Origin of the sequence: Bacillus sp. BS3(2021) (genome assembly GCF_021043345.1) — a bacterium.
Lineage (GTDB): Bacteria > Bacillota > Bacilli > Bacillales > Bacillaceae > Bacillus > Bacillus paralicheniformis.
In genome coordinates, this window is the sequence record NZ_JAJNDM010000005.1 from 1 (window position 1) to 55,714 (window position 55,714).

At 45.0% G+C, this 55,714-nt stretch carries 66 protein-coding genes and 2 riboswitches (1 of these 68 cut by a window edge); of the genes, 30 read left to right on the forward strand and 36 right to left on the reverse strand.

The features are described 5' to 3' along the window. The first annotated feature begins 507 nt into the window (after positions 1–507). Both LQ247_RS12050 and LQ247_RS12055 read left to right on the forward strand, forming a co-directional pair. A complete protein-coding gene (locus tag LQ247_RS12050) occupies positions 508–585 on the forward strand; it encodes a putative holin-like toxin (protein WP_023856690.1) in 78 nt (25 codons plus the stop codon). Between the two features lie 619 nt (positions 586–1,204). After that, positions 1,205–2,155 (forward strand): glycoside hydrolase family 43 protein, encoded by a 951-nt coding sequence (locus tag LQ247_RS12055; protein ID WP_376711830.1) that lies wholly within the window; start codon positions 1,205–1,207, stop codon positions 2,153–2,155. Positions 2,156–2,242: 87 nt separating this feature from the next. Here the strand turns inward: LQ247_RS12055 and LQ247_RS12060 are convergent, their stop codons facing one another. From LQ247_RS12060 to LQ247_RS12075, 4 genes are all read right to left on the reverse strand, one after another. Then, entirely contained in the window at positions 2,243–2,677 is a 435-nt protein-coding gene (locus LQ247_RS12060; RefSeq protein ID WP_035334158.1) for an SMI1/KNR4 family protein, read from the reverse strand. A gap of 94 nt (positions 2,678–2,771) precedes the next feature. Then, positions 2,772–4,145 (reverse strand): serine hydrolase, encoded by a 1,374-nt coding sequence (locus tag LQ247_RS12065; protein WP_212930469.1) that lies wholly within the window; start codon positions 4,143–4,145, stop codon positions 2,772–2,774. Positions 4,146–4,322: 177 nt separating this feature from the next. Continuing rightward, the gene (locus LQ247_RS12070) at positions 4,323–4,610 is read right to left on the reverse strand and encodes a hypothetical protein (RefSeq protein WP_224066935.1); all 288 of its coding nucleotides are present in this window, start codon (positions 4,608–4,610) and stop codon (positions 4,323–4,325) included. Continuing rightward, positions 4,597–5,166, reverse strand: coding sequence for a MarR family winged helix-turn-helix transcriptional regulator (locus LQ247_RS12075; RefSeq protein WP_101560726.1), 570 nt, complete (start codon positions 5,164–5,166; stop codon positions 4,597–4,599). Before LQ247_RS12075 ends, LQ247_RS12070 begins: the two co-directional genes overlap by 14 nt. 171 nt (positions 5,167–5,337) lie before the next feature. On the opposite strand from LQ247_RS12075, the gene LQ247_RS12080 reads away from it, so the two are divergent. After that, positions 5,338–6,528 carry a DUF819 family protein gene (locus LQ247_RS12080; protein WP_146873581.1) on the forward strand — a complete coding sequence of 397 codons (1,191 nt, stop codon included), beginning with the start codon at positions 5,338–5,340 and terminating at the stop codon, positions 6,526–6,528. Positions 6,529–6,572: 44 nt separating this feature from the next. Here LQ247_RS12080 and metC read toward each other — a convergent pair whose 3' ends face one another. The 5 genes from metC to LQ247_RS12105 form a co-directional block, all read right to left on the reverse strand. Then, positions 6,573–7,748 carry a cystathionine beta-lyase gene (gene metC / locus LQ247_RS12085; RefSeq protein ID WP_231006106.1) on the reverse strand — a complete coding sequence of 392 codons (1,176 nt, stop codon included), beginning with the start codon at positions 7,746–7,748 and terminating at the stop codon, positions 6,573–6,575. Continuing rightward, entirely contained in the window at positions 7,738–8,862 is a 1,125-nt protein-coding gene (locus LQ247_RS12090) for a methionine biosynthesis PLP-dependent protein (protein ID WP_003180736.1), read from the reverse strand. Before LQ247_RS12090 ends, metC begins: the two co-directional genes overlap by 11 nt. A 65-nt stretch (positions 8,863–8,927) precedes the next feature. After that, a riboswitch (SAM riboswitch) is annotated at positions 8,928–9,044 on the reverse strand. 410 nt (positions 9,045–9,454) lie between these two features. Continuing rightward, entirely contained in the window at positions 9,455–10,102 is a 648-nt protein-coding gene (locus LQ247_RS12095; RefSeq protein WP_231006108.1) for an ABC-2 transporter permease, read from the reverse strand. Further along, positions 10,092–10,958 carry an ABC transporter ATP-binding protein gene (locus LQ247_RS12100; protein WP_231006109.1) on the reverse strand — a complete coding sequence of 289 codons (867 nt, stop codon included), beginning with the start codon at positions 10,956–10,958 and terminating at the stop codon, positions 10,092–10,094. Before LQ247_RS12100 ends, LQ247_RS12095 begins: the two co-directional genes overlap by 11 nt. After that, on the reverse strand, positions 10,955–11,338 hold the full coding sequence (locus LQ247_RS12105) for a GntR family transcriptional regulator (protein WP_231006110.1): 384 nt from the start codon (positions 11,336–11,338) through the stop codon (positions 10,955–10,957). Before LQ247_RS12105 ends, LQ247_RS12100 begins: the two co-directional genes overlap by 4 nt. Before the next feature lie 287 nt (positions 11,339–11,625). Here LQ247_RS12105 and LQ247_RS22320 point away from each other — a divergent pair, with 287 nt between their 5' ends. From LQ247_RS22320 to LQ247_RS12160, 13 genes are all read left to right on the forward strand, one after another. Beyond that, positions 11,626–11,748 carry a subclass IId bacteriocin thuricin17 gene (locus LQ247_RS22320; protein WP_425332686.1) on the forward strand — a complete coding sequence of 41 codons (123 nt, stop codon included), beginning with the start codon at positions 11,626–11,628 and terminating at the stop codon, positions 11,746–11,748. A gap of 132 nt (positions 11,749–11,880) precedes the next feature. Continuing rightward, complete coding sequence (locus LQ247_RS12110; RefSeq protein WP_231006111.1) at positions 11,881–13,269, forward strand: radical SAM/SPASM domain-containing protein; 1,389 nt, start codon at positions 11,881–11,883, stop codon at positions 13,267–13,269. A 145-nt stretch (positions 13,270–13,414) separates the two neighbouring features. Next, entirely contained in the window at positions 13,415–15,106 is a 1,692-nt protein-coding gene (locus LQ247_RS12115; RefSeq protein ID WP_231006173.1) for an ABC transporter ATP-binding protein, read from the forward strand. Positions 15,107–15,747: 641 nt separating this feature from the next. Further along, positions 15,748–15,972: a hypothetical protein gene (locus LQ247_RS22185; protein WP_331000502.1), complete on the forward strand. Its 225-nt coding sequence runs from the start codon at positions 15,748–15,750 to the stop codon at positions 15,970–15,972. Further along, positions 15,935–16,237: a DinB family protein gene (locus tag LQ247_RS22190; protein ID WP_331000503.1), complete on the forward strand. Its 303-nt coding sequence runs from the start codon at positions 15,935–15,937 to the stop codon at positions 16,235–16,237. Before LQ247_RS22185 ends, LQ247_RS22190 begins: the two co-directional genes overlap by 38 nt. 11 nt (positions 16,238–16,248) lie before the next feature. Continuing rightward, positions 16,249–16,704 carry a helix-hairpin-helix domain-containing protein gene (locus tag LQ247_RS12125; RefSeq protein WP_231006112.1) on the forward strand — a complete coding sequence of 152 codons (456 nt, stop codon included), beginning with the start codon at positions 16,249–16,251 and terminating at the stop codon, positions 16,702–16,704. Positions 16,705–16,815: 111 nt separating this feature from the next. Beyond that, a complete protein-coding gene (locus LQ247_RS12130) occupies positions 16,816–17,538 on the forward strand; it encodes an esterase family protein (RefSeq protein ID WP_144497790.1) in 723 nt (240 codons plus the stop codon). A 64-nt stretch (positions 17,539–17,602) separates the two neighbouring features. Beyond that, positions 17,603–18,112, forward strand: coding sequence for a YjcG family protein (locus LQ247_RS12135; RefSeq protein WP_003180728.1), 510 nt, complete (start codon positions 17,603–17,605; stop codon positions 18,110–18,112). A 9-nt stretch (positions 18,113–18,121) separates the two neighbouring features. Next, positions 18,122–18,541, forward strand: coding sequence for a GNAT family N-acetyltransferase (locus LQ247_RS12140; RefSeq protein WP_003180726.1), 420 nt, complete (start codon positions 18,122–18,124; stop codon positions 18,539–18,541). A 167-nt stretch (positions 18,542–18,708) separates the two neighbouring features. Further along, complete coding sequence (locus LQ247_RS12145) at positions 18,709–19,104, forward strand: GtrA family protein (protein WP_231006113.1); 396 nt, start codon at positions 18,709–18,711, stop codon at positions 19,102–19,104. A gap of 16 nt (positions 19,105–19,120) precedes the next feature. Next, positions 19,121–20,017, forward strand: a complete 897-nt coding sequence (galU, locus tag LQ247_RS12150; RefSeq protein ID WP_186440093.1) for a UTP--glucose-1-phosphate uridylyltransferase GalU — start codon at positions 19,121–19,123, stop codon at positions 20,015–20,017. Next, on the forward strand, positions 20,014–21,000 hold the full coding sequence (gene galE / locus LQ247_RS12155; RefSeq protein WP_145929663.1) for a UDP-glucose 4-epimerase GalE: 987 nt from the start codon (positions 20,014–20,016) through the stop codon (positions 20,998–21,000). The genes galU and galE overlap by 4 nt, the downstream gene beginning before the upstream one ends. Before the next feature lie 95 nt (positions 21,001–21,095). Continuing rightward, positions 21,096–21,683: a DedA family protein gene (locus LQ247_RS12160; RefSeq protein WP_020450968.1), complete on the forward strand. Its 588-nt coding sequence runs from the start codon at positions 21,096–21,098 to the stop codon at positions 21,681–21,683. A gap of 39 nt (positions 21,684–21,722) precedes the next feature. Here the strand turns inward: LQ247_RS12160 and LQ247_RS12165 are convergent, their stop codons facing one another. Next, positions 21,723–21,980, reverse strand: a complete 258-nt coding sequence (locus LQ247_RS12165) for a hypothetical protein (RefSeq protein WP_231006114.1) — start codon at positions 21,978–21,980, stop codon at positions 21,723–21,725. A gap of 121 nt (positions 21,981–22,101) precedes the next feature. On the opposite strand from LQ247_RS12165, the gene LQ247_RS12170 reads away from it, so the two are divergent. Then, on the forward strand, positions 22,102–24,381 hold the full coding sequence (locus tag LQ247_RS12170; protein WP_145645439.1) for an ATP-dependent helicase: 2,280 nt from the start codon (positions 22,102–22,104) through the stop codon (positions 24,379–24,381). 38 nt (positions 24,382–24,419) lie between these two features. Here the strand turns inward: LQ247_RS12170 and LQ247_RS12175 are convergent, their stop codons facing one another. From LQ247_RS12175 to LQ247_RS12190, 5 genes are all read right to left on the reverse strand, one after another. Next, the gene (locus LQ247_RS12175; RefSeq protein ID WP_003180710.1) at positions 24,420–24,677 is read right to left on the reverse strand and encodes a stage VI sporulation protein F; all 258 of its coding nucleotides are present in this window, start codon (positions 24,675–24,677) and stop codon (positions 24,420–24,422) included. A gap of 126 nt (positions 24,678–24,803) precedes the next feature. Next, entirely contained in the window at positions 24,804–24,935 is a 132-nt protein-coding gene (locus tag LQ247_RS12180; RefSeq protein WP_035338956.1) for a YjcZ family sporulation protein, read from the reverse strand. Positions 24,936–25,014: 79 nt separating this feature from the next. Then, on the reverse strand, positions 25,015–25,224 hold the full coding sequence (locus LQ247_RS12185; protein WP_020450964.1) for a hypothetical protein: 210 nt from the start codon (positions 25,222–25,224) through the stop codon (positions 25,015–25,017). 83 nt (positions 25,225–25,307) lie between these two features. Next, positions 25,308–25,433 (reverse strand): hypothetical protein, encoded by a 126-nt coding sequence (locus LQ247_RS22060; protein WP_254926386.1) that lies wholly within the window; start codon positions 25,431–25,433, stop codon positions 25,308–25,310. A 77-nt stretch (positions 25,434–25,510) separates the two neighbouring features. Then, positions 25,511–25,867, reverse strand: a complete 357-nt coding sequence (locus LQ247_RS12190; RefSeq protein WP_003180704.1) for a DUF1360 domain-containing protein — start codon at positions 25,865–25,867, stop codon at positions 25,511–25,513. 147 nt (positions 25,868–26,014) lie between these two features. Here LQ247_RS12190 and LQ247_RS12195 point away from each other — a divergent pair, with 147 nt between their 5' ends. The 5 genes from LQ247_RS12195 to LQ247_RS12215 all read left to right on the forward strand — a co-directional run bounded on the left by LQ247_RS12195 (position 26,015) and on the right by LQ247_RS12215 (position 28,592). Continuing rightward, the gene (locus LQ247_RS12195; protein WP_003180700.1) at positions 26,015–26,401 is read left to right on the forward strand and encodes a spore coat protein; all 387 of its coding nucleotides are present in this window, start codon (positions 26,015–26,017) and stop codon (positions 26,399–26,401) included. Between the two features lie 48 nt (positions 26,402–26,449). Beyond that, the gene (locus LQ247_RS12200; protein ID WP_003180698.1) at positions 26,450–26,803 is read left to right on the forward strand and encodes a hypothetical protein; all 354 of its coding nucleotides are present in this window, start codon (positions 26,450–26,452) and stop codon (positions 26,801–26,803) included. 67 nt (positions 26,804–26,870) lie between these two features. Further along, positions 26,871–27,377: a spore coat protein gene (locus LQ247_RS12205; RefSeq protein ID WP_003180696.1), complete on the forward strand. Its 507-nt coding sequence runs from the start codon at positions 26,871–26,873 to the stop codon at positions 27,375–27,377. A gap of 132 nt (positions 27,378–27,509) precedes the next feature. After that, positions 27,510–27,992, forward strand: coding sequence for a CotY/CotZ family spore coat protein (locus LQ247_RS12210; RefSeq protein WP_003180694.1), 483 nt, complete (start codon positions 27,510–27,512; stop codon positions 27,990–27,992). A 150-nt stretch (positions 27,993–28,142) separates the two neighbouring features. Then, the gene (locus LQ247_RS12215) at positions 28,143–28,592 is read left to right on the forward strand and encodes a CotY/CotZ family spore coat protein (RefSeq protein ID WP_023856676.1); all 450 of its coding nucleotides are present in this window, start codon (positions 28,143–28,145) and stop codon (positions 28,590–28,592) included. Positions 28,593–28,628: 36 nt separating this feature from the next. Here the strand turns inward: LQ247_RS12215 and LQ247_RS12220 are convergent, their stop codons facing one another. The 10 genes from LQ247_RS12220 to LQ247_RS12265 all read right to left on the reverse strand — a co-directional run bounded on the left by LQ247_RS12220 (position 28,629) and on the right by LQ247_RS12265 (position 37,442). Continuing rightward, positions 28,629–29,108: a CotO family spore coat protein gene (locus LQ247_RS12220; RefSeq protein WP_231006115.1), complete on the reverse strand. Its 480-nt coding sequence runs from the start codon at positions 29,106–29,108 to the stop codon at positions 28,629–28,631. Between the two features lie 102 nt (positions 29,109–29,210). Beyond that, positions 29,211–29,987 (reverse strand): enoyl-ACP reductase FabI, encoded by a 777-nt coding sequence (gene fabI / locus LQ247_RS12225; RefSeq protein WP_003180687.1) that lies wholly within the window; start codon positions 29,985–29,987, stop codon positions 29,211–29,213. Positions 29,988–30,142: 155 nt separating this feature from the next. Next, a complete protein-coding gene (gene thiD / locus LQ247_RS12230) occupies positions 30,143–30,961 on the reverse strand; it encodes a bifunctional hydroxymethylpyrimidine kinase/phosphomethylpyrimidine kinase (RefSeq protein ID WP_231006116.1) in 819 nt (272 codons plus the stop codon). Between the two features lie 23 nt (positions 30,962–30,984). After that, the gene (locus tag LQ247_RS12235) at positions 30,985–31,995 is read right to left on the reverse strand and encodes a thiazole biosynthesis adenylyltransferase ThiF (RefSeq protein ID WP_020450958.1); all 1,011 of its coding nucleotides are present in this window, start codon (positions 31,993–31,995) and stop codon (positions 30,985–30,987) included. Further along, positions 31,992–32,759: a thiazole synthase gene (locus LQ247_RS12240; protein ID WP_020450957.1), complete on the reverse strand. Its 768-nt coding sequence runs from the start codon at positions 32,757–32,759 to the stop codon at positions 31,992–31,994. The genes LQ247_RS12235 and LQ247_RS12240 overlap by 4 nt, the downstream gene beginning before the upstream one ends. 6 nt (positions 32,760–32,765) lie before the next feature. Next, complete coding sequence (thiS, locus tag LQ247_RS12245; RefSeq protein WP_020450956.1) at positions 32,766–32,969, reverse strand: sulfur carrier protein ThiS; 204 nt, start codon at positions 32,967–32,969, stop codon at positions 32,766–32,768. Further along, complete coding sequence (thiO, locus tag LQ247_RS12250; RefSeq protein ID WP_231006117.1) at positions 32,966–34,075, reverse strand: glycine oxidase ThiO; 1,110 nt, start codon at positions 34,073–34,075, stop codon at positions 32,966–32,968. The genes thiS and thiO overlap by 4 nt, the downstream gene beginning before the upstream one ends. After that, positions 34,059–34,670, reverse strand: coding sequence for a thiazole tautomerase TenI (gene tenI, locus LQ247_RS12255; protein ID WP_023856672.1), 612 nt, complete (start codon positions 34,668–34,670; stop codon positions 34,059–34,061). The genes thiO and tenI overlap by 17 nt, the downstream gene beginning before the upstream one ends. Beyond that, positions 34,645–35,346, reverse strand: a complete 702-nt coding sequence (tenA, locus tag LQ247_RS12260; RefSeq protein ID WP_144497785.1) for a thiaminase II — start codon at positions 35,344–35,346, stop codon at positions 34,645–34,647. The genes tenI and tenA overlap by 26 nt, the downstream gene beginning before the upstream one ends. An 83-nt stretch (positions 35,347–35,429) precedes the next feature. Then, positions 35,430–35,538, reverse strand: a riboswitch (TPP riboswitch). A gap of 59 nt (positions 35,539–35,597) precedes the next feature. Beyond that, complete coding sequence (locus LQ247_RS12265) at positions 35,598–37,442, reverse strand: monovalent cation:proton antiporter family protein (protein ID WP_020450952.1); 1,845 nt, start codon at positions 37,440–37,442, stop codon at positions 35,598–35,600. A 264-nt stretch (positions 37,443–37,706) separates the two neighbouring features. On the opposite strand from LQ247_RS12265, the gene prpE reads away from it, so the two are divergent. Next, positions 37,707–38,447: a bis(5'-nucleosyl)-tetraphosphatase PrpE gene (prpE, locus tag LQ247_RS12270; protein WP_144497784.1), complete on the forward strand. Its 741-nt coding sequence runs from the start codon at positions 37,707–37,709 to the stop codon at positions 38,445–38,447. Between the two features lie 16 nt (positions 38,448–38,463). Here the strand turns inward: prpE and LQ247_RS12275 are convergent, their stop codons facing one another. Genes LQ247_RS12275 through LQ247_RS12290 form a run of 4 tightly spaced genes read right to left on the reverse strand, consistent with a single transcriptional unit; the run spans position 38,464 to position 41,217 of the window. After that, entirely contained in the window at positions 38,464–39,339 is an 876-nt protein-coding gene (locus LQ247_RS12275; RefSeq protein ID WP_020450950.1) for an RluA family pseudouridine synthase, read from the reverse strand. A 26-nt stretch (positions 39,340–39,365) separates the two neighbouring features. Beyond that, positions 39,366–40,166, reverse strand: a complete 801-nt coding sequence (locus LQ247_RS12280) for an NAD kinase (protein WP_023856668.1) — start codon at positions 40,164–40,166, stop codon at positions 39,366–39,368. A gap of 18 nt (positions 40,167–40,184) precedes the next feature. After that, entirely contained in the window at positions 40,185–40,820 is a 636-nt protein-coding gene (locus LQ247_RS12285; protein WP_003180661.1) for a GTP pyrophosphokinase, read from the reverse strand. A gap of 31 nt (positions 40,821–40,851) precedes the next feature. Next, entirely contained in the window at positions 40,852–41,217 is a 366-nt protein-coding gene (locus LQ247_RS12290; protein WP_105979044.1) for a hypothetical protein, read from the reverse strand. 130 nt (positions 41,218–41,347) lie between these two features. Here LQ247_RS12290 and LQ247_RS12295 point away from each other — a divergent pair, with 130 nt between their 5' ends. From LQ247_RS12295 to LQ247_RS12315, 5 genes are all read left to right on the forward strand, one after another. Continuing rightward, entirely contained in the window at positions 41,348–41,920 is a 573-nt protein-coding gene (locus LQ247_RS12295) for a CYTH domain-containing protein (protein ID WP_020450948.1), read from the forward strand. A 12-nt stretch (positions 41,921–41,932) separates the two neighbouring features. Then, a complete protein-coding gene (locus LQ247_RS12300; protein ID WP_144497783.1) occupies positions 41,933–42,586 on the forward strand; it encodes a lytic transglycosylase domain-containing protein in 654 nt (217 codons plus the stop codon). A 283-nt stretch (positions 42,587–42,869) separates the two neighbouring features. After that, positions 42,870–43,268: a globin domain-containing protein gene (locus LQ247_RS12305; protein WP_003180652.1), complete on the forward strand. Its 399-nt coding sequence runs from the start codon at positions 42,870–42,872 to the stop codon at positions 43,266–43,268. Next, positions 43,265–44,167, forward strand: coding sequence for a protease adaptor protein SpxH (gene spxH / locus LQ247_RS12310; protein WP_003180650.1), 903 nt, complete (start codon positions 43,265–43,267; stop codon positions 44,165–44,167). Before LQ247_RS12305 ends, spxH begins: the two co-directional genes overlap by 4 nt. Positions 44,168–44,578: 411 nt before the next feature. Beyond that, positions 44,579–44,746, forward strand: a complete 168-nt coding sequence (locus tag LQ247_RS12315) for a hypothetical protein (RefSeq protein ID WP_023856663.1) — start codon at positions 44,579–44,581, stop codon at positions 44,744–44,746. 57 nt (positions 44,747–44,803) lie between these two features. Here the strand turns inward: LQ247_RS12315 and pepF are convergent, their stop codons facing one another. Together pepF and LQ247_RS12325 are read right to left on the reverse strand one after the other, a co-directional pair. Beyond that, positions 44,804–46,633, reverse strand: a complete 1,830-nt coding sequence (gene pepF, locus LQ247_RS12320; RefSeq protein WP_023856662.1) for an oligoendopeptidase F — start codon at positions 46,631–46,633, stop codon at positions 44,804–44,806. Between the two features lie 212 nt (positions 46,634–46,845). Beyond that, on the reverse strand, positions 46,846–47,994 hold the full coding sequence (locus LQ247_RS12325) for a competence protein CoiA family protein (protein WP_231006118.1): 1,149 nt from the start codon (positions 47,992–47,994) through the stop codon (positions 46,846–46,848). A 170-nt stretch (positions 47,995–48,164) separates the two neighbouring features. Here LQ247_RS12325 and LQ247_RS12330 point away from each other — a divergent pair, with 170 nt between their 5' ends. Next, on the forward strand, positions 48,165–49,709 hold the full coding sequence (locus LQ247_RS12330) for an ATP-binding protein (protein ID WP_214485523.1): 1,545 nt from the start codon (positions 48,165–48,167) through the stop codon (positions 49,707–49,709). Positions 49,710–49,731: 22 nt separating this feature from the next. Beyond that, on the forward strand, positions 49,732–50,451 hold the full coding sequence (locus LQ247_RS12335) for a response regulator (RefSeq protein ID WP_020450941.1): 720 nt from the start codon (positions 49,732–49,734) through the stop codon (positions 50,449–50,451). A 19-nt stretch (positions 50,452–50,470) separates the two neighbouring features. On the opposite strand, the gene LQ247_RS12340 is transcribed toward LQ247_RS12335, so the two are convergent. The 5 genes from LQ247_RS12340 to mecA form a co-directional block, all read right to left on the reverse strand. After that, positions 50,471–51,976, reverse strand: a complete 1,506-nt coding sequence (locus LQ247_RS12340; protein WP_003180636.1) for a tripartite tricarboxylate transporter permease — start codon at positions 51,974–51,976, stop codon at positions 50,471–50,473. 22 nt (positions 51,977–51,998) lie between these two features. Next, positions 51,999–52,454, reverse strand: a complete 456-nt coding sequence (locus tag LQ247_RS12345) for a tripartite tricarboxylate transporter TctB family protein (RefSeq protein ID WP_025811638.1) — start codon at positions 52,452–52,454, stop codon at positions 51,999–52,001. A gap of 102 nt (positions 52,455–52,556) precedes the next feature. Further along, entirely contained in the window at positions 52,557–53,573 is a 1,017-nt protein-coding gene (locus LQ247_RS12350) for a tripartite tricarboxylate transporter substrate binding protein (RefSeq protein WP_231006119.1), read from the reverse strand. Between the two features lie 222 nt (positions 53,574–53,795). Next, entirely contained in the window at positions 53,796–55,100 is a 1,305-nt protein-coding gene (locus LQ247_RS12355) for a glycosyl hydrolase family 8 (RefSeq protein ID WP_231006120.1), read from the reverse strand. Positions 55,101–55,337: 237 nt separating this feature from the next. Continuing rightward, positions 55,338–55,714, reverse strand: partial view of an adaptor protein MecA gene (gene mecA, locus LQ247_RS12360; protein WP_003180627.1) — the 3' portion only. The gene runs 262 nt beyond the window's last position; 377 of the gene's 639 nt are visible here — the last part of the coding sequence; its start codon lies beyond the right edge, outside the window; it ends in the stop codon at positions 55,338–55,340.

The window sequence follows — 55,714 nt, forward strand, 5'->3', positions numbered from 1 at the left end:
TTTAAGATAGACGATATACAAAAAGAAATGAACAGCGTCTATTCATCGCTTCTCTACAGCTTTGAAGGAAAAGCGCAAGAGGCGCTCGCTCAGCGCATCAGCCAAAGCGCCCAGCAGCTTATTGCGACAGAAAAGGACGGAGAGAGCTTTGTGAACGGATTTAAGACGAGATAGAGGCGCCAAAATAGGCGTCTTTTTTCGTTAACATACCACTGACTGACCGTTGACTTATAGGATTGCTATCGCCTACCTTTACAGGGTAGAGGTCGCTGGTTCGAGCCCAGTCGGAATCATACCGAATCGAAACGGCAGGAAAACGTTGATTTTCAACGGAGTTCCTGCCGTTTTTGCGTTTGATTTTTTCCATTCTTACCTCTCATACTCTGTATGTCTTCATTCAACAAAAAACAGTCGCTGATCGAAAGAGTTATGGTAAAATATTCTTTGTACAAAGTTCGGGCTCACTCAAGGGAAGTTGGCTCATCCCCTATGAAAGGGGTGATGCTTATGACAGCATACGAAACAATCTCGTTAATGATTGCTTTCGGCATGTTAATTGCCGTGTTGTCGAAGAAAGAAAAATAGACTTCCCTTGAGCCCTGGTAAAGTTCAAAGGGAAGTCTATATTTAAAATGACTGAGCCAAGCCCTTGTTGGGCCGCTTTGTACACTCGACTCGACTGTTGGCGCAGTCGGGTCTTTTTTATTTTATGCATTTCTTTTAAAAAAATACACCTGAACGTTTGAGCGATACGTTGATGACGCACCTGTGGTCTTTTTATGATTTTGACAGTCTATCTTCAAATTCATATTACCAATTTCAACCCACTAAATCAACTAATAGTGTCATTCACCTCTCGGGATAAATGAAAATATTCGAGGGTAAACCGTGCTTCTTCTTCCAATGCTTTTGAACAACCACATTATTTTTTCATAATTCACAATATCCAAAATAATCCAAAGTAAGTCGGATTAATCACCTCCAACTCGTTAACATTCAGACGAAAAAATGACTTTTGTTTGATTGTTTTTTAAATATGGATATTTTCTGGGTTTTACACTTTATTTCAGGACTACAAAACAAGTCCTTTGTCTGATTGAGAGAGACCGAACCCCTGCTAAAATAAAGTGCGTGTTGTTGGGAAATATTTCTCAAAGGGAGGACCGATTGTTAAAGGATATCGAGATTTGAAAGGAGAACAACTGTGGCTAAGACGATTATTTCTGGTTTTATTTTATTTTTTCTGCTTATTTTCTCGGCAGCTGAGCCAACATCAGCGGCTTTTTGGGATACAAAAGGAGACAACGTTATTCATGATCCTTCCATGATTAAAGAAGGAAATACATGGTATACATTCGGTACTGGTATCGGCAATGGAATCCGCGTCATCAAATCGACAGACGGAAAAACGTGGAGCCCAGCGCCAAGTATTTTTACAACTCCATTATCATGGTGGAAAAAGTTCGTGCCAAACCATGAAAAAAACCAATGGGCGCCTGATATCAGCTATTACAATGGTCGCTATTGGCTTTATTATGTGGTATCCGCGTTCGGCTCCAATACTTCGGCGATCGGACTGGCTTCAACAGACCGGATCTCTTCCGGAAATTGGCGCGACGACGGGCTTGTCACCCGGACGACGACCTCGAACAATTATAATGCGATCGACCCTGAGTTAGTCATTGATAAAGAAGGAAATCCGTGGCTGTCCTTCGGCTCGTTTTGGAGCGGCATCAAGCTGACAAAGCTTGATAAAAAAACGATGAAACCTACAGGGAAGGTTTATTCGATCGCATCAAGGCCGAGCCATGGCGGAGCGGTTGAAGCGCCGTCTATCACATATAAAAACGGCTACTATTATTTATTCGTTTCGTTCGATAAATGCTGTCAAGGTGTGAACAGCACGTATAAAATTGCTTACGGCCGCTCAACAAAAATTACGGGACCTTACTATGACAAAAGCGGCAAGAAAATGACGGAAGGCGGAGGCACCATCCTCGACTCTGGAAACAACCAATGGAAGGGCCCAGGCGGCGCAGATATCGTGAACGGCAACATCATCGTCAGACATGGTTATGATGCGCTTGACAATGGAGCGCCTAAGCTGCTGATTAATGATTTATACTGGGATTCCAAAGGATGGCCGAGGTATTAGTTTTTAAACCGAGCAGATATTTTTCTGCTCGGTTTTTTCTGTTGTTTTAGCAGTCCAGCTTTGTAAGAACTCCATCCAAAAAAATGTTTAATCTTCCATATCTTCAAAGTATCGATCATTTTGATCAACTTTTTTGATAAATCCCTCTATAGAGTCAGCTATTTTTTTATCAAAAAAGAATACCGATGACTTATCGGTATCATTTAAATCAAGCGTTAAATATACACCTTCATTTACCTCATAAAAAACAAGCCTGTCTTCATCTTCATATATATCATCTAAATCAGGGTCAAATTCGTAAATATCTTCCCTTAAAGTGATATCTGCGATAGTAGCGGGATCTAAAAATCTGTTTATTGCACTTTTATTCCCTCTTATAAACCCGTACCCAATTTCTAAATAAAATTCTCTGAGTTCTTTAGGAAATCGGAAACCAAGTCTATCTTCCGCTTTTATTAGATCGTTTTCTTTTAACTCATAAAACTCATGATGACTATTTTTTATAAAATTAAATTTGTTCAGCCTCATGAACCTCCTTATAGATGGCATCAGAAATTCAGCCAGGCTGATATCCCCACAACTTCGAACGATTAATTTTCTTCATGACAAACAACGTTCATACCTTGCTGCTTGATTCCACTATCCGCACCGCTTCTTCCTCTGCGCCATTTTGATAAATAATCAAGCGGGTGACCACACCATCCTCCAAAATAAATTCCACTTCAACAGACAATGACCTGAGGAAAAAGCGCGTTTCCGAGGCTGGAAATAATTCAAAACGGATCTGTCCGGTGATTTGCATATAAAGCCGTTCTTTATCAACTGTCACATCAGCGGCGGTGCCATCCTGAAGTGAATAACTTCCGACATATCTTTTGTAAATGGCCGGATCGATCTCTTTTTTCTTTTTATCGGCAGGGCGATCAGGGATTTTGTAGGCCTTGTCAAACAGGATATTTTCAACGGCTTCAAAGATGGCCTGTTCATATTCATCATCCTGTTCCACATTGCTCAAATAAATGAAGGTTTTTCGTTGATCGATATATCGGATCATTACGGTTGAATAGCCTGGCCAGCCGCCGCTGTGACCGACAATTCGCCCTGTTTCAGGACTGTCCCGAAGCACCCATCCACACCCGTAATCTACAGACTCTCCGTTTTTCAGAGACGCGGGAGTAAAAGCAAGCTCTTTTGAGACTTGATTGATCAAACAATCTGTATATAAGGCCTGGTCAAACAAATATAAGTCATGAATGGTTGAGTTTACGGTTCCGTCCCCCTGAATCCCGTCAAGATAGGAGACATATTTTGTTTCTTCAACATCATCAGGCAGAACGTACTGTTCTGTATGCACGTCATACACATATCCATACGCATAGTTCTCAATGGTTTCAGGTTGAAGCCTTCTGTTATACACCCTTGAGTTCCGCATTTCCACCGGTTCAAAAATACTTTTTTTCATATATTCGGCAAAACTCAGACCGGATGCCTTTTCAATGATAACCGCAAGCAGCACATATCCCGTATTGCTGTACAGCCAACCTTCACCCGGGGCAAAATAGCGTTGCGGCTGATGATTCATCAGCATATCAACGATATCTTGATTAACAGCAATCTTGTTATGATCCCAATGTTGTAAAAACCACTCCATATAATCGGGCAGACCCGACGTATGTGTCAACAAATCGTGAATCGTTATGCCCTGATAAGGAAATCCGGTTATCCACCGTTCTACGGGATCCTCAATATTCAATACCCCTTGCTGTGCTAATTGAAGGATGCCCAAAGCAGTGAACGGCTTGGATAGCGATGCTAATTCAAATAAGGAATCCTCCTGCAATAAACGCTTATCTGCCAAGTTTGCATAACCGAAGGCGCCTTGAAAAAGAATGTCTCCGTCTTCAGCGACTAATACCGCCGCGTTGATCTGCTTTTTTTCATTTAACACACTAAACAGGTTAACAAGTTGTTCTCTTTTTTTCTGTTTCACTTTTCCACCTCCCTTTCTTTATACGCATATGGAAATAAGAGGTTTCAACTAAAAAAAGACAAGACTGCTTCTTGTCTTTGAAATCGCTAGTCTACAATTCTAATAAGTTTCAACATCCTTTTCGCAAGTCACTCATTGATCTACGGTGCGACTCATTAGCCCCAGCACAAACGAATGTCAAATCGATTTTTGATTTCGGCGAAAAAATGTTGCAAACAGCAATAAAACGTTGCTCAAAAGACTTGCCGCCCCTAACCAGACGAGCCATTCCGCCTTTGTCCCCCAGGAATATCCAATGATGATCAGAGCAATGCAGCTTGAGAAAAAGGGTCCTGTCCTGTCTAATTTTGTGCCGCGGCGAATGGTTTCCTTTGTCTGCAGGAATTTATCTTTTGCATGATAGAGCTTCTCCTTTCCTTTGATTTTAAAAGTTGTTGCTTTTACATAAAGATTATTTTTCATCATTTTCTCCTCCGTAGCGGCGTTTCTCAAATTCTCCGAGAATCTTTTCTGTATCTAATGAATTTCCTACGCCAAGCTGAATGTTTGCATTCTCCTCAAAACCGTCTTGTTCTTCACCGTCAAAACGGTAAAGCTTTTGCAGCAGCCGCCAAAATGTCGCAACCTCTTCGGCAGTAAACTGCTGAAACAAGTCAGCCAAGAAATAGACGGACCTTTCGGAACAATCCACCAGCACTTTCTTTCCTTCAGCGGTCATTTCAATATTAATAGAGCGTTTGTCTTTTTGATTTGGCACTGATTTAACATAACCTTTTTTGATCAGACCTGTCATCAGCTTGTTGGCGGTCTGTTTGGTTGTGCCAAGCTTTTTGGAGATATTCGTAAGCGTGGCAGTTTCAGTCGGCAAATGCGCGATGGCGATGAGTGCCATGTGTTGCCTCGAAGTTAATATTTCCATGTATTCGTCACCTCGGGTTTGCACCTTATTGACAACTGAAAACAATGTCGCATAGCTTTGCTGCATCAAATGTAATTCGTTGATTAAGCTGTTGGTATCCATTTGTTCTCTCCTTTGAATATAGTCAACATGCTGACGAATATACAATACTCTTTCTCGTTAATTTTGTCAACATGGTGACTATTTTTTCGTGATTGATCAATTGGACATTCCGTTTTACACTATTTAATTATCTGATAATTAAAAATATAGGATGAGAATAGGGGGAATATAATGAATTCTTCACTCATTTCAGCGGATGATGCATGGATGCTTTGGGGGTTTATTGCGGTGTGGGCGGCGGTGAGTATTTATTTGGAACAGCGGTATCGCTGGGCTGCGGCAGTATCGGGGGCTGTACTGGCGCTGGGCGGATCAATGCTGTTTACGAATGCGGGGATTCTTCCGGCCGAGTCGCCCGTCTATGATGCGGTGTGGTCCTATGTTGTTCCGCTTGCGATACCTTTGCTGCTTTTTCAAATCAATGTGCGGAAGATCCTGAAAGAAAGCGGCAGGCTTTTGATGATCTTTTGCATCAGCGCCCTTGGCACTGCTGCCGGAAGCGTGATTGCTTTTTTTCTGTTTAAGCAGCAGATTCCGCACCTTGACCAAATCGGCGGGATGATCAGTGCCTCTTATATCGGCGGAGGCGTGAATTTTGCGGCGATGGCCGCGAAGTTCTCAACTCCCGGTGAATATGTATCATCGACGGTGGTTGCGGATAATTTTATGATGGCTCTTCTTTTTTTCATTTTAATGGGGATACCGGCGCTTAAATGGTTTCAAAGGCGCTTTGGCGTTCATGAAGAGACGGCCGGCAGCAAAAATCAGGCGGAAGCCTATTGGAAAAGAAAAGAGATGTCCTTGCAGGACATTGCTTTAAACATCGGAACCGCCTTCGCGATCGTTGCTGTGTCTGTAAAAACAGCGGCCTTTTTCAAAGAGCGTTTTTCTTCTGACGGCGGGTTTCAGTTTCTTGCCTTTATCTTGGGTGACCAGTTCCTGCTGCTGACGACGCTGACAATTTTGCTGACGATCGCCTTTCCCCGCTATTTTGAACGGCTGCGCGGCACACAGGAAATCGGGACTTATTTGATTTACTTATTCTTTGTGGTGATCGGCATTCCGGCAGACTTGCGGATCATTCTCATGAACGCACCGCTCCTTTTGGCATTTGTGTTTGTGGTTGCCATGTCCAACCTGCTCGTAACGCTTGCCGCAGGAAAGCTGTTGCGTTTTCGGCTCGAGGAAATTCTCTTGGCCTGCAACGCATCTGTCGGCGGTCCGACAACAGCGGCGGCGATGGCGATCGCCAAAGGCTGGCAGAGCCTCGTCGCTCCGGTTATGCTGGTCGGGACGTTCGGATATCTGATCGGCAATTATGTCGGCACCCTCTTGGGCACATGGTTTTCTACCCTGGTTTAAACGCAAAAAAAGCCGCAGATTCCCTGAAGAGTCTGCGGTTTCTTTTATGATCGGGCGAACGCTCCGGATACGGCTTCCAATGCACGGGCAAAATCGGCCTGCAAATCATCGGCATGTTCCACACCGACGCTCAGCCGCAGAAGGCCGTCGGTAATCCCCCGTTTTTCCCGCTCTTCTTTCGGCATAGCGGCGTGTGACATTTTTGCCGGATAGGAAAGGATCGACTCCACAGCGCCGAGACTGACGGCAAAGACCGGAAGAGAAACGCGTTCCACAATCTTTTTCACGGCTTCTGCATTCTCCAGCTCGAACGAAAGGACGGCGCCGGCGCCATATGACTGGTGCCTGTGAACTGACGCACCCGGATGCGAAGACAGCCCCGGATAATACACTTGTTTGACGGCCGGATGCTTTTCAAAAAATTCAGCGAGCTGCTGAGCTGTTCGAGATGCTTTTTCAAGCCGGACCTGCAGTGTTTTCAGCCCTCTCAGCACAAGCCAGCAGTCTTGGACGCCGAGAACAGCGCCGAACGAATTTTGCAGCTTATAAAGTTCTTCCCCGAGCTTTTTGTCTTTCACAACGGCAAGTCCTGATAATACGTCGCTGTGTCCGCTTAAAAACTTCGTCGCGCTGTGTAGCACAACATCGACGCCGAGCTCGAGCGGCCGCTGCAGCGCCGGGGTCATAAACGTGTTGTCAAGAAGCGTCAGACAGCCGTGCGCCTTGGCAAGCTTGACGACGCCTCTGATATCCGTAATGCCGAGCGTCGGATTTGACGGTGTTTCAAGGTAGATGACTTTTGTATTTTCCTTTATGTTTAAAGCAATTTCATTTAAATCCGTCATATCGACGAAAGTATGTTCAATCCCGAAGCGGCTCAGCACTTCCGTAATCATCCGGTAAGTGCCGCCGTACACATCTTTTGTGACAAGCACGTGATCGCCCTTTGACAAAAGCAGAAAGGAGGTGGAAATCGCGGCCATTCCGGATGAAAAAGCAAATCCCCTCGTCCCTCCCTCAAGCTCGGCTATCGTGTCTTCAAGCGCCGTTCTTGTCGGTGTTCCTGACCGGCTGTAGTCATATTCGCCGAATTTGTCAAAAGAACCTTGATGAAAGGTTGAGGCGTGCTGGATCGGCACGCTGACGGCTCCGGTTGCTCCGTCCGTTTTATTTTGGTTATGAACAAGCCTTGTTTCAAGCGTCCAATTTTCATGACTCATGCGGAACCGCCTCCCCTTTTACTTTTTCCAGCGCAGCTTTTAGATCCTGCTTTAAATCGGAGACGTGTTCGATTCCGACTGAAAAGCGCAGAAGTCTGTTGCAGACGCCGTTTGCAATTCGGATGTCTTCCGGGATATCCATATGGGTCTGTGTCGCCGGATAGGTGATGAAGCTTTCGACTCCGCCGAGGCTTTCGGCGAAACAGATCGTCTTGAGATTTTTCAGCAACGGATTAACCCATTCTTCTTTTTGAACGCGGAATGACAGCATGCCGCCTTTTCCCGGATAAAGAACATCGGCAATTTCCTCCTGCTCTTCCAAAAAGGCCGCAAGTTCCCGCGCGTTTTCCTGATGCTGTCTCATCCTGAGAGCGAGCGTCTTCATCCCTCTCATTAAGAGCCATGAATCGAACGGCGATAAAACCGCGCCGATGGCGTTTTGGTGCTGGAACATTTCCTCGGACAGCTCTTCGCCTTTTGCAACGACAAGCCCCGCCAAAAGATCGTTATGACCGCCCAAATACTTCGTCGCGCTGTGAATGACAAGATCAGCGCCGAGCTCAATCGGCTTTTGCAGAACCGGTGTATAGAACGTATTGTCAACAATGAGCAGCAAGTCGTGCTCTTTAGCGATTTGCGCGATTTTTTGAATATCAGCTTCCTGCATGAGCGGATTTGTCGGCGTTTCTACAAACAGTGCCTTTGTATTGTTCGTGATTTTCGACTTGATACAGTCTTCGTCTGAAAAATCGTCGTAGAAAAAGCGAAGTCCGTATTTCTTCCATTCGTTTTCAAAAAGGCGGTACGTTCCCCCATATAAATCGGACGAAACGATGAGCTCATCCCCGCTTTGAAACAGAGCCATGATCGTCTGAATGGCAGCCATACCGGAACTGAACGCAAAGCCGCGCGTTCCCCCTTCGAGTTTCGCGATTGCATCTTCAACAAGCTGTCTTGTCGGATTTTTTGTGCGAATGTAATCAAACCCTGTGGATTCCCCGATCCCTTTGTGCCTGTACGCAGAAGAGAAATAAACGGGAGGATTGACAGTTCCCGTTATTTCATCACTGCGGTTGCCGATTTGCGCCAGCGTTGTTTGTACATGTTCAGTCATATGACACCATCCTTTTAAAAATAAAAAACCCCTTCTTCATAAGAAGAAGGGGGATTATGCGCTTCTTCTTATCTTCCAAGCATCTGCTTGCTGGATTTAGCACCTTGGTACACTGACATCGTCAGTGCAGACCGGTTGCTGAGGTTTCAAAGGGCCAGTCCCTCCACCTCTCGTGATAAGAATCTCTTCAATTTTCTGATTGTTCTTTACTTTAACCTAAGTCAAGACATTTTTCAAGGGTCATTTTTTATCTTCGAATCGCTTTTATCACGGTATGATCAAAACAAGGTAATTTCAATCCAGAAAACAGAAGAGTCCAAATGTTGTTTGATCGACTGTGAGGAAAGCCGGATTGTGGCCTAAACGTCACAGAAAGACTTAGATAGTGACACCCTAACTAAAAATAAGCAGAACCAAGTTTTCAAAAAGAATCAAGATGATGCAAACGATTTATCAAAATGATCTATTTCATAACACCACAACTTAACTTGAGATTAAACTGATTCAAGGACCCTTAGCATGATTTTCTTCCGTTTTACTGGGACCCATCATTATGGAAGCCTAACGGAAATTGGATACAACTTAGCTATTTTTACAAATCTTTTTTTGCATATATCTTTAGAGATATACTCATTGAAATGAAACCAATGATTAGTGAAACCAAGCAAGGAAGCCAAGCTTGAATCATCGCAGGAAATGGGAGCGTGATTGTAAAACTGATTGGATTTGACTGTATCTCCCTTATCAGAACTGGCGAAACAAAAGGGATTAAAAAAATAATAATAAATGAAATAATTCTTGTTTTATCATATCCATATTTAAATTGAAGCGGAAATAACACTCCAAATATGATGCTTAGCGTTAAAAACGTTACTCCCAAAGCATTAACACTTAACTTTTCTATACTTAGGGGGACAATAACCGATGTAATAATACGGATTACAACGATAAACATAAAAATAACAAAAACAAAAAGATATTTTGCTTTTACAAATGCTTTTCGTGTATACGGAGTTGCGCAAAGAAGTGCTGCCCCATTATATTTATCTTCAGATTTGGCTAATGTACCAAACAAAATATATTCTACAAGAAGTACTGTTAATAGAAAGCTCGCCAGACCACCGTCGCTAAGATGTAGTTGGGAAGAAAGATAAATGGGAGCAATAGCCGTAAAAGCTAATAAAATCAACAAATATTTTTTAATTAACATAAAATCTTTTATGACCAGATTAATTAACATTATGATCCCCTCCGATATAAGTAAGCATAATATCCTCAATCGTTGGTCTTTCCATCACAACACCAGGTATGAGTCTTTTTATGTCCTCTTTTCTATTTGTAATTCCCTTAAATCCGTACTGTGATTGATGCAAAGATAAAAAGAGTTTTTTTGTTTTTGCATTAATAAAGTGATTGTCTCCTTTCACTAAGGCATGTGTATCTAATAGTCCATCTTTATCTTCATTCACTAGAATTCTTCCATTATCAATTAAGATAATCATGTCAGCAACTTTGTCCAGATCGGAAGTGATATGAGTTGAAAAAAAGACACTTTTACCTGGTTCTTTCATAAAATCAAGAAGAATCTCCATTAGTTCACTTCGAATCAACGGATCTAAACCGCTTGTTGGCTCATCCATGATCAATAAATCAGCATGATGAGAGAGCGCTAAAGCAACTGCATACTTCATCCGCATACCTTTCGACAGAGTGGAAATCTTTTGGTTTAAATTTAAATTGAATCGCTCTATGTAAGATAAAAAAACAGTCTCATCCCATTCTGTATAACAAGGTGCAATTACATTTTTCATTTCTTTCATGGTTAATTCTTCATAGAAATAGCCTTCATCTAAGACGATACCGATTTTATTTTTCGACTTTCTCTCATTGGTATCCATATCCTCACCTAAAAAATGAATTTCTCCGGAATCCTTTAAAATAAGACCCAGTATTGCTTTGATTGTAGTCGTTTTTCCAGAACCATTAATACCAATGAACCCTGTAATACATCCTTTATTAAGCGAAAAGCTTACATCATTTAAAGAGAAATTATCATATGCTTTATTCAAATTTTTCACTTCTAGAATAGAGTTCATTTTTGATCTTCCTCCTCTAAAATTAAATCCAGAATTGAATGAAGGTCATTTTTGGACATTCCTAATTCTAAGGCCATTCTGCAAACTTCTATTAATTTGACTTCCACCATGCGATGCTTCGATTCCATTAACATCTCTGAATTTCCAGATGCCACATATGAACCTTTACCTACTCTCGTTGTAATAAATCCTTCGGCTTCAAGTTCGGCATAGACTCTTTTCGTTGTTAGGACACTAACATGCAGATCATTTGCCAAGGACCGGATAGAGGGCAGTTGTTCTCCTTCTTTCAATTCATTGTTGAAGATAGAAGCTTTAATCTGCTCCTTGATCTGCTGATATAAAGGTTGATCTGATACATTACTTAAAATTATTTTCATTAAACAACCTCATTATCTTAAATTGTTATATAATAAGATACACACCATACACACTATACACACCTAGAATTATACAGCAATATCATCAGATTATCAAGAAGCTCTTTCGAACCTAACCACCTTCAAAAGCAGGTTATAATATTTAACAAGACAATATAATCATTTGATAAAATAAGACAAAAAAAGTTAAAATTTTCAACACAGAACAGTAACAATTTCCTCATTTTTGAATTAGTGCAAGAGTTATAATTTAAGTGAACCACATAAAATATAAGGAGGTGTTATTTATGGATAAACCAGTAGTACAACCTAGAGATTGGACTTGTTGGAGCTGTTTGGTTTGTGCAGGATGTTCTGTAGAGCTCCTAAATCTTTTAACTGCTGCCACTGGAGCTAATACCGCAAGTTAATGCTTGATTGCCAATTACTATCAACACGTTTGGAACCTTAGGACTTATTCTATAACGATTGTTTTTTTAGAATAAGTCCTATCATTCAATTAAAGGTAGTACATAAAAGGAACTACCCTTGAAGCATAGGAGATGATTGAATTGAGAGGTTATTTAGTTTGGAAAGAGAAGCTACTAATAAGAAAATTCGCTAACAACTACGAAGCAATGCTGGTGGTTAAAAGGAATCAAACTGAAACCGCGCCTACCCTCAAGAATGAGAATACCTTTACAATAAATCAAACGGCTCTCGAAATCATTCAATCAATAGATGGCACAAAAACATATAATGAGATCGTATCTTTATTATCTTCAAAATATAATGAAAATCCTTTAAGTGTTAAAAAAAAATTGACAAGTTTTTTTGAAAATGTATCAAAAGTATATAATTTAAATATAGACACTCTAGAGCAGCCTAAAAAAAATCCTGTTAATCTAATAGAAGAAAAAACTATCTATCCTAAAGTTGCCTCTATCGAAATTACAAACAGATGTAATGTAAGATGCAGACATTGCTACGGAGATTTTGGAGAAGTAAAATCAGCGGTCATGAGTCTGGATCAAGCAAAATCATTATTAAACGATTTAAAAGAAATAGGTGTTCAATTAATAGAACTTACAGGCGGTGATATAACTGTACACCCTAATCTTAAAGAAATATTGTTATATGCTCTTAAATTAGAATTTGCTCAAATATCTTTATTAACTAATGGTATAGCTCTTTCAAATAAAGTAATGGATATCATTATAAGAAACAAATCCAGGATATTCGTACAAGTTGATATGCATAGTTTGGACAATAACTATTTAACATGGTTTTTCAAAGTTCCAAAAACACTTGCTAAAATACAAAATAATATAAAGAAATTAGCGGAAAATAAAGTACGCTTGAGAATTGCAACAATAGTTACCCACTTAAATGTCCATGAAGTGGAGGACATTGCTGAATGGGTGCATAGTTTGGGTATAAGGAGCTTTGGAGTTTCACCAGTAGTCCCTATTGGAAGAGCGCAGGGTTGCAGTGATTTATATCTAAATGAAGACGATCTTAAGACATATGGAGAAGCACTACTAAAAATAAATAATAAATACCCTAAATTTTTGACCCTTTATCAGGGCGTTCGCTCAGAAATTCGAAATTGTGGGGCGATAACTTCTCACGTTGTCATATCCCCTACCGGTGATATAAAAATTTGCACAATGCATAGTTTAGATGATTTAGATAACAGAATAGGGAATGTATTCGAAAAAAAAATAAGAAAGATTTATGATGAAAAAATCAATTACATTAATGCATTTTTTAATCTACAAGCACCTCAAATGGATTCAGAAGAATGTAAAGATTGTGAACACAAACAGTTTTGCAGTACTTGTTTCTTAAGAAGTTTTTTAAAAGCACAAGAAATAGGAGACAAGTGTGCATGGTTCAAAAAACGTGTTCCAGAAATAATAAAAAAACCGTTATTAATTAGCCAAAATTAACCCTTTACGATCGGTTTTAGAAATTGAAAGCGATATTATATTTTAGGAAAGTTAATCTGAATATACGGGGGAAAAATTGTGGAAGAAAATAACTTTTCTCCCGAGAGCATTTTTTGTAAGAGAAAGGGGGTAAAAGAAGGTGAAGATGAAATCAAAGAGAAATGATGAATATAATGTCAAGTACATTGAGCTATTAACTCTGATTCCTTACTTAAAAAAATCGAAAACACCTCTTATTTTCGGAATTATTGGAATGATTATCAGTTCTTTGCTTACCACTCCTATACCTTATATTATAGGTTATATAATTGATAAGGTAATATTATTGAATAAAAATTATCATGAATTACTTAAAACTATTTTTTTGCTGATCATAATTTATTTTATTCATTACATAGCTTCAATAATATATGAATACTTATTTATTCAAGTTCAACAGAGTGTTGTAAACGAAATTAGATTATCGATGATAAGCAATATTATTGATGCACCTTTATTTTACATTAATAAAAAAGAAAAGGGGTATATTCTCGGCAGAATTTCCGAATCAGGAAATATCAGCACTTTATTTTCGCCCAATCTGTTAAGGACTTTTTCTGGTGTCACTGATTTTTTCTTTTCTTTATTTATCATGTTTAATTTAAGTGTGAAACTTTCCTTTGTTATTCTAAGTATTCTTCCAATATATTTTTTTATATCCAAATATTCATCACGAATAATATCCAAAAGTACAACTAGAGTTTTCGAAACATCAGCAGCTTTAAGTGGAGAGGTTTATGAAACATTAAATGGGATAGAAGACATAAAATTGTTAAACGGAAAAAATATTCATGTAAAGAAATTGACCGGCAAATTAAAAAATGTGGTAAAAAGTTCTTTAAAACAAAGTTTACATTTTATATTTTTTATGCAAAATATTATTTTGACGAATAATCTAATAACAGTGTTAGTTTTGTTGTTCTCAGGAATATTAATTTTACAGAATCAATTGACGATAGGGGTCTATACCTCATTTTCTTTATATATGGCTAAACTTCTGGCAACTACTCAATCAATAGGGAGCTTAGATATAACATTAAAGCCTGTATGTATAAGCATCAAGAGAATTAAAGAGTTTTTAGATTTAAATAGTGAAAATAAACAAACAGTGCAAAAACTAATGGAGCCTATTGTCTCAATAGAATTTCAAGATGTTAGTTTCAAATATGAAAAAAATAGCGACTTAATATTTAATCACTTAGACGTCAGAATTGAAAACGGAGATAAATTATTGATTGATGGAATAAATGGAGCAGGAAAGTCTACATTTATTAAATTGTTAACAGGGCTCTACCCTCCTGAAAACGGAAGGATTTTAATTAACAATATTGACTACACTTTAATTGATAAGAAAAGTATTAGGGATAGAATTGGAATCGTATCACAGAATGTCTTTCTATTTAAAGGAACTGTTTTAGAAAATATTTTATATGGTCAGGAAGGAAAAACGAAAGATGATGTAATCGAATTGCTCAATAATTATCATTTAATAGAACAGTTAAACAGATTTGATAAAGGATTGGATACCGAAATCATCCAAGATGGATCAAGTGTGTCTGGCGGACAAGCACAATTAATTGCATTCATAAGAGCAATACTAAAAAAAAGAGACATTATCATACTAGATGAAGCAACTTCAAATTTGCATATTGAGATAAGAGATCTTATATATGAATTACTGCAAAAATATAATCTTTGCAATATATTAATAATGATTTCACACCAACAAGAAGGACTGCAATTCATCAATAAAATACTAGAACTGACACATTTTAACAATAATCAGCTTGTAAGGTGAAAATATTTCTTAACTCGAGTAAAATTTAAAGAGCTTGAGGATATAATTGTTGATATAAAACTGTTCTCCTCAACTATGACCAATGAATAAGAATGCTGTAATAAAAATTCCTTCTTACAGCTATGTTGACGGAATTGAGAAATCAGAAACTTATTAATGCTTTAGTTGACTATAAATATAGAGAAACTGAAATGATGAATCTTGGTTGAGTGATTATAACTGTTGATCACCAAAAGGGAGTAATTGTCCCCTCGTTTATAAAGAAATTATAATTATTGGGATATCAGTCAATTACCTCTACTAAAATCCATTCCAACTGTTAGAAAACAGCTCGCTGCATCAAGACTATCAACATCTTCGTGCAAATGGCGGAAAAACATGAGTGAATACTTCTGTCCTTTCCGTTTTTCTCAATTAGTTCAGAGGTCTAAAATTTGTTCAATTGTGTACTGAATTGACACAGGTGGGTGAAAAAACCGGTTATATTTTATTTGCAGACCTTTTTATGGAAATACAGGTGCTGGAGCTGCAATAATAGAACCTATACAAAAAAAGACAGGCTGATTTTTTCGAAACGTGACAAAAGCTGTTAGGATTGCGTGGTAAGATCGAGGTATATTCACATAGAAAGGGTGACGCTGATGAATGCTGTTCACACAATGCGAGATGTTCTCTTGCACGAAATGGAAACAGGGATTCGATCGACATGCCTTCTTTTCGAAAAGGTGAAGGAATCTGACTGGTCCTACCGCCCCGCCGACAATATGCGCAGTCTGAAAGAGCTCGCTTGCCACCTCGCCGCCATACCGGAAACAGACCTTGCGTATTATGCAGGAAAAAAAGCAAAGCGATATCGCAGTCATTGAAAACCGCTATGGGGACTTCCAATCTGCGGATGACATGACACAAGCTATGAAAACAGGCTTTGAACAATTGAAAACCTATTTCATCTCCATTTCAGATGAAGCATTGTTAACAAAGAAAACAACACCGTTTTACCTTGATGAAGGGATGACCCAAAGCCGCTGGCTGACGGAAACGCTCACCCACGTCTTCCATCACAGGGCCCAGCTGTTTAATTATTTAAAACAGCTCGGCTATGACGTCAACATGTTCGATCTGTATCTTTAAAAGGTGTTCATATGAAGCTGCCTCTGACAAAAAAAGAACGGTCAAACTTAAGGACAGCCAAGGTAAAAATAAAAAACACGGCATATATGGATCTGTCCGTCCTTGCACATACGCTCGGTTCGTCTTTGGAGCGCGCCGCATACATCAAGGCGCTCGCCCAGTTTCAAACCGCTCCTTCCATCGGGCCGAAAATGGCGCAGTGCGCCGTTGACCTGGGCTACTATTCCCTTGGCGACATCAAGCATGAATCAGGTGCGGATTTGATCATCCGCCTCGAAAAACTGAAAGGCTACTGGGAAGATCCTTGTGCAGAAGATGCGCTGCGATGCATCGTCCATTACGCCAACGATCCCGAAAGCGCTAAAAGCTGGTGGGATTTCACAGTGGAAAGAAAAATGTACCGCGAACGCTGCGGATACCCTCCGGATAGACCGTCAACGCCCTGGTACGAAAAAAAACGGACATAAAAAATCACGGCTGCCGAACAGTTCGGCAGCCCTTTTCGCTTCTTTCACAAGAGAATTTCGTGTTAAAATGAATGGAAACGTTCACAAACATTATTTCTGGAGGAATTCATCTTGGCTATGAAAACAGGAGTCATTCAGGAGAAGAAGCTTTTTTCGGAAGAGCTCGGCGAGGAAATGGAGCTTCTCGTCTATTTGCCGTCATCCTTCTCGCCGCTTTACAAATATCATGTGATCATCGCACAGGATGGACATGACTATTTCCGCCTCGGGCGCATCAGCAGACAGGTGGAAGAACTGCTGGCGAACGGCGAAATCGAAAGAAGCATCATCATCGGCATTCCGTACAAAAGCGTACAGGAAAGAAGGCTTACATACCATCCGGAAGGGTCAAAATTCGAAGCGTATAAACGTTTTTTGGCAAATGAACTCGTCCCTTTCGCCGACAGTGAGTACCCGACATACCAAGTCGGATCAGGCAGGACGCTGATCGGAGACTCGCTCGGAGGAACGGTTTCCCTCATGACGGCGCTTGACTATCCGAATATGTTCGGAAACGTCATTATGCAGTCACCTTATGTCGACCGCCATGTTCTCGATAAAGTGAAACAGTCCGATTCCCTGCAGCTTATTTCAATTTGCCACCAAATCGGAGAGAAAGAAACCGCCGTCAAAACGACTGATGATCAAATTTTGGATTTCACCGGTCCAAATGAGCAATTAAAAGAATTGCTTGAAGAAAAGCAGACAAACTACGATTTCAAAGCTTTCGACGGGGATCACAAGTGGACATACTGGCAGCCGCTCATCACCCCCGCTTTAAAAAAAATGCTGTAGCTCTCTGTATATCGGCCCATCTTTGATATACTAAACCATATCAATTGTTTAAGGAGGGAACAAAATGAAATACGGTATTGTGCTATTTCCATCAAAAAAACTTCAGGACATTGCAAATTCCTACCGAAAACGCTATGACCCGAATTACGCTTTAATTCCGCCCCACCTTACATTAAGAACACCTTTTGAAGTGTCCGAAGACGAGATCGCGAGCGTCGTAGGACACCTGAGGGAACTTTCAAAAGAGCTGAAACCGGTCACGCTGAAGATTACAAAATTCAGTTCCTTTGCCCCTGTCAATAATGTCATCTACATGAAAGCCGAACCGACAGAAGAATTGACGCAGCTTCATGAAAAAATGTACAGCGGCGTTTTGGAAGACAAACCCGAATATGCGTTTGTTCCCCATGTCACAGTCGCACAAAAGCTGTCAGATGATGAGCATTCTGACGTCCTCGGCACGCTGAAAATGAGAGACGCGTCCCACGAAGAAGTCATCGACCGCTTTCATCTGCTTTACCAATTGGACAACGGATCATGGACCGTCTATGAAACTTTTATTTTAGGAGCGTGAAGAAAGCCAGTGGAAGCCGTCATTGTGAAGAATCAACAACAGCTTGAAGACGCCTTCTTTGTTAGAAAGGAAGTCTTTATCAAGGAGCAGCACGTATCACCGGAAGAAGAAATGGATCATCTCGATCAGGAATCTTCACATCTCGTCATCTATGACGGAAAAGAGCCGATCGGCGCTGGCCGGCTACGGCTTGTCGACGGCTATGGCAAACTTGAACGAATCTGTGTACTGAAAAGCCACCGCTCCCTCGGCATCGGCAACCTGATCATTCAGGCGCTTGAAGAGGAAGCCGCCAAGCAAGGCGCGGTTCAATTCATGCTGAACGCGCAGACACAGGCTGTTCCCTTTTACGAAAAACACGGCTATAAAGTCGTGTCTGAAGAATTTTTAGATGCGAATATCCCCCATGTCAAAATGGTGAAAAAGTAACCGTTCCGCTTTTTAAGCGGAACGGTTTTTTCTTTTCCTCCAGAAAACATTTCATAGTTTGTTCATCTTTTGTTTATCGTTTATTCAACATTGTCTATTAAAGTTGTTTCTAAGCTTTTACGAAGCCCTACACAAAATAGACGGGAGGTAAACAGCCGAATGCCGTTATGAACAAAAAAAACATCACCACACTCGCCCGTTTCGGGATAGTCGGAGCCGGAAACACACTCGTTGATTTCGCCGTGTTTTTCATCCTTACGTCCCTCCGCGTACCCTATCTGGCCGCACAGCTGTTTTCCTATTCGGCAGGCGTAGCAAACAGCTATATCTGGAATCGGACATGGACGTTTCAAGTAAAGGAAAAAGCGCATGGCGCGGAAATCGTCCGGTTTATCATAATCAATCTTGCAGCAGCGGGCGCTACATTTGTCCTTCTGTATATTTTTCAAAAAGCCGGCCTTTCCCTTTTTGTCAGCAAAATATCCGCAACAGTCGCAGGAATGGCGATCAACTTTATCGGAAACAGGCTTTGGGTGTTTCAAGAACCCGGAACAGATTCATAAAAAAGACCAGGAGTGAATAACCATGAAAGTAAAAAAAGCAGTCATCCCAGCAGCCGGTTTGGGTACAAGGTTTTTGCCGGCAACAAAAGCGCAGCCGAAAGAAATGCTGCCGATTGTCGATAAACCGGCTATACAATATATCGTGGAAGAAGCTGTTCAATCAGGAATAGAAGACATCCTTATCATTACAGGAAGAAATAAGCGTTCGATTGAAGACCATTTTGACCGCTCTATCGAACTGGAGCAAAATCTGTTCGCCAAAGGAAAAAATGATGTGTTAAAAGAGATACGCGACATCGCCGATATGGCGAATATTCATTATATCCGGCAAAAGGAGCCCCTCGGTCTCGGACATGCGGTGTTATCGGCCAAGCATTTCATCGGTGATGAGCCGTTTGCCGTCCTTCTCGGCGACGACATCATGGTGTCAGAAACGCCGGCGCTTCGGCAGCTGCTCGAAGTATTTGAAGAATATCAGACAGAAGTAATCGGCGTTCAGCCAGTCGATCCGGCGGACGTGAGCAAATACGGCATTATTCAGACGTCCGCGCAAAAGAACAAAGTATATCAAATTGACGATCTTGTGGAAAAGCCGTCTGTCAAAGAAGCCCCTTCAAATATCGCGGTTATGGGCCGCTATGTGCTGAGGCCTTCGATTTTCCCTGTGCTCGAACAAACGAAGCGCGGTGCGGGAAATGAAATTCAGCTGACTGACGCACTAAGGGAAATCTGCCGGGAACAAAGCATGTATGCGCGCAAATTGGAAGGAAGCCGCTTTGATATCGGCGACAAGCTGGGCAGTTTTAAAGCGAGTACGGAAATCGCTCTTATGCGGGACGAGATGCGGCCAAAACTGCTCGCCTACCTGGAAAGCGTCCTAAAAAAAGAGGCGCAGAAAGGAGCATGGCAATGACATCCGTACTCGTTACAGGGGGAGCCGGATACATCGGCAGCCATACCGTACTCGAATTAACAAAGCAAAACCGCTCCGTCGTCGTGCTTGACAATTTATCTACCGGACACAGGGAAGCCGTCAGCGGGATCAGCTTTTACGAAGGCGATATCGGTGATACGGCACTTGTCAAAGCCGTCATCAAACATCATGATGTCGATGCTGTCATCCATTTCGCCGCCAAAAGCCTTGTGTCCGAATCGATCGAAAAGCCTGAGCTCTACTTTAGGGAAAACACGCTCAAGTCTTGTGCATTCTTCGAAACGGTCATCAAGGAAGGCGTCAAAAACATCGTCTTTTCGTCGACCGCCGCCGTATATGGCATCCCGGAGAACGTCCCGATCAAAGAGACAGCCCCCCTCTCCCCTGTCAATCCTTACGGGGAATCGAAGCTGATGATCGAAAAATACTTGCACTGGGTCGGGAAAACGCACGGTGTCAAATGGGCAGCCCTCCGCTACTTCAACGCGGCCGGCGCCGCTTTAAACGGAGCGATCGGCGAGGATCACGATCCTGAAAGCCATCTCATTCCCCTCGTCCTGCAGACGGCTTTGGGACAGCGAAAGCAGCTGTCCATTTTCGGAGATGATTACCCGACGCCGGACGGAACATGCATCAGGGATTATATTCACGTCCTCGATCTGGCTTCCGCCCACCTGGCGGCTCTTGACAGGTTATATGAAGACAGACTGAAGCAAAATGTTTATAATGTAGGGACAGGAGCCGGACATTCCGTAAAAGAAATCATTGAAACCGCGGAAAACATGACAGAGCGAAGCATTGCAGCAAAAACGGACGAGCGCAGAGCGGGGGATCCGCCAGTGCTTGTGGCGGACAGCCGGACACTGATGGAAGATACCGGATGGAAGCCGCAATACAGCGATTTACAAACCATCATTCAAAGCGCGTGGCAATGGCACAGGGCGCATCCGGACGGTTTTTGAGATTCGCTTGTTTCCCGCGCGGGCGGCAGGGAAACATCCCGGCGGCTGCTCCAACGTTCGGCTGATGAAATCAAAAGCAGGGAGAAAAAACGAAAATGGGAAGCATAGTGAATGATATTTTAATGTGGCTGACCGATCTTGGCTATTTCGGCATTGCAATCGGTTTAATGATCGAAATCATCCCGAGTGAAATCGTACTGGCCTACGGCGGATACTTGGTGTCAAGCGGCTCCATTACGATGACAGGGGCCGTGATCGCCGGCGTCATCGGGGGAACGATTGCTCAATTGTTTTTATACTGGATCGGCTATTACGGCGGAAGGCCGTTTTTATACAAATACGGAAAGTACTTATTGATCCAAAAGCATCACATTCAAACGGCCGAAAAATGGTTTGAGAAATACGGCGGAGGCGTTGTCTTTTCCGCCCGCTTCATTCCCGTGGTCAGGCACGCCATCTCCATTCCGGCAGGAATTGCGAAAATGCCGATTTTAAAATTCACGGGTCTGACCGTGCTGGCCATCATACCGTGGTCGATATTATTCGTCTACCTCGGCATACAGCTCGGCAGCCGGTGGGACCATGTTGAAAATGTGGCGAGAACGTACACGACTCCGATTATGATCGGAGCGGCCGCTATGATTATTCTGTATTTCGGACTCAAAAAACTGCGCAAAAAATAACGAAAACCCCGGTATAAAAGCCGGGGTTTGTTTCATCTTTCAAACGGACTCGTTAACGTAGCATCCGCTTTCCGCCTTTTCCGCAACACGGCGGTTCAGCGTTTTTTTTCGCTTCTTTTCCAAGACCTGCCTAAAAGCCGCAGTCTGGTTTTCCTCTCTTTTTTCGACTTCGCGGTAGGCGCGTTCGCTTGGGATATTGGCGGTTTTTTGTATATGCGCATAGTTCGATTTTTGGCTGATGCTGCGATTGGCGTACTGTGTATATTGATCATGATGGACAGGCGGCAAATATCCCATTCGATCTCCTCCTCATCAGCTTTAATTCCCAAAAATCTACTGTTTTAAACGGTTTTCATTTGATATGATAGACGTTGTCTCATAACACTAGACGATTACCCATTAATTGGAGGACCTCTTTTTGAAATGCGCCCGATTCAATAACCGAGACATTCATATACATACATATTCGAGAGAACACCTGCAATTCCTCTTTGATGAAGCAAGAAAAGACAGAATCACGTGTAAACATTGCGGCTTGCCTCTCAGACTGAAATTGTCGATTCATGAAGAACCACATTTTTTCCACCGGGAAAACGGGGATTTTTCTCAATGTGAAGCAGCTTGCTTAAACGAGAAGACAGAGCAAACCAGACAGAACGACTATACAGAAAGCGGCGTGTTCCGTCTCCCGAAAGGCAAAGCGATCGGAGAGGAAAAGAAGACGGATGCGGACTTCTGGACGCCGCCTCGCGAAGCTTCCCTCCATTCTCCTTTCTCCCCAGCGGAAGAAACGGCCCCGGAACCGGTCTTTCCGAATGTGCCGCTGAATGAGAAACAGCTTACCGCCGTGACGGCCCCCGAAGAACCCCTTCTCGTTCTGGCCGGCGCGGGAAGCGGAAAAACACGGGTATTAACCGCGCGAGCGGCTTATATGATATCCCGGCTCGATATCCCGCCTTCCGCCATTTTGCTCGTCACATTCACGACAAAAGCCGTGAAAGAAATGAAAGAGCGGATGGCCTCGCAATACGGATTGCCGATGCAGACTGTGAACCGCCTCGTGACAGGCACCTTCCACAGCTTTTTCTACAAAATTCTTTATCACCATGATCCGGCAAGATGGAATGGCGAGCACCTGCTGAAATGGGAATGGCAAAAAGAACAATACATCAAAATGGCCCTTGCCGAAGAAGGGCTTGATGAAAAAGATTTTCCGGTTGATCAGGCGATCCAGCAGATCGGCTACTGGAAGAACGCTTATCTTCCGGGCGAACAGATTCCGCTGGAAGACGAATGGGAAAAGCGGGTTCACCGGCTGTACCGTCAATATGAAGAACAAAAAGCTGCGCGGCGCCAATTCGATTTCGACGATATGGCATCTGCATGCTGGCAGCTGTTTCAAGAACAGCCAGACATTTTAAAACGATATCAGACGCGCTTTCACGCGATTTTGATCGACGAATTTCAGGACATTAACCCTGTTCAGTATGCCATCATCAAGCTGTTGGCGAGCCCGGAAAACAACCTGACCTGTGTCGGGGATGATGACCAGTCAATCTACGCGTTCAGAGGCAGCAGCCCTTCTTTTATACTCGATTTTGAAAAAGATTATCCGAAGGCGAAAACGGTCCGCCTCACGACGAATTACAGATCGAGCCATCCGATTGTGGCAAGCGCCGATATGGTCGTGAGGAAAAATAAAAAGCGTTTTCCGAAAACATTAAGTGCCGCGAGAGATGACCGCCAAAAACCGCTTATATTTTATCCTTATGATGAAGAGGAAGAAGCGATTATGATCGTCTCTGATATCCAAGAAAAAATTGAAATGGGCGCTAAGCCTGATGACTTCGCCATCCTATACCGAACAAACAGCAGCGGGCGCGCAATCTTTGAACGTCTGCACCAGTCGGCTATTCCGTACACGGCTGAACAAGGCGTCCGGTCGTTTTACAGCAGGAGAATCGTCCGGCAGATGCTGGCTTATCTCTACTTAAGCCAAAATCAGGATGACGCGGAAGCCGTCAAACAGATTTTACCCGCCCTCTTTCTCAAGCAGTCCGCATTAAATACGCTTAAAGCGCTCTCGATTACCGAAGATTGCACGATGGTTCACGCGCTTGAAAAACTAACCGACATCAAACCGTTTCAACTTGATAAAATAAAGAAAATCGTTCCTTTTTTCACAGGCTTAAAAACGATGAAACCGGTTGAAGCAATCTCTTTCGCAGAGGAAAAAATGGGCTTTTCCGATTACTTGAAAAAGCGCGGTAACGAAGGAAACAAGCTCGAAAAAGGGTCTGACGATCTGCGGGATCTCAAAACAGCGGCAAAAAAATTCAAAACGATCCCCGAATTTCTTGAGCATGTCGATCATATGAGAGCAGCGGAAAAGCAAAAAGCTGACGGATACGGTGTTCAGCTTTTAACAATCCACCGTGCGAAAGGGCTTGAATTCAAAACGGTCTATATCCTGGGGGTGCAGGACGGCTCGATTCCGCATGACTTTGCCCTGGAGACAGCGAGAAAAGGCGACGAAACCGCTCTTGAAGAAGAGCGGAGGCTGCTGTATGTCGCCATGACCCGGGCCGAGGATCGCCTGTATATCAGCGTCCCTTCCGTCAGAAGGGGCAGAACGGCATACCGCTCAAGGTTTTTACAGCCTGTTTTACGCCCGAATCCCCAGGTCCAGCTGCAATAAAAGACACCGTGCCCTCCTTTTATCGGAAGGCGCGGTGTTTATTTTTTGCTGTTCATCATTTTCGCGATCGTGTTGAAATCCATTTTTTCCTTGCCGCTTACAATGGATTCAACAATCTTATCTTCCATTTCCTGCGGAACCCGTTTGTTCGCCAATTTAGCGACGCGCTTAATCACGCTGCGGACCGTTTTTTCATCCTTGAAGTTGGCATTTTGCAGCGAATTTGCGAGCTGCATGACGTCATTCATGCTGACGCCCGTTTTCTTTTCGATGTTTTTGAAAAATTGATTGTCCATACCTATGCCTCCTTTTTGGGAGTGATACGCTATCTTATGCATCTTTGAAAAGCCTTGTGCTTTTCCCGTTCAAAAAGAAGAGGACCCGGCACACATGCCGCCGCCCTCTTCGCTTCAACTCAAAAACTAATATCTAAAAGAAGCGCCGACAATAATGAGAAGAATAAACAAGACAACGATCAATACAAACGTTGAACCATAGCCGCCGCCATAGCCTCCGCTGTAGCCGCCGCCGTAGCCTCCGCCACAAAAGCCCATCTAAAGCACCTCCTTTTCTCTCTACACGATATGACAGTTGATAGGATTCGCTTGGATTGATGCATAGGGCTTCCGTGGATTATTTATAGATGCCCGGCAGACTCACGTCCTCTCCCAGCCATTTTTCAGCATTCTCTGCAAACGCTTCGACCTGCCTGCCGAACTGTTCGGCAGAACGGTCAAATGTCTCCAGTTCCTTCTGCTGCTCAAAGATCACCCGGTCATGGCCGGCTTGCGTTTGATCGTGCTTGCGGCATATTGATTCAACCAGCTGTTCAAATACATTCATCGCTTTTCCCCCTTATGATGGTGTATGCATCAGAAGAAAAATTGGCAACAAAAAAACCGGACTGTATCCGGCTTTTTTTGATATTAATAGGTTCTCTTTTTTTTGCCGCATCCGCAGCCTTTTTTCTTCACTTTTTTTGAGAAAGTGGACTGATGATTGCTGGAAGCGTTCGTTAATCGGCCTTGCTGCCTTCTTTTCACTTGTCTCATTGCATTCCTTCCTTTCTCATGCTTATACGCCATTATATGAGTCTTCTTTTCATAAGTTGCCAATGATAAATCCCCATTCAATCGAGCCATTTGGACACGATCGTTTCCAGTACCCCAGCAAGGCCTGCTATGGCAAGCAGAAGAATCAGCCATTCGGCAATGGTCGGAACAAATGCGTAAAGAACAAGCAAAAACGCGGTACACCACACACCCGTGCACCAATAACAGCTCAACAGCTCGCCGATCCACGCTCTCACGCCTTTTCCTTTCATGACAAGATACGTCTCGGTCTCTCCCGTTTTTTCGTTTTTTTCTTCAACCTCTTCGTGAAACAGGCTTCTAAACGGCGCCATGATCGTATCAAACACGACCAGCCGTGTCAGCCGAAATACCGCGATAGAAAATAGAATATATAAAAGCCAGCTTTGTATCACAGGGCTCCCCCTTTCCTGCTTCCAAATATATGCCGGAACCGCCTTCCCTAAAACAGCAAATTTGGGTGCTGAAATGTATGTTTTCCTCATTCCGCTAAGTTACCGGTCTGCATTTAATAAAGTGTGGATAAGAAAGGAGTGAAAGTTATGTCGTTTCATGAAAAAGCCGAAGCGCTGTACGCAGAAACATTTGACGAATTATACCGGGAATATGACCAGCTCATTGAAGTGATTGATTCCGAACATGTCACTGTAAACACGGCAAACATAACAGCAGCTCTCTCTTTACAAGCCACTGTGATCTCTTTGACGATTTTATCGGCTCAGCTTGCGATCGAAGACGAGGATACAGCAGACATCGTAACAGAACATGTTTTAGCCGTACACAGGCTGCAAAGCAGGAGAAGAGTCATCATCAAAGTCATCGGCAGCCGCAATGTCACCATTACGCTTTCCTCGCTGGAGATCCTGCTTTCCGTCCAAGTTTTAACCGAAGTGCTGATCGCGCTTATCACAGAGCTTGACATACTTTAAGCCTTCCTTTCTTTCTAATATTTTTTGAGAAATTGAGGTGAAAAACAATTGGCAGATCGCGAAAAGCTTAAAGCGGAAGTAAATCCGCTGACAAATACGCTTGTGCAAAATATCCTTAGAAAACACGGCGTTTCAAAAGACAATGTGCGAACGCTGTCTGAGGAAGAAAAAGAAAACATCTTAAAAATACTCGAAGATTTAAAGGCGCAGTCCGAGGCTCTCATCCAGCGGCAGCAGGAAAAGAAGAAAGAAGCGAACAATGAATCATCATCACAATCCGAAGAACGCCCGAGACGAAGAAGAGAACGTTCAGGTAAAAATAAATTAAGAGAAAAGCTGAGACAAAGAAGGCAGCAGGAGAACACCGCCCAAACCGAAGAAAAAAATGGGGATTTGGAGTAGGGTATCTGCCATATACAAGTTCGAGCCTTCAAACATTTAATAATAGTAAATGGAAGGAGGAAAACAAATGGAAACTAGACCATATTCTTGGGTTGCACTAGATCCAGAATGCGAGCATCCGGGAACTGAATATTATCCGAGACACCCTAAGAAACACGTTTGTGACGATTACAACTGCAAATGCGGTAAACACGATGCATTTATCAATCAGGAGCTCGACCAGCTCAACCTGAACAAACAGCTATCAGATGAGACAATCATCATCAAGGATTCTTGCGATATCCGAGTCTCTACAGAGGATACTCAAGTTGTCGCATCTGTTATGACTGCGGTGCAGACGGCAATTGTTACAATCGTTCTGGCAATCATTGACGATGCTGATCTTGCCGAGCTTGTATCACAAGACTTGCTGCAGGTAACAGCAAACAAGCAAACAAACCGTCAAAAATTAATTATCGACAATTCACGCGATGTCACAGTTACAACAGAAGATACCGATGTCGCCGTCTTGGTCTCTACAGCTGTCCAAACGCTTACCGTTGTTATCGCAACACTTATCGTCGGACTCCTTTAATACAAAAAAGCAGAGCCATCAAGCTCTGCTTTTCTTCATTTTTATAGACGATTACCCACACCAACAAGGGCACGGGTACATATGTTGTTAAAGACTAAAGTCAAATATCCCTATAAAAAGGAGCTGAAATCCATGAGCTGCGGAAAACATCATGGCCGGCATGAAAATTGTGTATGCGATGCAGTAGAACAAATTATAAAAGAACAGGATGCAGTTGAAGAAACATGTCCGACGAGCTGCTTCGGCAATCTGCTGAGTCCGACGGTTTCCGGTAAAGACACCATTCCGTTCCTTTTGTACGACAAAAAAGGCGGTTTATTTTCAACATTTGGAAATGTCGGCGGATTTTCAGATGATATGCAGTGCTTCGAATCGATTTTCTTCCGGGCAGAAAGTCTAAAAGATTGCTGTGCAACGCTTTCAATCCTGAGGCCTGTGGACATAAACGGCGACACATTAAGCGTCTGCCATCCTTGTGACCCTGACTTTTTCGGGCTTGAGAAAACGGACTTTTGCATCGAGGTTGACTTGACTTGTTTCTGCGCGATTCAATGTCTGTCACCTGAACTAGTTGATCGCGCAGCAGACAAAAAACACAATCAGCACCACGGTTAAAAGGTGTCGGACTGCATCAAGCCGGCTGTTATGATCGGCTTGATGCCAGTCTTTTCACGAAAGCTGCCGGCTTTCGGCAGCTCCTTTTACCAATAGAAAAGCCAGGCCGAAAAATGAATTTTTAAATCCTGAACTAGGAGGGATCATAACATGACGAAATGTTCAGCCGAAAACTGCGTGTGCGAAGCCGTTGAAAACATTCACGATCTGCAAAACGCCATTGAGGAAGAAGGCTGCCCGACAAGCTGTTTCAGCAACCTGCTTTCCCCTTCGAGACACTTAGGCGACACCATTCCGTTTATTTTATACACTTCAAAGTCTAAGCCGTTCGTAGCCTTTGGAAATGTCGGAGAGCTTCAGGCAGGCCCTTGCTTCAGCACCGTGTTTTTCAGAGTTGAAAAAATTGACGACTGCTGCGCTACATTGAGACTGTTGATTGCCTTTGATGAAAATCGCCGCGTTCTCGATTTCACAGAAGATAAAGACAAAATTTGCGATGTGTTCCGCTTGGAAAAAACAAATTTCTGCATTGAAGTGGATCTGGAATGCTTCTGTGCGATCGAATGCTTAAATCCGCAACTGATCAATCGTTCAAATTAAAAAGTCCCTGAATCGGGACTTTTTTTATCGTGTAATTTAAAAGCCGAGCGGGTGCAGGGAAGTAATACTCTCGATCGGCAGTTCCGCCGGAGCCCCTTTGCTCGACGTTTTGACAAATACGGAACCGCCTTTCTTTCCGGCGATCGTTCCTCTGTATGTCTTCCCGTCTGCTTCAATGAGGCAAAGAGTTTTCGGCATATTGCCGGGAAGGCTTGCCAAAAAGTCGATTTTCTCGGCGATGGTCATCTTGCTGAGCGGCTTTTTAATCGGTTTGACTCCTTTTTCGGACCGATTCGTCTCATCGCTAAGCACCGCTTCGACGCCGTCCTTTTCGTCTGGCCGGACGGCTTCATCCTGCTGTTCCTTTCGCCGGGCTTTTTGTTCGGAAGCGTCGGGCTTTGCTTTCTTCTTTCTTTTAATCAGAATATCCTGCATGTTCGCTTCTGCCTTATCATAGTCCGGCTGCACAATATACATGAGCGGCTTTTGCTCCGCATCGTTTTTTCTGCTAGACATCTTGATCCCTCCGATCTGTTCATGGTATATCTATATGCAAAAAAGGAGAAATCAGAAGAAAAGAAAAAGCAATCCTTTAACGGATTGCTTTTTAGCGTTATGTTATCGCGCGATGATATGATAGCCTGAATCAACATGCAGGTTTTCGCCGGTCATACCGCGGGAAAGGTCGCTGAACAGGAAAGCAGCCGTGTCGCCGACTTCTTCCGGAGTCGTCGTGCGGCGAAGCGGTGCGCGTTCTTCGATTTCTTTTAAAATCGAGTTGAAGTCGCTGATTCCTTTTGCGGACAATGTCCGGATCGGCCCTGCGGAAATGCTGTTGACGCGGATTCCGTCTTTTCCGAGATCGCTCGCCAAGTATTTGACGCTGGCATCAAGCGATGCTTTCGCAACACCCATGACATTGTAGTTGGATACAACGCGCTCGCCGCCAAGGTATGTCAGCGTGACGATGCTTCCGCCTTCAGTCATAATGCCGCGCGCCGCTTTAGCGACCGCTGTCAGTGAGTAAGAGCTGATATTGTGTGCGAGCAGAAAACCGTCGCGGGTGGTATTTAAGTATTCTCCAGCCAAGTCTTCTTTGTTTGCGAAAGCGATGCAGTGTGCAATGCCGTGGATGACCCCGACTTCTTTTTTGATGTCGGCGAAGCACGCTTCAATTTCCTGGTCATTTGTGACATCACAAGGAAGTACGATTGAATCATTCCGCTCCAAAGAATCGGCCAGCTCCTTGACCGATTTTTCAAGCCGCTCACCCGCATACGTAAAAATCAGTCTTGCGCCTGCATTGTGAAGCGAGCGGGCGATTCCCCAAGCGATGCTTCGTTTATTTGCTACACCCATGACGACGATATTCCGGCCTTCCAGTGATAAATTCATATGTATGAAATCCTCCTAATGATTAACATTTTATTAGTACCTGATCATAATATATAGTATCACAATTAATAGCAGGCTGACAATTTCAGAATATAAAAAGCGGCAGAGACCGTTTTTGATGTCTGCCGCGATATTAATTCATTTTTATTGCGGGACTACAGTTCCAACCCTGCATTGGATATCTTTTGATATGCAAAATGGTTGGTCGGTCCGTGGCCGGCTCCGAAATCAAGGCTGTGTGCAACCGCTTCGTGGACGAAAGCCTCAGCGATGCGGAAAGCTCCTTGAATGCCGTTTCCTTTCGCTGTTTCCGCGGTAAGAGCGGCGGCAAATGTGCAGCCTGTTCCATGGGTATTTTTCGTCTTAATATAGGTGTTCGTTTTTTCCGTGAACACCTCTCCATTGAAGAGGAGATCGGTTACTTTGCCATCCTCGGGCTGATGCCCTCCCTTGATGATAATGTTGCGGACGCCCATTTCATGCAATTCACGAGCCGCTTTTTTGCGGTCTTCCATTGTTTGAATGCTTCGCCCTGTCAGCACTTCGGCTTCGGGTATGTTCGGCGTTACCGCATAAGCAAGCGGAAGCAAGTGCCGTTTCAATGTTTCAACTGCTTCCTCATTCAATAGTGAAGCGCCGCCTTTGGCGATCATGACAGGATCGACAATCACACGTTTAAGCTCGTATGTTGCAATTTTTTCAGCAATGACCTCAATCATCTCCGCGCTCCACAGCATCCCTGTTTTCACGGCGTCAGGTTTTAAATCTTCCGCCACTGCATCAATCTGCGTGCCGAGTGCTTCCGGAGATAGCGGGTAGACGCCGTGAACCCCTGTTGTATTTTGCGCAGTGACCGCTGTCAAAGCCGTCATGCCGAAGACGCCAAGCTCCTGAAATGTTTTAATGTCGGCTTGAATGCCGGCGCCGCCTCCTGAATCCGACCCGGCGATTGTTAATGCTTTGTATATGCTCATGATGTTTGCACTCCCTTCGGCCTTTAGCCAATCCACCTGTGATATATCGTTTTCGCGCGATTGATATCGTTCGTTCCGTGAATCAAAGCGCGTCCGTCCCGAAAAATCACGAACTTAAAATCCTCCGTACGGCAAGATAATAAATAAGGATTTCCCGTCACATCCAAACCGGCTTTTTTTAATCTGGCGGCAAGCGGCTCCAGCTCCGGCGGCTGTTCCGCGGCCGGCCTGATCTGAACCGTTTGTCTGCCGCAAAGAACGGCTGCTTTTGTTTCGTTTTCAGCTGAAAGAAACGGAAACTCGCCTTTTCCGCACGTCGGACACGAGCCATGTTTAAGCGCGTCAGCCCGGACTTCAGAGCGCTCATTTGTCCAAATATCAAATGAGCGAAGCATTCCTGACGGTTCATGCCCTGTCAGCAGCTTCAGGGCATCTGTTACCTGGTAAGCGGCAACCTGCTGAACAACCGGACCGATCACCCCTGCTGTGTCGCACGTCATGGTATTCGCGGGCAAATGCCCCAAAAGACAGTGAAGGCACGGCGTTTTCCCCGGAATGACGGTATATGTGATGCCATAGCTTGCGACACACGCGCCGTACAGAAAAGGGATGCCTAACTTGACCGCCGCATCGTTCATGATCAGCCGCGTTTCAAAATTATCGGTCGCATCGACGATCAGGGACGCTTTCTCCGCAAGCTCGAGCGCTTTTTCCGCGGTAACATCTGCTACAATGCCGGTCACTTGAACAGAGCTGTTGATCAGGCGCAGCCTTTTTTCGGCAGCGGCTGCCTTTGGCATATGATCAACCACATCCTGTTCCGTATAGAGCTGCTGGCGCTGGAGATTGCTCCATTCCACATAATCCCTGTCGGCAATCGTCAGCGAACCGACTCCGGCCCTCACCAGCATTTCTGCGCTGGCCGCGCCCAATGCCCCCGCACCGATCACCAGGACGCGGGCCCGACTTAATTTTTCCTGGCCGTCCGGTCCGATCGGGTGAAAAAGCTCCTGTCTTGAATACCTGCCTGTCAAATCGTCAACTTCCCTTCTTCAGGACTGCTGGCGATGCCGTAGTTCTTTTCCGGAATTCGTCCGGCAAGGTATCCGAGTCTGCCCGCTTCAACGGCGAGCTTCATAGCCTTCGCCATTTGGACCGGATCTTTCGCCCCGCTCACTGCCGTGTTCAAAAGCACTCCGTCAGCGCCGAGTTCCATTGCGTATGCCGCATCTTTCGGAGAACCGATTCCGGCATCCACGATTACGGGAACCTTAGCCTGTTCAATGATGAACGACAGGTTAAGCGGATTGACGATTCCCTGTCCCGAACCGATTGGAGAGGCCCCGGGCATAATGGCGTGTACGCCGAGCTCTTCAAGCTTTCTCGCAAGGACGACATCGTCCGATGTATACGGCAGCACAATGAAGCCTTCTTCAAGCAAGGCTTCTGACGCCTTCAGCGTTTCTACCGGGTCAGGCAGAAGCGAACGGTCACAGCCGATCACTTCGACTTTGATCATGTCGCAAAGACCGCTCGCTTTAGCAAGCTTGGCGATCCGGACGGCTTCCTCAGCCGTTTTTGCTCCGGCCGTATTCGGCAAAAGCGTATAACGGCTTAAATCAAGCTGCTCCAAAAAATTAGGCTGAGATTCTTCAAAAATATTCATCCGTCTGACGGCAAAGGTCAGGATCTCCGATTCAGATGCACTGACAGCCTCTTTTTGAATTTCAAATGACGGATACTTCCCTGTGCCGAGCAATAATCTTGATGAGAATTGACGATCTGCGATTTTTAACATAACGGTTTATCCCCCTCCGACAAAATGAACGATTTCGATGACATCGTGTTCTTCCAGTTTGACTGTTTGATATTGGTCTTTTCCGATAATCTGCCTGTTTCTTTCAACAACGACAACACGATTTTCCAAACTGTAGGATGCGAGCAAATCGTAAATCGTGCCGCCGTCATCTCTCCACTCTATTTTCCGGCCGTTGAGCTGAATGTTCACCTGTGCACAGCCTCCTTTCGCTCCGCTTTAAACGCCTCGGCCCACTCTGTTTTGACCGGATTGCCGAGGATCATGTCAGCTATCATCTCACTGGTTGCAGGTGCCAGGAGGATGCCGTTTCTGAAATGTCCGGCAGCAAACAATATCCGGTCATTTTCAGGGTGTCTGCCGATATATGGATTGCCATCCCCTGTTTCCGGGCGCAATCCGGCCCAGCATTGGTCGATGTTCATGGATTCAATGTCAGGGAGCATCGACTTGGCCTTTCGGATCAACTCCTCGATTCCGCCAAGTTCCGGCTGTTCATTCCAATCCCCGGGCTTCATTGTCGCGCCGACGACAAGCTTTCCGCTATGGCGCGGAACGATGTAGCAATGATTATGGTAAAGCGTCCTCGTCAAAGGGATGCCGTCATTCCACACAGACAGGCACTCCCCTTTGACAGGATAAAAGCTTTTGTCTATGCCGATCTGTTTAAAGAAAGCACCGCTCCACACACCGCTTGCAATGACAACGTGCTCCGCCTCCGCGGTGCATGAAGCAGCAGTGACGCGGACGGCCCCCGCTTCAGATTCGATCGATAAAACGGGGGTAAACTCGAAGACATCGGCACCGAGAATCCGGGCCCCCCTGGCAAATGCCCTGCACACTGCGGCCGGTTCGACATGGATGTCGTCCCGAATGAAATTAGCGCCGAGAATCCCTTTTCCGGCATGCGGTTCCAGCTCATATACTTCAGCGGCTTCAAGCCATTCCACTGAATCCAGTGCAGCCATTTGCATCAGGTGTTCGCGGTCGCTTTCTGAAAATGCCAGCTTTAATATCCCTCCGTCATGCTTTCTGATATCGATGCCGCTTATGTCTTTCAATTCGCCCGTCAGCCGCTGATAGGCTTTTTGGCTGGCTCTGGCAAATTCGAAAAAGGTACCGGGTTTATCGCATTCCGCATGGGCGCCGAGCATGCCCGCCGCCGCGCTCGTCGCTTTTTTGCCGACTTCTCCGCTTTCAAACACGGCCGTTTTTTTCCCCGCTTTCGCAAGATGGTAAGCGATGGATGTCCCGATGATGCCTCCGCCGATCACGATCGTATCATAGCGCTTTCTCATATGAATCTCCCTTCGCGAGACAGGCAAGCCGCGCGGCCGCCTCATCCGGTCTGTCATGGGAAAAGATCCCCGACATCACGGCGATGCCGTCTGCCATTTTGACTTCCGCCAGTCGTTGTTCGGTAATACCCCCGATCGCAATGACCGGAATGCGGACAGCCGCCTTCACTTCAGCCAGACTGAGAGCCCCTCTTCCTTTCCGGCCCTTTTTACAGTCCGTTTCAAAAATGTGGCCGAACAGCACGTAATCTGCACCTTCAGTTTCAGCCTGAACCGCTTCTTCTGGCGAATGGACGGACTTTCCGATTTTCAAATGCGGAAAACGGCTCCTCACACTTTTGACGGAAAAGCCGTGTGAAGGCAGCTGAACCCGGTGAATGTGATGAAACAAAGCGATATCCACCCTGTCGTTGATGATCAGTTTCCGCTTATCAACCCCTTCTTCCGCAAGGCGGTCGATTAAACTTGATATTTCACTTACTTTTTTTGATCTTTCCCTGATATGGATAAAGTCAACGGCATTTTGAATCGAGATGATTTTTGCAGCAAGCTCTTCCACAGAGTGCTTGTCATCGGTGATCGCGTGCAGATGCAAGCTGATCCACCCCGCTTTTTGACCAGCTTTCTTTTTGGTAGGCCATATCCCAGAAGCTGTATTCGTAGAAGCTGGAGATGACGAAGTTCTCCTTCATCGTCGCGCGCGTTTTCTCATCGGCGTTTTCAGCCAGCTCATCGAAGCGGTTGATCTGTTCTGTCACAAGTTCTTTAAACCAGTCGCCTCCGTATGTCGCGATCCATTCCTGATAAACCGCGCTGTCAGGCCTGCACGTTTTTAACGTCTCACCGACGTCATAATAGAGCCAATAGCAAGGAAGCAAAGCGGCCAGTATTTCCGCAAAACTGCCGCTCACGACAGAACGGTACATATGCGATGTGTACGCATACGCTGTCGGCGACGGCTGAAACGACTCCAGTTCTTCCTTTGTGATTCCCAATAGATCGGTGAATTTCCTATGGAGCGACATCTCGGCTTCATATGTGCCTTTCGCGTGTTCAGCCATCCGGCTTGTCGTATATAAATCGCGAGCATATGCCGCACCAAAGGATTGGACTTTGGCAAAGTGGGTCAAATAGTAGGAATCCTGCATGACATAGTATTTAAATCGATCAACCGGAAGTGTGCCGTCTCCAATCCCTTGAATAAACGGATGGACAAAACTGCCTTCCCACCATTTTGCAGCGCTGTTTCGGCATTCTTCTGAAAACTTCATTTCGAGGCTCCTCCTTCGATTCTGAACATAAAAAAACCACTTTCCCGCAAGGAAAGTGGTTTGGAATTTGCATAAATACATACTCAAATACCGTGCCACTTCCCTACGCAGGTTTGAACCTGTTCAGGTTATGAGGGTCTAAAAGTCACACTTTTATCTCAGCCCTTATCAAGGACTCCCCTAGTGGAAAACATTTCTTGTTCATTCAGTTTATACTTTTATCTTATCACGAATTGCAAAATGGTCAAGCATCAGTCTCCAAGCGTTTTTCTCAATTCCGCAATATATTCGCGCGAACCGGTGGCGATCAGCCTGTCACCCAATTGCAGCCTTGTATCCCCGTGGGGCACGATGCTGTCCACCCCGCGGAAAATTCGGACGAAGATAACATCTCCCGTAAACGGAAACTCCCTTAACAGAACACCGTCAAATCGCTCATTGCTCATATTGATCTGATACAGCGACGCATCCTGGTTCGTCAGGAGTTTCATAACGCCAGGCGCCTCGATAAGCGCGCGTAGCAGCGTTTTTGTAGAAAGCAGAATGGAGAAGGTATCAATTCCGTTATCCTTCAGTCTGGATTCGGCGTCTGGAGAATCTGCGCTGGCGATAATTCTCGCGACTTTCTGCTCCTTCGCAAAAAGCGCGATCCCTGTATTGCGCTCTTCGCTGCCAGTGGCCACGACGAGTATATCCGTTTGGAAAACGCCGAATGATTGAAGCGTCTCGTATTCATAATCAGGCAAAACTTCAACATCAAACACCGGATCCGCCAGATTTTCTTCCTTTTTTTCCTGCCGGACATGCAGGATTCTGACGTGATAATCTTCCGGAGAAAGTTCGAGCGTGACCGGCAGCGTCATTTGATTTGCGCCGATAAAGGTGATCGTCTTTTTCTCTTTTTCGCTTTCCGTTTTCGGCATTAATTTTTTAAAGCCGGTCGGTGTGATGATGCATGTAATGACAGCGACCAGAATCAGCGCGCCGGACATCTGCGCATCAATGACGCCGATGCGCTCGCCGATCGTTGTCGCCGCGATCACCAAAGAAAGCGTGGAAGTCAGGAGAAAACCGGAAGCCAGCACGGTTTTCATGTCATACCACTTTTTCAAAAACAGCACCGGAACGACTTTACTGATTAACAGAGCCACAAACAGAAGCGGGATCATCACTAAAATTTTCGGATTGCCAAACAGTGACCAAATGTCCAATTTGACGCCTGTCATCACAAAGAAGATCGGGATGAGGAATCCGTAGCCGAATGAATCGAGCTGCTGAACGAGCTCCTTGTTCGGCGAAAGCAGCGAAACAAGCACCCCGGCCAAAAACGCGCCAAGTATGTTTTCTGCACCGAGCGACTCGGACAGCGCCACAAGTACGATGATCAGCGTAAATATCGCCCTTGTGCCGATCTGGATCGTTCCTTTTGACAGCACTTCGACAAAAGGCCGCTTTTTAAATATCCTTCCGAACAGGTATAAAACGACGCCGGCGGCAAATAAGATCATCAGCAGCCACATATTGCTGTTTTCGTCCCCGTAGATTGAGGCGAACACTGCAAGCAGAATCATCGTGACAAGATCCGCAATGACGGCGACAAGCAAAATAATCTGGCCGATATTCGTCTTCATAAGACGCTCTTCTTTCAGCGTCGGAACGACAACCCCGAGCGAAATTGTCGAAATGATCAGCGTCATTAAAAAGGCGTTGTCAATAAATCCTGCCATGACAAAGCTGTAAGAAAGGCCGAGCGATAAAATAAAGACGGCAATAAAGATGACCGAAGCCGTTTTAAATGTATTCGGCGCTTCCTTTCCGCTCGGAAGCAGCTGCTTTTTCTTTCCTTTTTCAAATGCGGAAAAATCGATTTCAAGCCCGCTTAAAAACATTAAAAAGATAAATCCGAGCATCGATAAAGTTTCGAGCCATGTATCGTGCTGGGCGACCAGATCGAACCCGCTTTTTCCGATAATAAGACCCATGATAATTTCAGCGACAACCACCGGTATGCTTAACCTGAAACGGTGCAGCAGGATGGGCGTTAAAAATGCGATAATCAGTACGACAACTAAAGATGAGACAGATGTGTGCTCCATAAACTGGTACCTCCTCTAAAACCGGTTTCCGGGTATGATTAGCGTTCCCTTTTTTAAAAATAAAAGGGACATCTTTTTAGACATTTTCATGTGGGAAAAGAACCGTCTGAACTCTTTTCTCACAGGTGTAAAAATCGATTTTAACAATGCTCGCTCAGAAAAAAAAGTAATATGCCTGATTTTCTCCGGCGAAAGTCGCTGAAGCTTGATTTATATATGGACTGGGCAATGTATATACATACGCAGACAGGAGGCAGAAAACGCATGAAATATGATGTAATCGGCGATATTCACGGGTGCTATGACGAAATGATTGCGCTGATTGAAAAGCTCGGTTACTCGCTGTCATCGGGGTTTCCCGTTCATCCGGAAAACAGAACACTTGTCTTTCTCGGGGATTTAACAGACAGAGGGCCAAAATCGCTGGAGGTCGTTGAATTTGTAGGACGGGCCGTTGAAGAAGGAGCTGTGCGATATGTGCCCGGCAATCACTGCAATAAGCTGTACCGTTTTTTCAAAGGCAATGCGGTGAAGCTGCAGCACGGGCTGGAGACGACGGCGGCGGAATACAGAAACCTTCCGAAACATAAACAGAAGGATATCAGAGACCTTTTCATGCGCCTTTATGAAAACGCCCCGCTTTATGAGATCCTGCATAACGGCGAACTTGTCGTCGCACATGCCGGCATCAAAGCGGAAGACATCGGCAAAAAGCCTGTCGGAAAAGTAAAACAGTTTGTGCTATACGGAGATATTACAGGAGAAACGCTGCCTGACGGACGGCCGGTCAGGCGGGACTGGGCCGCTCATTACAAAGGCGATCCGTGGGTGGTGTACGGCCACACTCCTGTCAAACGTCCGCGAATGATACATCATACGATCAATATCGATACCGGTTGTGTATTCGGCAACAGGCTGACCGCTTTCAGATACCCCGAACTGACAACCGAATCTGTCCCCTCTTCATTGCCTTATGATGAGTCAAGATTCCGTATGGAGCCATAAAAAAAGAGAGCTTAATTCAGCTCTCTATCAACTGACTCATATCATGCGGAACCGGCGCTTGAAACGTCAGCTCTTCCATTGTGAAGGGATGAAAAAACGTCAGCGTCTCACTGTGGAGCGCCTGCCGATTGATGAAGCCGCGGGTTCCTCCGTACAGCGTATCACCGCACAAAGGATATCCGATATGACTCATGTGAACTCGGATCTGATGGGTTCTCCCGGTTTCCAGACGGATGGAGACATCCGTCATACCGCTGAAGCGCCTGTTCACCCAAAAATGCGTCACCGCTTTTTGCCCGTCGGGGATCACCGCACGCTCGATGATGCTCGATGATTTTCTGCCGATTGGCGCATCGATCGTTCCCTGCTCTTCTGCGATCAAACCGTGGACGACCGCCCGATATTGCCGTTTGACGGCTCCCTTTTTTTGCAGTCCCGATAAAAGCGAGTGGGCGAAGCGGTGCTTGGCTACAAGCATGACACCCGATGTGTCGCGGTCAAGCCTGCTCACCAGGTGAACGGTCGCGCGGACGCCCGTCCGCTGGTAATAATGAATCAGACCGTTCGCCAAGCTGCCTGATGGATGCTCGCGCGAGGGAATCGACGACAGGCATGGCTGTTTATTTAATACGAGGACATGGTCATCTTCGAACAAAATATCAAGCGGGATTTCTTCCGGGCGCAAAGATTCGCTCATTTTTTCCGGAGGGAACTGTATGACGAGCTCGTCCCCTTTTTGAAGAACGTATCTGACCGTTACATGCCCGCCGTTTACCAAAAGATCCCCGCCGCCGAATTTGATGTCCGTCAGCATCCTTTTTGAAATGCCCAGCCGCTGGACGTATTCTTTCAAAAGAACCCCGCTGTCCTCTTCTGTTATGATCTGTTTCATCAAAAAATCGCTCACAGCAAACCTTCCTATTCTCCTTTTCCGATAAAGGAATCCTGGACCCTTTTCCAAAACGGAAACGGCCGAAAGCGGGCAAACCTGATATTTTCGTTTGCGACGCGGCATTGAATTGACTTGACGTCTTTATGCAGCAATGTCAAATGGTCAATCGCGACTTGAAACGTCACATCATTAATCGGTTTAATTAAACAAGTGTGGTGCTCAGGCAGAATGAGCGGCGATCCGACCGTGCGAAACACCCGGTTGTTGATCGACGCCATTTCAGCCAGCTGGACCGCTCTGATGGACGGATGAATAATCGCACCGCCGAGCGCCTTGTTATATGCCGTGCTTCCCGATGGGGTCGATAAGCAAAGGCCGTCACCGCGGAACGTTTCGAAAAGTTCCCCTTTAATTTCGACATCTGTCACAAGCGTCCCTTCGATGCTCTTGATCGTACATTCGTTCAGCGCCAAATATCTCGCTTCATCGCTGCCGTCATTGTAGCGGACGATAACTTCCAAAACCGGATATTCAACAATTTGATACGGCGTTTTCGCAATTGCGATCACAAGTTTTTCAATCTCGGTCGGCACCCAGTCGGCATAAAAGCCGAGATGTCCTGTATGAACCCCGACAAAAGCCGTTTTGTCGAGGCGGCCGCTGTATTTGTGAAATGCGTATAAAAGCGTTCCGTCGCCGCCGACGGAAATGACGATATCCGGCTCTTCTTCATCGCATTCAAGACCGAAGTCGAGCAGATATGTTTGAATTTTGCTTTTTAATGAATCGGAAACATCATTTCCTTTGGACGATACCGCAAACTTCATCATTCCATCTCCTTTCCCCTAACCGTCATCCTCATCCTTTTTCTTGCGTGAAAATGCCACGTGAGCCTCCTGAATCTCGCCCCTGATCTCGGACATTTCCATATCGAGCCTTGATGCTGCTTCAGAAGCTCTTTGAAGCCTTAATTTTACTTTTTCCGGAATGTTGCCGCTGTATTTATAATTTAAAGAATGTTCGATTGTCGCCCAAAAATTCATCGCCAGCGTCCGGATTTGAATTTCAACCAAAATCTGTTTTTCCCCGTTGATTGTCTGCAAAGGGTACAGCACGACGAGGTGGTAGGAGCGGTAGCCGCTCTCTTTATGTTCCGCGATATAGTCGCGCTTATCCACGACCGTGAAGTCCTTTCTCGCCAGAAGCATATCGACGACAATGCGAATATCCTCAAAAAATTGGCACATGATTCTGAGCCCGGCAATATCTTGCATGCTTTCAATGTTGTGCAGAGGAATGTTTTTCCGCTTGGCCTTCTCAAGAATACTCGGAACAGGCTTCACCCGCCCTGTCACGAATTCGATCGGCGAATGTTCCTCCTCGTATTCGTAAAGGGTCCGGATCCCTTTCAGCTTCACTTTCAGCTCTTCAACAGCCTGCCGGTACGGCGCTAAAAATTGCTCCCATTGTTTTTCGTCCATAAACCTTCCCCCAATTTCATCGCCTTTTTTTCTAGAGGAATATCCGTTTCACTCTCTCTTCCATTTCTTCGCCATAATTTGCATTATCTTTAATATTCTCTATTAAATATCTGAGCTCATCATGGAACCCGTTAAGCTCCAGCTCCGTGTTTCCGATATGTAAAAACACAGGAATATTGGCGTCAAGGGCCGCTTTAAGATCGGACCAGATGCCTTCGTTTAAAATGACGTATTCAAAGGAATCGTCCTGTTCAAGTATGTATACAAATGCAAAATGATCGGAGTCTGTCAGCATGCGTCCGGCCGGTTTCCGCTCCGCTCCGTCATTGATTTCGCTGGTCAACACCAGCCGGTCGTTTCGCAGATTGGCTTCGGTAATCTCAATTCTGTTCTGCATAATGCTCTCCTTTACAATAAAAGTACAGATTCATTTTATCATATCAGCTTCAATATTGATAAACGTTCCTTCTCAAGAGATAATAAGGAAAATGCAATTTTACCAGCTGAGAGGATGAAAAAATTAAAGAATGAGCCAGGAACTCGAAATCGAATTTAAAAATATGCTAACAAAAAAAGAATTTGAGAAAATCAAATCATATTATCAATTTACTTCCGAGCAATTTGTTATACAAAAAAACCATTATTACGATACGTCCTCCTTTTCTTTAAAAGAAAAAGGAGCGGCTTTAAGAATTCGCGAAAAACAGCAGCGATATGTACTGACATTAAAAGAGCCGGCACCTGTAGGTCTGATGGAAACCCACCAGGAGCTGACCGGGAATCCCGAATTTGAAACGTTCACGATTCCGCATGGACCGGTATACGATCGCCTGAAGCGCCTCGGCATTCAACCGGACGAGCTCATCCTTTTCGGAACGCTTGCAACAAGCCGTGCAGAAAAAAAATTGCCGCAGGGCTTAATTGTTTTGGATCACAGCCGATACTTAATGGTAGAAGACTTTGAAGTTGAATTCGAAGTGACAGACTATGAACGCGGAAAACGGGATTTCTCTGAACTGCTGAAATCGTTCGGCATCCCTGAGCGTGAAACCAAAAATAAAATCGTCCGATTTTATGAACAAAAACTTAAAGATCAATAAGGTGGGAAAACAATGAACGTCAACCATTTGGCCGCCCTCTTGGAACTCCAGGCGATACGGTCGTTTTATCCGGCTTCAGACAGCGGTTCCGAAGATGCTGGTTTTGATTTCAGCTCGATTTTAAACCAATATTTAAGCAATGTCGGCGGTTTGGAGCCTTCACAGCCCGCGGTTGTTCCGGCCGTGTCGACAGGGTCTCAGCTCCAGGCGCCGCTGACAGCCGAAAAGCCTGCGGCAATTGCGGCCGTCCCATCTGCCGCAGCGAAACCCGTCTCTTTCGGCGGCCAATATCAGAGCATTGACCAGATCATCAAAAACGCCGCAGAAAAATACGGAGTCGATGAGAAGCTGATTCATGCCGTCGTCAAGCAGGAATCGCGCTACCAGGAAAAAGCGGTCAGCCCGGCCGGCGCCATGGGCCTGATGCAGCTCATGCCGTCAACGGCGAAAGCGCTCGGCGTGAATAACGCTTTTGACCCCGTACAAAATATAGAAGGCGGAACAAAATACTTAAAGCAGATGCTCGATAAATACAGCGGGAATGTGAACCTCGCATTAGCGGCCTACAATGCCGGACCGGGAAATGTCCAAAAATACGGAGGCATTCCCCCTTTTAAAGAAACGCAAAATTATGTAAAAAGAATCACCTCAAATTACTATGCTTAAGCCGGAAAGGATGCTTTCCGGCTTTTTTTGTCCGCATTTACTTCCTCTTTGATCCTCCCGGTATTAAAAATACACATTTAAGAAGCGAATATGATATGATATTTGAAACAAAATCAGCGATTTTCGCCCGCAGGCAGAAGTCGGTTTGTTTGTAGAAATGGAACGAGGTTGCTAAAATAAGTATATACAATCGTGAAATAATAAATGATGCACAAGATAAATATTTTTTTGCGATAGGAATCGGTATATTTTCCTATTAGCCATATTAAAAGGAGTAGTCAACATGGGACAATCGTTTAACGCACCTTATGAAGCGATTGGAGAAGAGCTTCTATCGCAACTTGTTGATACTTTTTATGAGCGTGTAAAGCGGCATCCGCTGCTCTACCCGATTTTTCCGGACGACTTAACGGAAACGGCAAGAAAACAGAAGCAATTTTTAACGCAATATTTAGGCGGTCCGCCGCTTTATACAGAAGAACACGGACACCCGATGCTGAGGGCGCGGCACCTGCCGTTTCCAATCACACCGGAACGGGCGGACGCATGGCTTTCGTGTATGAAAGAGGCAATGGATCATGTCGGTTTAAAGGGCGAAATAAGGGAATTTCTTTTTGAAAGGCTGACATTGACAGCCAGACATATGGTAAATCAGCCTAAAATGGAGGATGGTTCACATTGACACTAAATCAGCGTGACCAATTTTTCTCCCATTGCCATGGACATCCGCAAAAACCGATGGAAATTTATATGTTTGTCGACCCTTTGTCTCCTGAATGCTGGGCTTTGGAGCCGGCGATCAAAAAGTTGAAAATCCGCTACGGCCGTTTTTTCACACTAAGGATCATCGCCGCATGCAGCATCACAGCGCTGAACGTTCAGAAACGTAAAAAGCACCGCCTCGCAGAGGCATGGGAAAAGATCGCATGCAGATCAGGCATGTCTTGTGACGGGACGCTCCTGCATGACAAAGCGCTCTCCGCACCATACCTCGCTTCACTCGCTTTAAAAGCGGCGGAACTGCAAGGCAGAAAAGCAGGGCTGCAGTTTTTGAGATGCATGCAGGAAAGCCTGTTTCTCAATCGGCAGGATATCACCGAAGAACAGGTGCTGCTGGCGATCGCAGAGCATACACAGCTCGATCTGGAGGAATTTAAAAGGGATCTTCATTCGCAGAGCGCCGTGAAAGCCCTGCAATGCGATTTGAAAATCGCTGCCGAAATGGAAGTGGCATCTGTCCCGACTCTTACGTTTTTTAACAGTCTCCGCGAAGGAGAAGGCTTAAAAGTAACCGGAAATTATTCATACGAGATTTACGAAGAAGTATTGTTTGAGATGCTCGGCGATGAGCCGAAGCCTTCACAAACACCTCCGCTCGAACTTTTTATCGAATACTTTCAATTTGTAGCCGACAAAGAAATTGCCGTCGTTTACGACTGGACGCTGGAAGAGGTGGAACGGGAAATGAAAAAGCTCGCGTTCGCCCGCAAAGTCGAAAGAGTGGAAGCGAAACACGGCATGTTCTGGCGCTATATAAACGGACATCATGATGCCGGACCGCTTTATCAATGCGAAAAATAGCACGGGTTTCTCCCGTGTTTTTTTTCGCGCTAAAACGAACGCACGTTCCTTTTTGAAGCAGTAAGAAACCGCGCCGGGATAAGCGCGGTTTCTAATTATGTCTTAACGACAACAAAGGGGATGGGAGAAATTTTTCACGGTCAAACAAAGGGGTAAATGTTTGTTTGTGATCAATTTCACATCTTTATAATATCAAATCATGTCGAGTTTTGACAACTGATTTCATTAGTTTTCACATTTTTGTCACAAAAACATAAAAAATAGATGTCCATCATATGATCAAAGTAACAAAGAAAACGAGCCCGCCGCACGTTGCCATACCGCGATTTATGCGAACTGGCGCCCGGTTTTGCTGCCTTTTTGCGCATCGTCTCCCCCTGTGAAATTTTATCAGTCCTTAGGAGGGTTTTTATGCTTCAGATCATTTTAGGACTTGCATCAATATTATTTTTTTTCGTCTTGAATATTTTAGGTTTGATGAATATGTTTCCCCTTTATATTACGTCCCCTCTCTTATTTATATCAATCCTTTTTACGCTCAGCCGCCTCAACCACCGCAAAACATTTAAAGGTTTTTGACCTCATCGAAAACAAGGCTGCCGGTATGACCGGCAGCCTCTTCTATATACTCGCCTATTATGAATGATTGACTTTTTGCAAAAGTTCTTCCATTTCGTTCAGCTGCTCTTCAAACTTTTTGCACGCAGCTTCGATCGGCTCCGAAGATGTCATATCAACACCGGCTTTTTTCAGCACTTCAATCGGATAATCCGAGCTACCCGCTTTCAAGAACTCAATATAGCGGTCAACAGCCGATTTGCCTTCTTTTAAAATCTGCTGACTGAGTGCCTGAGCTGCACTGAAGCCTGTCGCATACTGATACACATAATAATTGTAATAGAAATGCGGTATTCTTGACCACTCAAGACCGATTTCCTTATCAATCTCAATATTGTCACCGAAATATTTCTTATTCAAATCATAGTAGATGCTCGTTAACAGCTCAGGTGTCAGCGGTTCCCCTTCCTGGGCTTTGCTATGGATCTCATGTTCAAATTCGGCAAACATCGTTTGTCTGAAAACCGTTCCTTTGAAGCCTTCAAGCATATGATTCAAAATGTAGAGCCGCTGTTTTTCATCGTCGATTGTATTCAGCAAGTATTCTCCCAAAAGTGCTTCATTCGTCGTAGAAGCTACTTCGGCTACGAAAATGCTGTAGTTTCCGTACGGGTAAGGCTGATATTTTCTCGTATAGTAGCTGTGCACGGAATGGCCGAATTCATGGACGAGCGTAAACAAATTATTGACGTTGTCCTGCCAGTTCATCAAAATATACGGATTGGTTCCGTAAGTTCCTGAAGAATAAGCGCCGCTGCGTTTTCCTTTGTTTTCATACACATCGACCCAGCGGTTGTTCAAGCCTTCTTTCAGAATGGATGAATATTCTTCCCCTAAAGGCGTCAAACCTTTTAGCATATAGTCCTTTGCCTGCTCGTAGGTAACTTTCATTCCAGAGTCCTTTACCAGCGGAGTATACAGGTCATACATGTGTACCTCATCAAGCTCAAGCACTTTTTTTCTAAGCTCAACATAGCGGTGAAGAAGCGGGAGATGCTTGTTGATCGTGCTGACAAGATTGTCATAGACTTCTTCAGGAATGCTGTTTCGCGACAAAGCAGCTTCCCGCGCCGATTTATAATGTTTAACCTTCGCATAAAAGTTGTCTTTTTTCACAGCTCCGCTGAGCGTGGAAGCGAGCGTGTTTTTAAAGCGGCCGTATGTTTCGTAAACCGCCTTGAATGCCGCGCGGCGGACATCGCGGTTCTCGCTTTCCAAAAAGGTGACATAATTCCCGTGTGTGAGCTGTACCTTTTCTCCATTTTCATCGGTGATCTCCGGAAATTCCATATCGGCGTTATTCAGCATGCCGAACGTGTTGGAAGAAGATGAAAGAACATCAGACGCTTCGGCCAAAATCCCTTCCTCCTCCTCGCTCAGTACGTGAGGACGCTCTTTATTGATTTCTTCGAGAGCATGCGAGTAAAGCTTTAACTCCTCTTTTTCCAGCAGGAACTGCTGAAGCTTTTCTTCCTGAATCGATAGTATTTCCGGCACCATGTAGGCCGTCGCGCTCGCTGCCTGGGTATAGAGGTTGGCCGCTTTATCATTGAGACCTTGGTAAAAAGAATTTCCAGTATCCTGATCATAGCGCATGTGAGCGTAAGTATACAGCTTCCCGAGACGCTCCATCACCTTATCCTGATAAGTCAGCGCTTCATATAGATCATCGGCGGAATGGCCGAGCCTGCCCTTGAATTCGGAAAGCTTGGGCAGCAGTTCTTTAACGGCTTGAAATTCCTCGCTCCAAGCATCATCTGACGGGAAGATATCCTCAAGTCTCCACGTGTCTTCTTGCTTCACCTCTTCTCTTGAAGGCAGTTTCTTCGATTTTTTTTCTTCAGCCACTGTCAATCCCCTCGCTTTCTTTACTCCAAGTCCATTGTTGTCCAATAAACTTGTATTGTGTTTATCTTCTGTTTTTTCACCGTCTTTTGTCAAATCATATGCGAAAAAAAAGACGCAAAATCCCGCCGTTAAAAAATAAAATACATATCTTTTGATCTGAAACAGCCCGGACACCACCTTCCTTTCTTTAGGTTGAACGAAAGGCTTGATAATCATTCGGAAAAATAATGTTCATCCCTTTTTAACAGCGCCTCCAGCCGCGGCTCCGGAGCAACAGGACCCGCGGAATAATAAAATTCCTCTTTCCTCTCTAAAAATCCTTTTTTATGCAAAAAACAAATGTATTCACAAACGGCATCAGCAGCCGTTTGCTGCCCGCTCCATCTCAGCTTCAGCCTTTTGCCCTTGACGAGCCAGTCCATATAATGAACCGCAGACTGCAGGCGAAACGTATCATGCTTCGTTATAAATAAGAAAAGGTACCCTTGCCACACATAAACCGGGTGGGCAAAAATATAGCCTGACGGCACCGGGAGAAAGACTTCTGAGGGGAAAAACGGGAGCGGGAGCCGGAACTTTTCATAAAAGAGCGCGGCCATCTGCTTCGCTTCTTTTGATAAAAAACGCACGGTCGACATTCGAAAGCTGCGGATGTTTTCTTTCCAACCTTTAAGCTGGAGAGGCGAACAGTTTTCCCATGCGGTTAAATCATGCCAGCCTGCTTCAGCAAGTGGGAGAAAACGCAAGGATGCGGATGTTTTGTTTGTTTGAAAGGGAATCAAGTGTTCGAGGATGATGAAAGCCTTTTGTTCGGGGCAAAAAAACAGGAGCTTAGGAAGCTTATCCCTTTTCTGAGCGAACTGCCAGTGAAACCCTGAAAGCTGAAAAAAACTCCTCGCCAAGCGTCTTACCCGGTTACCGCCCAGAATCCACAACGGCTCGATTCCCAGTTTGAGAAAGCCGTCCGTTCTTTTTCGGTACGCTGCCGCATCGAGATTCGCACATTGAAATTCAACTGCAACCTGGCGGGTTCCGTATTCCAGAAGCAAATCGGGCCTTTGTCTGATCTCTTGCAAATACGGTTCAAGCACCGGGCGGAAGCCTTGTCTGCCGAGCCATTCGTACAACAGCCGTTTTCCTTTCAGGTGATAGGAGCTCTCCGGTTCATGTTGCACCGGACATGCTGCACCCGGCTTATGAGCGAAGTGCGGGAGCTTGACGGCACCGACTTTCAGGTCGAGTTCACACCGGCAAACCGGACAGTAAAATAAATGTCGTTTTCTCAACCGCTTGAGATCTTCGGTTTTGTATCCGTCGGCAAGACAGATGATCTCTTCTTGATCGATCATTGCACTGAACATATTGTCTCTCTCCTTCCTGTTTGATCAAGTATTCAACATGCGCGGAAGCTTTCCTTTTTTTGAAAACGCTTCAAATTCAGGCCGATTTTATATAAAGTAGTATTATAGAACTCGAAATTTTTAGAAAAGGAGTTTTTGACATCAAACGGAAGCTGACCACCAAGCTTACATTGCTGATTCTCACCCTGCTATTCATCTTGCTTTCTGTTATGAGCGGCCTCTATTTAATCATTTTAGAAAATTCGTTAAAAACACAAATTCAAGCCAGAGCGCTCGATATGGCGAAAACGCTCGCCCAGATGCCTTCCGTCCAGGAAGCCTTTGAAACGGACGATCCGTCCCGAATCCTTCAGCCAATTGCAGAAAACGCGAGAAAGCAGTCCGGTGCGCAATACATTGTGATCGGCTCGGCAGATGCGATTCGCTATGCGCATCCGCACCCGGGAAAAATCGGCAAACCGATGGTCGGCGGAGACAATCAGCGCGCTCTTGAAAAAGGGGAAGCATATATTTCGGAAGCCGTCGGCACGCTTGGCCCGGCCATCAGGGGCAAAGCCCCGATCCTTAATGAAAACGGCAAAATCGTCGGAATCATCTCAGTCGGTTTTTTAAAAGAAAATATTCAGGATATCGTCTCTCAATATCAGACAAAATTAATATTTTTATTAGGATTTGTCGTGCTGATGGGGGTTTTGGGAGCCGTCTATATTTCCCGCAATGTCAAAAAGTCTATTTTCGGTCTTGAACCTTATGAAATTAATCAATTATATACTGAAAAACAGGCGATTACAGAATCTGTGCACGAGGCCTTGATCGCCATCAACAAACATGAAGAAATCACGCTCTTGAATAGAAAAGCGTGTGAGCTCCTTCGCGTCGAAAGCGAAGATCAGTGGCTCGGCAAACCGATTTCCGAACTTCTTCCAGATACGCTGCTCCCCGAAGTACTGAAAACGAAAACGGCGCAAAAAGATCAGGAATTAACGATCGGAAATGAAGAATTAATCGTCAACAGAGTGCCGATTTTCGAAAACGAAAAAATCCGCGGGGCCGTTGCAAGCTTCAGGAGAAAGACGGACATTGACGAACTCTCCAAAAAGCTGGCGCAAACTTCGCAATACGCGGAAGGTCTGAGAGCCCAGACCCACGAATATTCAAACAAGCTGAACACAATCGCGGGACTGATCCAGCTGGAAAGCTATTCTGAAGCGCTCGAATTGATCCAAAAAGAGAACAAAAGCCATCAGGAAATGCTGCGATTTCTCATCCATTCGATTCCTGATCCGCTTCTTTCCGGGTTGCTGCTGGGAAAGGTCAACCGTGCAAAAGAGCTGCACATCAACCTGGAAATCGATGAAAGCTCAAAATTGGACGCTTTGCCGGACGAAATGGACAAAGGCAAATTCATTACGATTTTAGGAAATTTGATTGAGAATGCTTTTGACGCCGTTTCCCACAAAAAAGACCGCAGCATCCTTGTCTTCTTGTCAGACGGGGGAGATCACATCTTAATTGAAGTCGAAGACTCGGGAGACGGTATTCCCGAGGGGGAACAGGAGCGGATCTTTCAAAAGTTTTATTCGACAAAAGCGGCTAATCACCGCGGTCTCGGCCTCTTTTTAGTCAAAGAAGCCGTCAATGCGTTAAACGGACAAATCAAAGCGGATAAAAGCGACCTTGGCGGAGCATTGTTTACTGTCGTGATACCAAAATAGAGAAACGCTGGGGGACTGACCTATGAAAGCATTACAAGTGTTTATCGTGGAGGATGACATCAGGAACGCTGACATACATCAAAAACTGATCAGCAAAATTGAAGGATTTTCTGTTATTGGAATCGCAGAAAATTTTCAAGATGCAAAGGATTTGCTTCCGGACGTGAAGCCCGACCTTGTCCTGCTCGACATTTTTCTGCCGGACGGCTCAGGCATGGAGCTTCTCTGGCTGATCAGACAAAAGCTCAGACATACAGACGTCATGATGATTACGGCGGCGAAAGAAGTTGAGTATGTCGAACAGGCGATTCGCGCGGGAGCCGTCGATTATTTGATCAAGCCGATTATGTTTTCCAGGCTGAAAGAAACGCTGTTAAACTATCGGTCCTACCGGCTCAAGGTAAATGAAATGTCTTCAATCGATCAGACAGACGTTGACAGCTTGATGGCAAAAAGGCGAAGCATCATGAAAGAAAAACAAACCGCTGAAGCCGATTATCCGAAAGGAATCGACGGCCTGACGCTGAAAAAAGTAGCCGGCGTTTTAAACAAAAGCGAAAACAGCGATGGCATCACCGCCGAAAATCTCGGGCGCACCATCGGTGTCAGCCGGACGACCGCAAGGCGCTATTTAGAATTTTTAGCTGCGGAAAAGCATGTAAAAACAGAACTTTTCTATGGAACCGTCGGACGTCCCGAACGCCGCTACAAGCCTGTGAAAAATGAAAGTCCGGAAACGTAGCGTTCCGGACATCAAAAGCTCAGCCTTCCAAATCAATCGACTTTTTATTTTTGTTCTTCATTGCCCGGGAAATCGGCGGTACGATGAGCGACAAAAGAGCCGTAATCAATAAACCGATTGTGACGGGACTTTCAAAAAACACGGACAGGCTTCCTGATGACAGCGTCATCGCTTGTCTAAACGATTCTTCCATCAAACTTCCGAGAATAAAAGCTAAAATAAACGGAGCCGCCGGAAAAGACAGCACTCTCATAAAATACCCGAGGATTCCGAAGAACACCAGAATATAAAGATGTACGACATTAAATGTCACAGCATAGACGCCGATCAGGCAGAAAACAAATATGAGCGAAATTAAAAGCTGCTTCGGAATCAGAAGAATTTTTGACAAGAAAGGAATTAACGGCAAATTTAAAATCAGCAGAAATAAATTGCCGATATACATGCTTGCGATCACGCCCCAGAACACGTCGGGATGATCCGTCAGCATGAGCGGCCCCGGCTGAACGCCGACGACCAAAAGGGCGCCGAGCAGGACGGCCGTTGTCCCTGATCCGGGAATCCCGAGTGTCAGAAGGGGCACGAATGCGCCGCTCGTTGCCGCATTGTTCGAAGTCTCAGGTGCTGCGACCCCTTTAATATTTCCCTTGCCAAACGTTTCAGGATGTTTTGAGATTCTCTTCTCTGTAATATAAGAAATAAATGATGCAATTGTCGCCCCTGCACCGGGCAGGATGCCGAGCAAAAATCCGATGACCGAATGCCTTGCGATCGGTCCCGAAATCTCTTTCATTTCGCTTTTCGTCACCTTCAGGCTGCCGACCTGAGACGCTCCCTCCGTCATCGGCTTGTTCCGCGTCTTGATCAAGAACGCAACTTCAGCAAGTGCAAACAAACCGAGAGCCACGATCAGAAAATCGATGCCTTCCAGAAGGCTTGCCGCACCGAATGTAAACCGTTCGGTCCCCGTCTGCGGATCAATCCCGATGGTAGCGGTCATAAAGCCCAATGTCGCAGAAATCAGCGCCTTGACTGTCGATCCTTCGGAAAGGCTTGAAATTGCCACCAAGCCGAGCATCATCAATGCAAAATATTCTGTCGGTCCAAATGTCACCGCAATGTTTGCCATTGTCGGTGCGACGAGCATCAGCGCAACTACGGTGATCGTTCCGCCTGCGAAAGAGCAGATTGCAGCGATGGCAAGGGCTTTTCCCGCTTTCCCCTGCTTTGCCATCGGATAGCCGTCAAACGATGTTGCGACAGTGCCCGCTACTCCGGGGGCATTTAACAGAATCGATGACGTCGAACCGCCAAAGACCGCTCCGTAATAGACACCCGCCATCAAAATTAACGCGGAGGCCGGGTCCATTCCGTAACTTAACGGGATCATAATGGCAATCGCAGTGATCGGCCCAAGCCCGGGCAGCATCCCGATAACCGTCCCGATCAGCACCCCGATAAAAGCGAACATGATATTCTGCGGAGTCAGCGCCACCTGAAATCCGTATAATATACTATCTAACATGCACTTTCCTCCTTATGTTCGATTAAAAAGGCATAACCCCCTGCGGAAGCATGATGTTGAGCACATAGTTGAATGAAAAATAAATTGTGCCGCTGAAAATCAGTGAAACGAGCGCAGCCGTTGTCCAATTTCGATATCCCAACACCGCGGGCAAAACGATCAGCAGCATTACCGTAGAAAGCAAAAATCCGATGAATTCCAAAATCGAAATGTAGATCAACAGAGAAGCAACACAGAGCATCATGACCTTGACGTCTTTTTTCTTCAGCTGAAACAGCTTTTTCACCGTTGTATCTTTTTGATCTTTTTCAAAAAACAGAAATACACCCAAAATGAGAAGCAATATGCCTAAACTTTTCGGCAGCACGTCCGCATCGATCACCGCGTACGGATAGCTGTCTAAATTAAAGCTGAACGCCAGGTAAATGGCTGCCACAGCCAAAATGATGACAGAAACGGCCCGGTTTGTGATTCTCATGGTTTACACCAGCCTTTCTCGATTTCAGCTTGCCGGTCGCCGGCTGTGCCGGGCAAAGCTTTTAAGTCGCTTTCCCATACCGGCAACCGCGCGGAGACCATTTTATTTGCCACCTAATCCGATATCATCAAGGAGCGCTTCCATTTCTTTATATTGAGCGTCAAGATAGTCTTTGAATTCTTGATGGCCCATAAACTTATCCGTCCATCCATAGCTGTCCCGAATCGATTTCCAGCTGTCTTTTTCCATCATCTCTTTGATTTTGTCTTCATAATATTTTACGGCGGACTCGCTCATTCCCGGAGGTCCCATAAATCCTCTCCAGACCGTAAATTCATCATCGATTCCCTGCTCTTTTAAGGTCGGAAAATCTTTGACCGTATCTCCTTTCATGCGTTCGGGAGCGGTGATGGCCAGCACTCTGACTTTTCCGGCTCGCGCCTGTTCGGCCGCTTCACCGACACCCGTCGAATAGACGTCGGCTTTTTTACCGAGCAGCATGCTCATCCCGGCGCCGTCTTGAGCCGTAATGTATTTCAGCTCTTTCGCATCAACGCCAGCCTTTTGAACAGCGCTGACAAATTGCATGTGGTCCATGCTTCCCGGAGAAGACGTCCCTACAATAGAGGCTTTTTTCGGATCTTTTTTCAGCGCATCCACAAGATCTGTCATCGACTGATAAGGCGAATCTTTATGAACGACAAACGCTCCGTAGTCGGCAATCACGCTTGCGATCGGCGTAAAATCATTGTGACCGTACTGGGATTGTCCGTTTAAAGGCACGAACAAAATCGGCGGAGATGTAACAAACAACGTATGGTTATCACCTTTTTTGCGGTGGACATACGACCATCCCGACGCTCCCCCGCCGCCCGGTTTATTGACGACAGCCATCTTTTCAATCAATTTTTCTTCACCCATAATTTTCGAGATCGTTCTGGCCGTTGTATCCCATCCCCCGCCGGCTCCGGCAGGCGCAACGACCTCAATTGCTTTCGAAGGTTTAAAGTCTTTTTCGTTCGCGGCTTTATTTGAAGCCGTGTTTCCGCCGCATCCTCCCAAAATCAGCGCAAACACAAGCAAAATTGTAAAGCCGTAACATCTACCCCTCTTTGTCATGTTGTGCTCCCCCTTCACTGTAATCGCTTTCATTATAGCTTTCCCGACTTTTCGTGCACAGTTTAACTGCATAATATTCTTTTTGTTCATAAAGTTCACAAAAAATCTTCCTCAAATAGAGATGTAATTCTTGTTAAAGGATAATTACGGGATCAACTTCTGGCCAATTAAAAACCCCTCTCCGCAGAGAAGGGTCAGTCTTTCAATTTGATATTACATTTTTTAAGGAAGGTACATCGCAAATTTGCCGTTTGCCACAAGGCTGTTCAGCATGTAAAGACATGATCCGTAATAATCTTCTGGAATATATGTGCTGTTAAACGCCTTGGCAAATCCCGTCCTTAATGATGCATCGCTTGCTGCAGTCGCGCCGCCCGCATTGGCGGCGATCAGGCCAACCGGGCTTCCTTTTTTGACGGCCGTCCCATTCAGCGTATATTCATGGGCCGTTCTCCCGTAGTTTTCCCGTTTCATAAACGTCAAGAACTTGTTAACCGCTTTTTGCTCGCTGGCGCGATATGCGTTATCTGCCGAGGACCAAAGTGTATGATCCATAGCGATATGAGACACCGTCCGCCAAGCATCATAGCTGAAATTTCGGTCTGTTTCCGTTGAGGAATGAGCCGCATCGCTTACGCCGTCAAAGCCGGCTTCGTCGGGAAACAGCCCTGTGGCCGCATTGGTGACGGTTGATCCGTTATTTAACACGCTTTTAAACGTTGTTTCTGACAAGTATGTTCGAGATTTGTTTGCTGCATCTTTCCAAAAATACTGCTGGCTGCTTTTGGCGCTTTTAGCGAACAACTCGAAAAAAGCAGGAACGTGGTAGGATGGGTCCGTCCAATTGACATAAGGGCCGAATCGAACCATCGCATAGCGCTGATCCTTGCTGTTTTTAATAAACACTCGCGATTCCTTACCGGTGTTGGCGTATTCTCCATCACCGGCCAAAGCGTCAAGCATGTCTTGAGCCCGCGCTTTGTAATCGTACGGGTATTTTTTATCTCCCCAGCGGCCAGATGCCATCATGAGCGCTGCCGCAAACCAGACCTCGCCGTCAGATGCAACATTCTGATCAATGGTTTGCACGTCTGAGCCGTTCGTTTTCATATGCCAGCTATGGTAGCCGTACAAACTGTCGTTTCTGTCGGAATGGCGCATATATTTACGGACGAAATCCCACAGCTTTTGGAACTTATACTCATCATTCATTTGCAGCGTAATCATCATCCCGTAACTCATACCCTCTGTTTTGACGCTGTAGTAGCCATTGCCCAGGTTATCGTCCGTCGTCGAAGCGATGTAAGCTGAACCGTCTTTCATATAATGAAACAGCGATCCGCCTTTACCATCGCCTTTTGTATCAAAGTATTTTTTATAGGCCTGATTCAAATTGTTTTTACCCGTTGTTCCGAGAATATCCGGAGTCTTGGAATGTACGGCTGCCATGGCTGTTTGAGAATAAGCGGCACAAAAACATGTTAAACCAATAAAAACAGCCATGATCCATTTTAAACTTTTTCGCATCAAATCAATCTCACCTTTCAAAATTTGTCATAACACCAATCCATCTTAATCAATGAAACTGGAAGTGTATAGATCAGATTGACCCTATTTGGTTTGGTCCGAAATGATCGTTTTCTTTTGAAAGTGGTGAGCCGTTTGAAAGATGTAGAACGGGAGGAGGGAAGTTGTGGAGAATTGAAGCTCTTTGTTATATTTGTTCCAGAAAGTTAAAGCCGGCTTCAAAAGAAACCGGCTTTTTTATGCGAAGTGCTTTTTTATTGTATGAAGAGCATGATCCGCTGCAATCAGTGTTCCATACTCTTTCAGCATATGAATCGTCGTCTTTGATTCTGAGGCATACTCCAGCAGAATGCTCAGCTGGTTTTCCACCTCTTCATCAGGCAGTTCACTGAAATCCACGAATAAATAATAGCGGTTCTCGTGAGAGTACAATGTCGTTTGGCAGCCGCTGATAGACATTTTTGACAGTGAGATTAAATCCTCAAAATCGTCAAACTTTAAAACAAACTGCAGTTTCTGCTCTTCTGCCTGCTCTTCTTTTTGAAAGTCGTCAAGCAAAGCATCAAGGCTTTCTTCTGCTACATGCTGTTTTTTATCTTCAGGAATCGGCAGTT

Excerpts from the sequence above, each read along its gene's own strand:
- LQ247_RS12050 (WP_023856690.1), top strand. The coding sequence starts at position 508 with ATGACAGCATACGAAACAATCTCGTTAATGATTGCTTTCGGCATGTTA.
- LQ247_RS12070 (WP_224066935.1), bottom strand. The coding sequence starts at position 4,610 with ATGATGAAAAATAATCTTTATGTAAAAGCAACAACTTTTAAAATCAAA.
- LQ247_RS12075 (WP_101560726.1), bottom strand. The coding sequence starts at position 5,166 with ATGGATACCAACAGCTTAATCAACGAATTACATTTGATGCAGCAAAGC.
- LQ247_RS12080 (WP_146873581.1), top strand. The coding sequence starts at position 5,338 with ATGAATTCTTCACTCATTTCAGCGGATGATGCATGGATGCTTTGGGGG.
- metC (WP_231006106.1), bottom strand. The coding sequence starts at position 7,748 with ATGAGTCATGAAAATTGGACGCTTGAAACAAGGCTTGTTCATAACCAA.
- LQ247_RS12090 (WP_003180736.1), bottom strand. The coding sequence starts at position 8,862 with ATGACTGAACATGTACAAACAACGCTGGCGCAAATCGGCAACCGCAGT.
- LQ247_RS12095 (WP_231006108.1), bottom strand. The coding sequence starts at position 10,102 with ATGTTAATTAATCTGGTCATAAAAGATTTTATGTTAATTAAAAAATAT.
- LQ247_RS12100 (WP_231006109.1), bottom strand. The coding sequence starts at position 10,958 with ATGAACTCTATTCTAGAAGTGAAAAATTTGAATAAAGCATATGATAAT.
- LQ247_RS12105 (WP_231006110.1), bottom strand. The coding sequence starts at position 11,338 with ATGAAAATAATTTTAAGTAATGTATCAGATCAACCTTTATATCAGCAG.
- LQ247_RS22320 (WP_425332686.1), top strand. The coding sequence starts at position 11,626 with ATGGATAAACCAGTAGTACAACCTAGAGATTGGACTTGTTGGAGCTGT.
- LQ247_RS12110 (WP_231006111.1), top strand. The coding sequence starts at position 11,881 with ATGATTGAATTGAGAGGTTATTTAGTTTGGAAAGAGAAGCTACTAATA.
- LQ247_RS12115 (WP_231006173.1), top strand. The coding sequence starts at position 13,415 with ATGAAATCAAAGAGAAATGATGAATATAATGTCAAGTACATTGAGCTA.
- LQ247_RS22185 (WP_331000502.1), top strand. The coding sequence starts at position 15,748 with ATGAATGCTGTTCACACAATGCGAGATGTTCTCTTGCACGAAATGGAA.
- LQ247_RS22190 (WP_331000503.1), top strand. The coding sequence starts at position 15,935 with ATGCAGGAAAAAAAGCAAAGCGATATCGCAGTCATTGAAAACCGCTAT.
- LQ247_RS12125 (WP_231006112.1), top strand. The coding sequence starts at position 16,249 with ATGAAGCTGCCTCTGACAAAAAAAGAACGGTCAAACTTAAGGACAGCC.
- LQ247_RS12135 (WP_003180728.1), top strand. The coding sequence starts at position 17,603 with ATGAAATACGGTATTGTGCTATTTCCATCAAAAAAACTTCAGGACATT.
- LQ247_RS12145 (WP_231006113.1), top strand. The coding sequence starts at position 18,709 with ATGAACAAAAAAAACATCACCACACTCGCCCGTTTCGGGATAGTCGGA.
- galE (WP_145929663.1), top strand. The coding sequence starts at position 20,014 with ATGACATCCGTACTCGTTACAGGGGGAGCCGGATACATCGGCAGCCAT.
- LQ247_RS12160 (WP_020450968.1), top strand. The coding sequence starts at position 21,096 with ATGGGAAGCATAGTGAATGATATTTTAATGTGGCTGACCGATCTTGGC.
- LQ247_RS12165 (WP_231006114.1), bottom strand. The coding sequence starts at position 21,980 with ATGGGATATTTGCCGCCTGTCCATCATGATCAATATACACAGTACGCC.
- LQ247_RS12175 (WP_003180710.1), bottom strand. The coding sequence starts at position 24,677 with ATGGACAATCAATTTTTCAAAAACATCGAAAAGAAAACGGGCGTCAGC.
- LQ247_RS12180 (WP_035338956.1), bottom strand. The coding sequence starts at position 24,935 with ATGGGCTTTTGTGGCGGAGGCTACGGCGGCGGCTACAGCGGAGGCTAT.
- LQ247_RS12185 (WP_020450964.1), bottom strand. The coding sequence starts at position 25,224 with ATGAATGTATTTGAACAGCTGGTTGAATCAATATGCCGCAAGCACGAT.
- LQ247_RS22060 (WP_254926386.1), bottom strand. The coding sequence starts at position 25,433 with ATGAGACAAGTGAAAAGAAGGCAGCAAGGCCGATTAACGAACGCTTCC.
- LQ247_RS12195 (WP_003180700.1), top strand. The coding sequence starts at position 26,015 with ATGTCGTTTCATGAAAAAGCCGAAGCGCTGTACGCAGAAACATTTGAC.
- LQ247_RS12205 (WP_003180696.1), top strand. The coding sequence starts at position 26,871 with ATGGAAACTAGACCATATTCTTGGGTTGCACTAGATCCAGAATGCGAG.
- LQ247_RS12210 (WP_003180694.1), top strand. The coding sequence starts at position 27,510 with ATGAGCTGCGGAAAACATCATGGCCGGCATGAAAATTGTGTATGCGAT.
- LQ247_RS12215 (WP_023856676.1), top strand. The coding sequence starts at position 28,143 with ATGACGAAATGTTCAGCCGAAAACTGCGTGTGCGAAGCCGTTGAAAAC.
- LQ247_RS12220 (WP_231006115.1), bottom strand. The coding sequence starts at position 29,108 with ATGTCTAGCAGAAAAAACGATGCGGAGCAAAAGCCGCTCATGTATATT.
- fabI (WP_003180687.1), bottom strand. The coding sequence starts at position 29,987 with ATGAATTTATCACTGGAAGGCCGGAATATCGTCGTCATGGGTGTAGCA.
- thiD (WP_231006116.1), bottom strand. The coding sequence starts at position 30,961 with ATGAGCATATACAAAGCATTAACAATCGCCGGGTCGGATTCAGGAGGC.
- LQ247_RS12240 (WP_020450957.1), bottom strand. The coding sequence starts at position 32,759 with ATGTTAAAAATCGCAGATCGTCAATTCTCATCAAGATTATTGCTCGGC.
- thiO (WP_231006117.1), bottom strand. The coding sequence starts at position 34,075 with ATGAGAAAGCGCTATGATACGATCGTGATCGGCGGAGGCATCATCGGG.
- tenA (WP_144497785.1), bottom strand. The coding sequence starts at position 35,346 with ATGAAGTTTTCAGAAGAATGCCGAAACAGCGCTGCAAAATGGTGGGAA.
- LQ247_RS12265 (WP_020450952.1), bottom strand. The coding sequence starts at position 37,442 with ATGGAGCACACATCTGTCTCATCTTTAGTTGTCGTACTGATTATCGCA.
- prpE (WP_144497784.1), top strand. The coding sequence starts at position 37,707 with ATGAAATATGATGTAATCGGCGATATTCACGGGTGCTATGACGAAATG.
- LQ247_RS12275 (WP_020450950.1), bottom strand. The coding sequence starts at position 39,339 with ATGAAACAGATCATAACAGAAGAGGACAGCGGGGTTCTTTTGAAAGAA.
- LQ247_RS12280 (WP_023856668.1), bottom strand. The coding sequence starts at position 40,166 with ATGAAGTTTGCGGTATCGTCCAAAGGAAATGATGTTTCCGATTCATTA.
- LQ247_RS12285 (WP_003180661.1), bottom strand. The coding sequence starts at position 40,820 with ATGGACGAAAAACAATGGGAGCAATTTTTAGCGCCGTACCGGCAGGCT.
- LQ247_RS12290 (WP_105979044.1), bottom strand. The coding sequence starts at position 41,217 with ATGCAGAACAGAATTGAGATTACCGAAGCCAATCTGCGAAACGACCGG.
- LQ247_RS12295 (WP_020450948.1), top strand. The coding sequence starts at position 41,348 with ATGAGCCAGGAACTCGAAATCGAATTTAAAAATATGCTAACAAAAAAA.
- LQ247_RS12300 (WP_144497783.1), top strand. The coding sequence starts at position 41,933 with ATGAACGTCAACCATTTGGCCGCCCTCTTGGAACTCCAGGCGATACGG.
- LQ247_RS12305 (WP_003180652.1), top strand. The coding sequence starts at position 42,870 with ATGGGACAATCGTTTAACGCACCTTATGAAGCGATTGGAGAAGAGCTT.
- LQ247_RS12315 (WP_023856663.1), top strand. The coding sequence starts at position 44,579 with ATGCTTCAGATCATTTTAGGACTTGCATCAATATTATTTTTTTTCGTC.
- LQ247_RS12325 (WP_231006118.1), bottom strand. The coding sequence starts at position 47,994 with ATGTTCAGTGCAATGATCGATCAAGAAGAGATCATCTGTCTTGCCGAC.
- LQ247_RS12335 (WP_020450941.1), top strand. The coding sequence starts at position 49,732 with ATGAAAGCATTACAAGTGTTTATCGTGGAGGATGACATCAGGAACGCT.
- LQ247_RS12340 (WP_003180636.1), bottom strand. The coding sequence starts at position 51,976 with ATGTTAGATAGTATATTATACGGATTTCAGGTGGCGCTGACTCCGCAG.
- LQ247_RS12345 (WP_025811638.1), bottom strand. The coding sequence starts at position 52,454 with ATGAGAATCACAAACCGGGCCGTTTCTGTCATCATTTTGGCTGTGGCA.
- LQ247_RS12350 (WP_231006119.1), bottom strand. The coding sequence starts at position 53,573 with ATGACAAAGAGGGGTAGATGTTACGGCTTTACAATTTTGCTTGTGTTT.
- LQ247_RS12355 (WP_231006120.1), bottom strand. The coding sequence starts at position 55,100 with ATGCGAAAAAGTTTAAAATGGATCATGGCTGTTTTTATTGGTTTAACA.